Source organism: Antrihabitans spumae (assembly GCF_043944905.1).
Classification (GTDB): Bacteria; Actinomycetota; Actinomycetes; order Mycobacteriales; family Mycobacteriaceae; genus Antrihabitans; species Antrihabitans spumae.
In genome coordinates this window covers 1-55,135 of sequence record NZ_JBIMSN010000145.1, presented here as the reverse complement: position 1 = coordinate 55,135, position 55,135 = coordinate 1, and the positions used below count along the sequence as shown (strand labels likewise).

Annotated in this window: 52 protein-coding genes, 1 other RNA gene and 3 pseudogenes; 30 read left to right on the top strand and 26 right to left on the bottom strand. The window is 64.4% G+C overall.

All coding sequences use genetic code 11. From position 1 onward, the window contains the following. Window positions 1-92 precede the first annotated feature (92 nt). Genes ACHIRB_RS28195 through ACHIRB_RS28180 form a run of 4 tightly spaced genes read right to left on the bottom strand, consistent with a single transcriptional unit; the run spans window position 93 to window position 4,025 of the window. A complete protein-coding gene (locus ACHIRB_RS28195; protein WP_395125578.1) occupies window positions 93-923 on the bottom strand; it encodes an ABC transporter ATP-binding protein in 831 nt (276 codons plus the stop codon). Then, entirely contained in the window at window positions 920-1,957 is a 1,038-nt protein-coding gene (locus ACHIRB_RS28190) for a FecCD family ABC transporter permease (RefSeq protein WP_395125577.1), read from the bottom strand. Before ACHIRB_RS28190 ends, ACHIRB_RS28195 begins: the two co-directional genes overlap by 4 nt. After that, window positions 1,954-3,009 (bottom strand): FecCD family ABC transporter permease, encoded by a 1,056-nt coding sequence (locus ACHIRB_RS28185; RefSeq protein ID WP_395113840.1) that lies wholly within the window; start codon window positions 3,007-3,009, stop codon window positions 1,954-1,956. Before ACHIRB_RS28185 ends, ACHIRB_RS28190 begins: the two co-directional genes overlap by 4 nt. Further along, window positions 3,006-4,025: an ABC transporter substrate-binding protein gene (locus ACHIRB_RS28180; protein WP_395125576.1), complete on the bottom strand. Its 1,020-nt coding sequence runs from the start codon at window positions 4,023-4,025 to the stop codon at window positions 3,006-3,008. The genes ACHIRB_RS28185 and ACHIRB_RS28180 overlap by 4 nt, the downstream gene beginning before the upstream one ends. 172 nt (window positions 4,026-4,197) lie before the next feature. On the opposite strand from ACHIRB_RS28180, the gene ACHIRB_RS28175 reads away from it, so the two are divergent. From ACHIRB_RS28175 to ACHIRB_RS28145, 7 genes are all read left to right on the top strand, one after another. Beyond that, window positions 4,198-4,941, top strand: a complete 744-nt coding sequence (locus ACHIRB_RS28175; protein WP_395113836.1) for an enoyl-CoA hydratase/isomerase family protein — start codon at window positions 4,198-4,200, stop codon at window positions 4,939-4,941. Continuing rightward, window positions 4,938-5,087 carry a hypothetical protein gene (locus ACHIRB_RS28170; protein WP_395113835.1) on the top strand — a complete coding sequence of 50 codons (150 nt, stop codon included), beginning with the start codon at window positions 4,938-4,940 and terminating at the stop codon, window positions 5,085-5,087. The genes ACHIRB_RS28175 and ACHIRB_RS28170 overlap by 4 nt, the downstream gene beginning before the upstream one ends. A 126-nt stretch (window positions 5,088-5,213) precedes the next feature. Next, window positions 5,214-5,507, top strand: a complete 294-nt coding sequence (locus ACHIRB_RS28165; protein ID WP_395113833.1) for a hypothetical protein — start codon at window positions 5,214-5,216, stop codon at window positions 5,505-5,507. Between the two features lie 54 nt (window positions 5,508-5,561). Beyond that, entirely contained in the window at window positions 5,562-7,256 is a 1,695-nt protein-coding gene (locus ACHIRB_RS28160) for a CocE/NonD family hydrolase (protein ID WP_395125575.1), read from the top strand. Beyond that, window positions 7,256-9,358: a M20/M25/M40 family metallo-hydrolase gene (locus tag ACHIRB_RS28155; protein WP_395125574.1), complete on the top strand. Its 2,103-nt coding sequence runs from the start codon at window positions 7,256-7,258 to the stop codon at window positions 9,356-9,358. The genes ACHIRB_RS28160 and ACHIRB_RS28155 overlap by 1 nt, the downstream gene beginning before the upstream one ends. 85 nt (window positions 9,359-9,443) lie before the next feature. Further along, window positions 9,444-11,027 (top strand): CHAD domain-containing protein, encoded by a 1,584-nt coding sequence (locus tag ACHIRB_RS28150; RefSeq protein WP_395125573.1) that lies wholly within the window; start codon window positions 9,444-9,446, stop codon window positions 11,025-11,027. A 10-nt stretch (window positions 11,028-11,037) separates the two neighbouring features. Beyond that, window positions 11,038-11,790 (top strand): ParA family protein, encoded by a 753-nt coding sequence (locus ACHIRB_RS28145; RefSeq protein ID WP_395113826.1) that lies wholly within the window; start codon window positions 11,038-11,040, stop codon window positions 11,788-11,790. A gap of 4 nt (window positions 11,791-11,794) precedes the next feature. Here the strand turns inward: ACHIRB_RS28145 and ACHIRB_RS28140 are convergent, their stop codons facing one another. The 4 genes from ACHIRB_RS28140 to ACHIRB_RS28125 form a co-directional block, all read right to left on the bottom strand. Beyond that, entirely contained in the window at window positions 11,795-12,751 is a 957-nt protein-coding gene (locus tag ACHIRB_RS28140) for an endonuclease/exonuclease/phosphatase family protein (protein ID WP_395113824.1), read from the bottom strand. A gap of 25 nt (window positions 12,752-12,776) precedes the next feature. Further along, window positions 12,777-15,791, bottom strand: coding sequence for a bifunctional [glutamine synthetase] adenylyltransferase/[glutamine synthetase]-adenylyl-L-tyrosine phosphorylase (locus tag ACHIRB_RS28135; RefSeq protein ID WP_395113823.1), 3,015 nt, complete (start codon window positions 15,789-15,791; stop codon window positions 12,777-12,779). A gap of 58 nt (window positions 15,792-15,849) precedes the next feature. Then, complete coding sequence (locus tag ACHIRB_RS28130) at window positions 15,850-17,190, bottom strand: glutamine synthetase family protein (RefSeq protein WP_199706876.1); 1,341 nt, start codon at window positions 17,188-17,190, stop codon at window positions 15,850-15,852. A 101-nt stretch (window positions 17,191-17,291) separates the two neighbouring features. After that, window positions 17,292-18,872 (bottom strand): alpha/beta hydrolase, encoded by a 1,581-nt coding sequence (locus ACHIRB_RS28125; RefSeq protein ID WP_395127808.1) that lies wholly within the window; start codon window positions 18,870-18,872, stop codon window positions 17,292-17,294. Window positions 18,873-18,954: 82 nt separating this feature from the next. Here ACHIRB_RS28125 and ACHIRB_RS28120 point away from each other — a divergent pair, with 82 nt between their 5' ends. Beyond that, entirely contained in the window at window positions 18,955-19,788 is an 834-nt protein-coding gene (locus tag ACHIRB_RS28120; protein WP_395125571.1) for an O-methyltransferase, read from the top strand. 43 nt (window positions 19,789-19,831) lie between these two features. Here the strand turns inward: ACHIRB_RS28120 and ACHIRB_RS28115 are convergent, their stop codons facing one another. The 3 genes from ACHIRB_RS28115 to ACHIRB_RS28105 all read right to left on the bottom strand — a co-directional run bounded on the left by ACHIRB_RS28115 (window position 19,832) and on the right by ACHIRB_RS28105 (window position 21,881). Next, complete coding sequence (locus tag ACHIRB_RS28115) at window positions 19,832-20,707, bottom strand: DUF559 domain-containing protein (protein ID WP_395125570.1); 876 nt, start codon at window positions 20,705-20,707, stop codon at window positions 19,832-19,834. A 93-nt stretch (window positions 20,708-20,800) separates the two neighbouring features. Next, a complete protein-coding gene (locus tag ACHIRB_RS28110; RefSeq protein ID WP_395125569.1) occupies window positions 20,801-21,034 on the bottom strand; it encodes a hypothetical protein in 234 nt (77 codons plus the stop codon). A gap of 7 nt (window positions 21,035-21,041) precedes the next feature. Further along, a complete protein-coding gene (locus ACHIRB_RS28105; RefSeq protein ID WP_395125568.1) occupies window positions 21,042-21,881 on the bottom strand; it encodes a DNA alkylation repair protein in 840 nt (279 codons plus the stop codon). A 172-nt stretch (window positions 21,882-22,053) separates the two neighbouring features. Here ACHIRB_RS28105 and panB point away from each other — a divergent pair, with 172 nt between their 5' ends. The 4 genes from panB to pip all read left to right on the top strand — a co-directional run bounded on the left by panB (window position 22,054) and on the right by pip (window position 25,165). Continuing rightward, the gene (gene panB / locus ACHIRB_RS28100; RefSeq protein WP_372433218.1) at window positions 22,054-22,893 is read left to right on the top strand and encodes a 3-methyl-2-oxobutanoate hydroxymethyltransferase; all 840 of its coding nucleotides are present in this window, start codon (window positions 22,054-22,056) and stop codon (window positions 22,891-22,893) included. Between the two features lie 137 nt (window positions 22,894-23,030). Then, window positions 23,031-23,696, top strand: a complete 666-nt coding sequence (locus ACHIRB_RS28095; RefSeq protein ID WP_395113816.1) for a hypothetical protein — start codon at window positions 23,031-23,033, stop codon at window positions 23,694-23,696. 52 nt (window positions 23,697-23,748) lie between these two features. Then, a complete protein-coding gene (locus ACHIRB_RS28090; protein WP_395113814.1) occupies window positions 23,749-24,198 on the top strand; it encodes a hypothetical protein in 450 nt (149 codons plus the stop codon). 13 nt (window positions 24,199-24,211) lie between these two features. Continuing rightward, window positions 24,212-25,165, top strand: coding sequence for a prolyl aminopeptidase (pip, locus tag ACHIRB_RS28085; protein ID WP_395113813.1), 954 nt, complete (start codon window positions 24,212-24,214; stop codon window positions 25,163-25,165). Window position 25,166: 1 nt separating this feature from the next. Here the strand turns inward: pip and ACHIRB_RS28080 are convergent, their stop codons facing one another. Continuing rightward, complete coding sequence (locus ACHIRB_RS28080; protein ID WP_395113811.1) at window positions 25,167-26,573, bottom strand: RNB domain-containing ribonuclease; 1,407 nt, start codon at window positions 26,571-26,573, stop codon at window positions 25,167-25,169. A 29-nt stretch (window positions 26,574-26,602) separates the two neighbouring features. After that, on the bottom strand, window positions 26,603-26,938 hold the full coding sequence (locus tag ACHIRB_RS28075) for a hypothetical protein (protein ID WP_395113809.1): 336 nt from the start codon (window positions 26,936-26,938) through the stop codon (window positions 26,603-26,605). A 484-nt stretch (window positions 26,939-27,422) separates the two neighbouring features. Here ACHIRB_RS28075 and ACHIRB_RS28070 point away from each other — a divergent pair, with 484 nt between their 5' ends. After that, window positions 27,423-27,578, top strand: coding sequence for a hypothetical protein (locus tag ACHIRB_RS28070; protein ID WP_395113807.1), 156 nt, complete (start codon window positions 27,423-27,425; stop codon window positions 27,576-27,578). 63 nt (window positions 27,579-27,641) lie between these two features. Further along, window positions 27,642-28,283, top strand: coding sequence for a lipoprotein LpqH (locus ACHIRB_RS28065; RefSeq protein ID WP_395113805.1), 642 nt, complete (start codon window positions 27,642-27,644; stop codon window positions 28,281-28,283). Between the two features lie 60 nt (window positions 28,284-28,343). Here the strand turns inward: ACHIRB_RS28065 and rnpB are convergent. Beyond that, window positions 28,344-28,757: RNase P RNA component class A (rnpB, locus tag ACHIRB_RS28060), an RNA gene on the bottom strand. A gap of 37 nt (window positions 28,758-28,794) precedes the next feature. On the opposite strand from rnpB, the gene ACHIRB_RS28055 reads away from it, so the two are divergent. From ACHIRB_RS28055 to ACHIRB_RS28045, 3 genes are all read left to right on the top strand, one after another. Continuing rightward, window positions 28,795-29,688 carry an alpha/beta hydrolase gene (locus ACHIRB_RS28055; RefSeq protein WP_395125567.1) on the top strand — a complete coding sequence of 298 codons (894 nt, stop codon included), beginning with the start codon at window positions 28,795-28,797 and terminating at the stop codon, window positions 29,686-29,688. Between the two features lie 11 nt (window positions 29,689-29,699). Further along, window positions 29,700-30,227 (top strand): DUF1697 domain-containing protein, encoded by a 528-nt coding sequence (locus ACHIRB_RS28050; protein WP_395125566.1) that lies wholly within the window; start codon window positions 29,700-29,702, stop codon window positions 30,225-30,227. Between the two features lie 236 nt (window positions 30,228-30,463). After that, a complete protein-coding gene (locus ACHIRB_RS28045) occupies window positions 30,464-30,880 on the top strand; it encodes a TrmH family RNA methyltransferase (RefSeq protein ID WP_395113801.1) in 417 nt (138 codons plus the stop codon). Between the two features lie 79 nt (window positions 30,881-30,959). On the opposite strand, the gene ACHIRB_RS28040 is transcribed toward ACHIRB_RS28045, so the two are convergent. From ACHIRB_RS28040 to cobC, 4 genes are all read right to left on the bottom strand, one after another. After that, window positions 30,960-32,072, bottom strand: a complete 1,113-nt coding sequence (locus ACHIRB_RS28040) for a bifunctional RNase H/acid phosphatase (protein WP_395125565.1) — start codon at window positions 32,070-32,072, stop codon at window positions 30,960-30,962. Then, on the bottom strand, window positions 32,069-32,806 hold the full coding sequence (locus tag ACHIRB_RS28035) for a zinc ribbon domain-containing protein (RefSeq protein ID WP_395113799.1): 738 nt from the start codon (window positions 32,804-32,806) through the stop codon (window positions 32,069-32,071). Before ACHIRB_RS28035 ends, ACHIRB_RS28040 begins: the two co-directional genes overlap by 4 nt. Window positions 32,807-32,915: 109 nt before the next feature. After that, on the bottom strand, window positions 32,916-34,043 hold the full coding sequence (locus ACHIRB_RS28030; protein WP_395113797.1) for a Nif3-like dinuclear metal center hexameric protein: 1,128 nt from the start codon (window positions 34,041-34,043) through the stop codon (window positions 32,916-32,918). After that, a complete protein-coding gene (gene cobC, locus ACHIRB_RS28025; RefSeq protein ID WP_395125564.1) occupies window positions 34,040-35,089 on the bottom strand; it encodes an Rv2231c family pyridoxal phosphate-dependent protein CobC in 1,050 nt (349 codons plus the stop codon). Before cobC ends, ACHIRB_RS28030 begins: the two co-directional genes overlap by 4 nt. Window positions 35,090-35,118: 29 nt before the next feature. Here cobC and ACHIRB_RS28020 point away from each other — a divergent pair. The 5 genes and pseudogenes from ACHIRB_RS28020 to ACHIRB_RS28000 form a co-directional block, all read left to right on the top strand. Continuing rightward, window positions 35,119-35,802, top strand: a pseudogene (locus ACHIRB_RS28020) (HAD-IA family hydrolase); the annotation flags it as partial. Next, window positions 35,791-36,303 carry a low molecular weight protein-tyrosine-phosphatase gene (locus ACHIRB_RS28015; RefSeq protein ID WP_395125580.1) on the top strand — a complete coding sequence of 171 codons (513 nt, stop codon included), beginning with the start codon at window positions 35,791-35,793 and terminating at the stop codon, window positions 36,301-36,303. The pseudogene ACHIRB_RS28020 and the gene ACHIRB_RS28015, both read left to right, overlap by 12 nt. After that, the gene (locus tag ACHIRB_RS28010; RefSeq protein WP_395125563.1) at window positions 36,303-37,163 is read left to right on the top strand and encodes an SURF1 family cytochrome oxidase biogenesis protein; all 861 of its coding nucleotides are present in this window, start codon (window positions 36,303-36,305) and stop codon (window positions 37,161-37,163) included. Before ACHIRB_RS28015 ends, ACHIRB_RS28010 begins: the two co-directional genes overlap by 1 nt. Then, complete coding sequence (soxR, locus tag ACHIRB_RS28005; RefSeq protein WP_395113855.1) at window positions 37,147-37,617, top strand: redox-sensitive transcriptional activator SoxR; 471 nt, start codon at window positions 37,147-37,149, stop codon at window positions 37,615-37,617. Before ACHIRB_RS28010 ends, soxR begins: the two co-directional genes overlap by 17 nt. Window positions 37,618-37,666: 49 nt before the next feature. Further along, window positions 37,667-39,079 carry an MFS transporter gene (locus ACHIRB_RS28000; protein WP_395125562.1) on the top strand — a complete coding sequence of 471 codons (1,413 nt, stop codon included), beginning with the start codon at window positions 37,667-37,669 and terminating at the stop codon, window positions 39,077-39,079. Here the strand turns inward: ACHIRB_RS28000 and ACHIRB_RS27995 are convergent. Both ACHIRB_RS27995 and ald read right to left on the bottom strand, forming a co-directional pair. Beyond that, window positions 39,076-40,002: a cobalamin biosynthesis protein gene (locus ACHIRB_RS27995; protein WP_395125561.1), complete on the bottom strand. Its 927-nt coding sequence runs from the start codon at window positions 40,000-40,002 to the stop codon at window positions 39,076-39,078. The two genes, ACHIRB_RS28000 and ACHIRB_RS27995, sit on opposite strands and share 4 nt — an antisense overlap. Before the next feature lie 38 nt (window positions 40,003-40,040). Next, the gene (ald, locus tag ACHIRB_RS27990; RefSeq protein WP_395125579.1) at window positions 40,041-41,117 is read right to left on the bottom strand and encodes an alanine dehydrogenase; all 1,077 of its coding nucleotides are present in this window, start codon (window positions 41,115-41,117) and stop codon (window positions 40,041-40,043) included. A 122-nt stretch (window positions 41,118-41,239) separates the two neighbouring features. Between ald and ACHIRB_RS27985 the strand changes: the two genes are divergently transcribed. From ACHIRB_RS27985 to ACHIRB_RS27970, 4 genes are read left to right on the top strand one after another with little or no spacing between them, the layout of a single operon-like run. Beyond that, on the top strand, window positions 41,240-41,746 hold the full coding sequence (locus tag ACHIRB_RS27985; protein WP_395125560.1) for an Lrp/AsnC family transcriptional regulator: 507 nt from the start codon (window positions 41,240-41,242) through the stop codon (window positions 41,744-41,746). Window positions 41,747-41,779: 33 nt separating this feature from the next. Then, window positions 41,780-42,295: a gamma carbonic anhydrase family protein gene (locus tag ACHIRB_RS27980; protein ID WP_395125559.1), complete on the top strand. Its 516-nt coding sequence runs from the start codon at window positions 41,780-41,782 to the stop codon at window positions 42,293-42,295. Further along, window positions 42,295-43,422, top strand: a complete 1,128-nt coding sequence (locus tag ACHIRB_RS27975) for a sensor histidine kinase (protein ID WP_395125558.1) — start codon at window positions 42,295-42,297, stop codon at window positions 43,420-43,422. The genes ACHIRB_RS27980 and ACHIRB_RS27975 overlap by 1 nt, the downstream gene beginning before the upstream one ends. After that, a complete protein-coding gene (locus ACHIRB_RS27970) occupies window positions 43,419-44,051 on the top strand; it encodes a response regulator (protein WP_395113789.1) in 633 nt (210 codons plus the stop codon). Before ACHIRB_RS27975 ends, ACHIRB_RS27970 begins: the two co-directional genes overlap by 4 nt. Here the strand turns inward: ACHIRB_RS27970 and ACHIRB_RS27965 are convergent. Then, window positions 44,048-45,573: pseudogene (locus ACHIRB_RS27965) on the bottom strand (multicopper oxidase family protein). The gene ACHIRB_RS27970 and the pseudogene ACHIRB_RS27965 sit on opposite strands and share 4 nt — an antisense overlap. Before the next feature lie 138 nt (window positions 45,574-45,711). Between ACHIRB_RS27965 and ACHIRB_RS27960 the strand changes: the two are divergent. Continuing rightward, on the top strand, window positions 45,712-46,353 hold the full coding sequence (locus tag ACHIRB_RS27960; protein ID WP_395125557.1) for a nucleoside/nucleotide kinase family protein: 642 nt from the start codon (window positions 45,712-45,714) through the stop codon (window positions 46,351-46,353). On the opposite strand, the gene ACHIRB_RS27955 is transcribed toward ACHIRB_RS27960, so the two are convergent. Next, window positions 46,311-47,684 (bottom strand): MFS transporter, encoded by a 1,374-nt coding sequence (locus ACHIRB_RS27955; RefSeq protein WP_395125556.1) that lies wholly within the window; start codon window positions 47,682-47,684, stop codon window positions 46,311-46,313. The two genes, ACHIRB_RS27960 and ACHIRB_RS27955, sit on opposite strands and share 43 nt — an antisense overlap. Window positions 47,685-47,785: 101 nt before the next feature. On the opposite strand from ACHIRB_RS27955, the gene ACHIRB_RS27950 reads away from it, so the two are divergent. Next, complete coding sequence (locus tag ACHIRB_RS27950; protein WP_199706904.1) at window positions 47,786-48,298, top strand: winged helix-turn-helix transcriptional regulator; 513 nt, start codon at window positions 47,786-47,788, stop codon at window positions 48,296-48,298. Here the strand turns inward: ACHIRB_RS27950 and ACHIRB_RS27945 are convergent. Both ACHIRB_RS27945 and ACHIRB_RS27940 read right to left on the bottom strand, forming a co-directional pair. Next, window positions 48,257-49,833 (bottom strand): annotated as a pseudogene (locus ACHIRB_RS27945) (flavin-containing monooxygenase). The gene ACHIRB_RS27950 and the pseudogene ACHIRB_RS27945 sit on opposite strands and share 42 nt — an antisense overlap. Window positions 49,834-49,889: 56 nt before the next feature. Further along, window positions 49,890-51,584: a purine-cytosine permease family protein gene (locus ACHIRB_RS27940; protein WP_395125555.1), complete on the bottom strand. Its 1,695-nt coding sequence runs from the start codon at window positions 51,582-51,584 to the stop codon at window positions 49,890-49,892. Between the two features lie 231 nt (window positions 51,585-51,815). On the opposite strand from ACHIRB_RS27940, the gene ACHIRB_RS27935 reads away from it, so the two are divergent. Continuing rightward, window positions 51,816-52,064: a hypothetical protein gene (locus ACHIRB_RS27935; protein ID WP_395113783.1), complete on the top strand. Its 249-nt coding sequence runs from the start codon at window positions 51,816-51,818 to the stop codon at window positions 52,062-52,064. On the opposite strand, the gene ACHIRB_RS27930 is transcribed toward ACHIRB_RS27935, so the two are convergent. Next, window positions 52,061-53,017 (bottom strand): YihY/virulence factor BrkB family protein, encoded by a 957-nt coding sequence (locus tag ACHIRB_RS27930; RefSeq protein ID WP_395113781.1) that lies wholly within the window; start codon window positions 53,015-53,017, stop codon window positions 52,061-52,063. The genes ACHIRB_RS27935 and ACHIRB_RS27930 overlap by 4 nt on opposite strands. A 111-nt stretch (window positions 53,018-53,128) precedes the next feature. Then, window positions 53,129-54,664, bottom strand: coding sequence for a sulfatase family protein (locus tag ACHIRB_RS27925; RefSeq protein WP_395113780.1), 1,536 nt, complete (start codon window positions 54,662-54,664; stop codon window positions 53,129-53,131). A gap of 29 nt (window positions 54,665-54,693) precedes the next feature. Here ACHIRB_RS27925 and ACHIRB_RS27920 point away from each other — a divergent pair, with 29 nt between their 5' ends. Then, window positions 54,694-55,062, top strand: coding sequence for a DUF427 domain-containing protein (locus ACHIRB_RS27920; protein WP_395113779.1), 369 nt, complete (start codon window positions 54,694-54,696; stop codon window positions 55,060-55,062). Window positions 55,063-55,135: the final 73 nt, after the last annotated feature.

Here is a 55,135-nt window from a genome sequence, read left to right as displayed (position 1 = left end):
ACGCGGCTCCGCCGCGTGCTGACGCCGACGCCAACAGTTCCATTCACGTAGCAGACTCACGAACCGCCTGGGGCCTCAGGATGCTCCAGGCGTCACGCGTCGGCGGCACAGGCGCTGTGATGTCGCCCGCGCGGGACGATCATCGGCGTTCCCGCAACCGGGTCGGGGACCACTTCGCAGTCGAGACCGAACACATCCTTGATCACCACTGCCGTCGCGACCTCCGCCGGCGGACCCTCGGCAACGATCGCGCCTGCCTTCATCGCGACGACGTGGTCGGCGTAGCGGAAAGCAAGGTTCAAGTCGTGCAGAACGAGGACGACCGTCGTGCCGGATTCTCGGTTGAGATCGATCATCAGGTCGAGTAGTTCGATCTGATTGCTGATGTCGAGAAACGTGGTCGGCTCGTCGAGCAGCAGTAGGTCGGTCTCCTGGGCGAGGACCATCGCGATCCACACCCGTTGCCGCTGACCACCCGAGAGGTCTGAGATCCTGCGGTCGATCAGGTCACCGGTCCCGGTGGCTTCGAAGGCGCGAACCAGTGCGGCTTCGTCGGCCGAGTTCCATTTCCGGAACCATCCCTGGTGTGGATAGCGGCCGCGACCGACCAGGTCGCCGACCGTGATCCCGTCGGGTGCGACCGGGGATTGCGGCAGCAGGCCGAGCAGTTTGGCGACCTCGATACTGCGCATGTCCTGAACCGACCGCCCGTCGAGCAGGACGGTCCCGTCGCGCGGCGGGAGCAAGCGTGCCAAGCCGCGCAAGAGTGTGGACTTGCCACATGCGTTCGCGCCGACGATGACGGTGATGCGTCCGTCCGGTATCCGGACGTCGAGGTTACAGACGATGTCGGTCGCGCCGTAGCCGAGGGTGAGGTCCCCGGCGCGCAGGTCGTGGCCGTGTGCTCGCGTGCCCGTTTTCATCCGCCACGTCCTTCTCTGTTCGTCGTGGCGATCAACCACAACAGGTACGGCGCTCCGACCGCGCCGGTGATTGCGCCCGTCGGCAATTCGGTGGGTAGCAGGTGGCGGCACACGAGGTCGGTCGCGAGAACGATGATGGCGCCGACCAATGCTGCGCCGATGATCGAACCCCTGGCAGGTCCGAGCAACGCTCTGGCGATCGGTCCCGCGATCAACGCGACGAACGCGAGCGGTCCAGCGACCGCAGTGGCGAACGCGACGAGAACGATCGCGATCAAGAGCAGAGCGAGCCGAGACTTCTCGACGCTTAGGCCGAGAGCTCGTGCTGTGTCGTCGCCGAGTTCGAGTGTGCGCAGTTGCCGATCGAGGACGAGTGCCGCAGGCACCAGAACGAGCAGTGCGATCACCAACCACTGCAGCGATCGGTCGCTCCCCTGCCCGATCGAGCCTGCGAGCCAGTGCATCGACTCCTGCGCGTCCGAGATTCGTGCGCGAGCGACCGTGAAATAGACGATCGCAAGCATAAATTCCGAGACCCCGATACCGATGAGAATGAATCGATAGCCGGTGATGCCGTCGCGCCACGCCAGGATGTAGATCAACAGCGAGCTGACGAGCGCTCCGCCGAAGGCCAGCGCCGAGATTGCCAGTCCACCCAAGTGCAGCAACACAATTCCGACGACCGCGGCCAAGCTTGCGCCCGCAGACACGCCGACGAAATCGGGTGAGGCGAGAGTATTGCCGAGCAGCTGTTGGAACACCGTGCCCGAGACACCGAGCGCCAACCCGACACAGAGTGCGGCAAGTGAATGTGGCAGCCGAATGTCGCGGACGATGAAGTCGATACTGGGTTCGTCGACGAGATGCAGGACCGATCGGATCACGTCGGGCGCAGACAAAAGTGAGCTGCCGAGCATTATGGAGGCCACGAAGAGTACGACCGTCAGCGCCGCGAAGCTGCCGAGGACGACGGACTTGCGCCGGGTCCGCGCTCGTCGATCACCGCGGACCGCAGCGACCACGTCGGCCGTCACAGCTCCGCCAGGTTCTTGTAGCGAACGAGCAGAACGAACGCGGGCGCTCCGAGCACGCCGAGCACGATCCCGACCTCCAGCTCCGAGTCGGTCGGCATGACCAGACGGCCGACGATATCGGCGGCAAGGAAGACGAGTGGCGTGAGCACGATGCAGTAGGCAAGGATCCAGCGATAGTTCGGTCCGCAGATCATTCGTGCAAGGTGCGGCACGACGAGTCCGATGAACACGATGGGTCCGCAGGCCGCGGTTCCTGCCCCGCACAGCAGGATGACCGCTACGAAGACGACCGCTCGGGTTCGGCCGACGTTCTGGCCGAGCGCGCGAGCGGTGTCGTCGCCGAGCGCCAAACCGTTCAGTGCTTTGGCCGCCCCGAGGGCGAGCACGATACCGACCGCGATGAACGGCAGCACCTGCCAGAACACCGGCATGTACCGACCGGCCAGCGACCCGACCTGCCAGAAGCGCAGCTGATTCAGCGCACGCACGTCGGACATGATCACGGCGGTCGTCACAGAGGTGAGCGCGGCCGTGACCGCGGCGCCCGCGAGAGCTAGCTTGACGGGCGTTGCGCCTTCCCGCCCGAACGAGGCGACCGAGTAGACGACGACGGTCGCGATGCCGGCGCCGACGAAGGCCAGCCAGACGTAGCCGCCGACGGACTCGATCCCGAATGCCGTGATGCCGAGGACGACCGCGGCAGCGGCGCCCGCGTTGATCCCCATGATTCCGGGGTCGGCGAGCGGATTGCGCGTCACACCCTGCAGCAACGCACCGCTGAGGCCGAGCGCTGCACCGACGAGCAGACCGAGCAGGGTCCTCGGCACCCGCATGTGCCGGACCACCGTTTCCGGCGTCGACGACGGATCGAAGTTCGTGAACGCATCGATCACCGTCGACAGGTCGACCGCGCGTGAACCGAGCACCAGACTCGCAAGCGACATCACGGCAAGCGCAACGATCGCGAGGACCAGGCCCGACGCAAGAGCGCGATCGTCCCTCGACGCCGGCTTCCGAGTCGCGGTGAGGGTTGCGGTGGGTGTCGAACTCACCCGACCAGGTCGGCGTTCGCCGACTGCACTGCCTTGGTGAGCTGTTCCAGCTGCGTCGCGTAGTCGGAGTAGGTGTGCAACCAGTACGCGGGCCAAGGCACGACCGCGTCTGCCTTGGCTGCCGCGACGCTGGTCCACGACGGCTGCTTCTTCGCGTCGTCGAGGTTGGCAGGGTAGGAGCGGTCGTCGATCAGGAGCAGGTCGGGCTGGTATCGGTCGGCATTCTCCCAGCTCAGCGTCTCCCAGTACGGGAAGCCCTCGTCCGGCCGCTCGGGATCGACGACGTTGAGCCCCCAGCTCTGAAAGTCGAGCAATTCGGGTGCGTACTTCGGCACCGCGACGGCGAGTCCGTCGGTGGTCGGTGACACGGCAAGGGCGGTGAGGCCCGGCTTGGCCGCGGTTGCCTGCGTGAAGTTGCTGCGAGCGGTCTCGAACCGTTGTTTGTTCGCCGCAACGGTCGGATCGTCGAGTTTGCCGCCGAGACTTGCCGCGAGCTTCTCGTAGCCTTCGATCAGCTCGACGATCGAGTCACCCTGGCTCGGTCCCACGACGGGTGCCAGGTCAGCGAGCTTCTTGCTTTCCTCCTGCACGCCGGCCTCGAAGCCGGAGTGCGCGTTCTCGACGGGCCACCAGTCGCCGACGATCAGGTCGGGCCGCAACGACGCCGCCTTCTCGACGTCGATCTCGCCGAATGTTTCGCCGAGTATCTCGACGCCGGAGAGGTCGAGGTCTTTCGTTCCTGGGTCGGTTGTCACGTCGGAATCGGCCCACACCGCGATCGGCTTGATTCCGAACGACATCAGCGCTGCCGCGGCATAGGCGTGCGCGATGATTCGCTTCGGTGTGTGATCGACCTCGACAGTCTCTCCCGATCCGTCGACGAAGCTCCACGGTCCGGAGGTGTCGTCAGCGCTCGACGACGAATCGGATGAGCACGCGCCGCTGAACGACAGTGCAAGTAGTGCCGCAACCAGCACCGACAGGCGGCGCACGGCTGGATTCGAGTGTGGCTTCACGGCTGGGTCCGTTCGAAAAAAGGTGAATGAGACAAGCAGGCAGGCGAACAATAGATAGGCAAGCCTAACCATATCTACGCGGTGGTTGGCAACTTCGGCGACGGGCGTCCGCGATAGCCTCTGCCACGAGGTCGGCCCAGCTGGTCGGCGATCGACGACGGGAGCGCAACCCATGCTCGAAGTAGTGCGAGAAGGTCCGATTCTGCACGTGTGGCTGAACCGGCCTGCGAAGCTGAATGCCCTCGACGACGACGCACTCACCGAACTCGCGGACGTGTTCACGGGTCTGCAGCGCAGCTTCGATGTGAAAGTCGTCGTACTCGGCGGTCGGGGTCGGTCGTTCTGCGCGGGCGCGGATCTGGGCAACCTTCCCGGCGTTTCCGGCATCGGCGAGCGGGAACGCCGGTGGCACGGCCAGGTCGGCTACCGGGCGTGCCAAGCCATTGCCGACTGCGACGTCGTAACGGTGGCGCGGTTGCACGGCCATGTGCTCGGCGGCGGACTCGCTCTGGCATTGGCCTGCGACTTCCGAATAGCGACCGACGACGCGTCCTTCGGCCTGCCCGAGGTTCAGATCGGACTCCCATTGACCTGGGGTACCGTTCCGCGACTCGTGACCGAGATCGGCGCAGCGCGCGCACGTGATCTCGTGATGTTGGGTACCCGAATCGATACGGCGACCGCCGAGCACTACGGGATGGTTCATCGGTCGACACCTGCCGACGGCATCGACGACGCTGTGCGGGCTGTGGCCGACCGAATCGTCGCCACCCCCGAATACGCATTGCACACGACCAAATCGCAGTTTCAGGCCTACGCCCGACCCCTCGGCGACCCGACCTACAGCGACGGTGACGCGTTCATTGCGGGGGCAGCGTTTCGGGACGTCCCGCACAGGGCATCTCCCCACACATGACAACAAAACCGGACCAATCCGACACCGGCCCTGCCAACGCTGACGACGACGTCGTAAGCGACCCAGCAGACGGTTCGGCTACAGATTGGTCCGACGAGGGTGGAGCAACCAAGGAAGGTCCTGCGACGGACGCCGAATCCGACTGACACCACGCGTGGTGGTTCCCCTCACATCCGGGTTTCGTTTGCTCTCCACAGGGAATCCGCACTACAAGACATTCGACCGCGGCGGTATTCGATGCAACGGAGGATCACTCGATGGAGGAGAACTCGATGCAAGAAGACAACACGGGAGTACACGCCGACGAAGACCGGACCACCCGTAGCCACGCGGGCGAAGGAATCGAAGACGCTCGCAACTTTCCCGGCTACGCGCTGGTGCTGGCAGGACTTGCCTGCCTCGCCCTCGCGTTGACGGCAGCGGGATACGGGTTCAGCGGCTGGGCTCTGATTCTCGGCGTAGCCTGCTTCGTCGCACTGGCTGGAGGCTTCGCCTGGGTGACCCTCGAGCACAGGCGTGTCAAGAACAACGAGGGTAAGAACCTGACCGACCAGGCCGGGCACTGACCCCAGCTCTACCGTCTGGACAACCTGCGGTCCGCCCGCTTGGCTTGACCTCCTATGGTCACGCAACGAAGCCGGTATCGACGCCGCACCCACTCTCGGAGCTGTGCAGTCGCAGGCATTCTCGCCGTTCTGCTCTCCGTGTTCGTCCCGTTCCAGGCAGGCGCTGAGCCGACCTCGGCTGGCTACACCTGGACCGAGGACTACCTCACGACACCTGACGGCGAGCGCATCCACGTAGACGTGTTGCGCCCGGCCGGGCTTGCACCCGATGTGAAGACTCCGGTGATTCTGACCGCCAGTCCGTATCGATCACATCTGATGTATCTGTCGGTTCCGCTGGTGCACCGTGGACCGTCGTTGGAGAACATTCCCATCGAGCTGTTCATGGAGCGCGGCTACACCTACGTCATCGCCGACCTCCGTGGTTACGGCGGTTCGACCGGGTGTCCCGACTGGGGTGGTCCGGGTGAGCGGACGGACGTCAAGAGCGCGGTCGAGTGGGCGGCTGTGCAGCCGTGGTCGACCGGCAAGGTCGGCATGTACGGCATTTCCTACGAGGGCTGGACCGGCCTGATGGGCATTGCCGAACAGCCGAAAGGCCTTGCCGCCGTCGCGGCTTTCGAGCCCGTTCCCGATCCGTACGCCTACATCTATATGCAGGGCGTCTCGTGGAACTTCACAGCCAAGCCCGTGCTCGACGTTCCGATCCTGCCTGGTGAACTTGTGATCGGCACCGAGCATGTCGCCATATCGCAGACACCGGGCAGGCCCGACGACACCCCCGAGTACCGCGCCGCCGCATCGAGCACGCCACAGAGTTGCTACGGCACCTACGTGGACAACATGCGAAACAACGATCCGAATACGCCGTACTGGCAGGACCGAAACCTCGTCGATCGGCTCCGAGGCGCCACCACTCCCCTGTTCCTGCAACAGGGTTTCGTCGATCTGAACACCCGGGCCGACCGCATCTTCGAACTGTGGAACGGCCTCGGCAATGCCGATCACCGGGCCTGGTTCGGCCAGATCGGCCATCGCACCTGCCTTACCGACTGCCGACCGACCTTCGCCGAAGAAATGCTCACCTTCTTCGACAAACACGTTGCAGGCAAGGATGTTTCGGTCCCCGGACCGAAGATCACCGTCGGCCAGTTCGACGGCCGCTGGCGCTCGGAGACGCAGTGGCCACCTGCCGACGCCGCGCGGGTCCGCGCCGAACTTCGCACCGGAACCTACGTCGATCGCGGTTTCGTCAGAGCGCCGGACCGTGAAATCTGGTCTGTCACCGAGCCTCTCACGCAGCCCGCGCATCTTTCCGGCACCGCCTCCATGACAGCGCAGGCACGCGGGCCCGCAAACGCGAGTCTTGCGGCGGTGGTCTACGACGTCGCACCGAACGGTGCCGCGACGGTGATCACCTTCGGCATCTCACTTCTCGGTCCGGACGGCCGCATGAATCTGCGTCTGGTCGGGCAGGACTGGCCGATCCGCGCCGGCCATCGGATTGCCGTCAAACTCACCGACACCGTCGAAGACATGTGGACACGTGCACCGACCGGCGCGACGGTGACGGTCGAGCAGGCGACGATCGAGCTGCCGCTGCTCATCCGCGAGCGCCGACCCGACCTCGAAGGCGGACCGACCGCGGGTATCGAGAAGAGGTACCGCGAGATGACCACTACCCTGGAGCCGCAGACGATCGCGAACGCGGTCATACCGTTGCAGTTGCCGAACAGGACCGATAACTAGTGGCACCAGCGCTCGATCATCTCCTCCTCGCAGTACGAGACCTCGAGCGCACAGCACGGGAATTCCGGGCGGCAGGCATCGACGTCGTCGCAGGCAGCGCACCCGGCCTGCCACATTCCGGGGTACCGACGGCAGGGGCGAGGATCCCCTGCCGAAACGGGGTCGCCATCGACCTGCTGTCCTATGGCGTCAGCCCGTACGGCCAGGCGGTGCGCTTGCTCGCGAAGACGCCGGCGTGGGGCCCACTGCGCAGTCGCGGATCGGCAGTCGAGCGCTACATCGGCGACGGTCTCGCGACGACCGAAGGACTGATCGGGATGTCGATTCGTGTCGACGATCTCGCCGCAACAGTCCGAGCGTTGCGAGACGCGGGGTTCGACGTCGACGACCCCGTCGACTTCACCCGGACCGATGCGACAGGCGCCGAAAGCGGGTGGCGAGTTGCATCCCCGAACGATCCCACGTTGCCCATCCTTGTCGAGCCCATCCTTGTCGAGCAACTGATTCCGAGCGCAGCTGCACAGGAATCCGGGATCGACATCGACTGGATCGCGGTCCGTACCGACGACACCGATCGCACCGCGACCGGCTACCGCGTAGTCCTCGGCGAACCCGATGCCGACGGCTCGTGGCAGCTCGGACCCGTCGCGATCCGCCTGGACGGCGGTGGTCGCTCTCCCGGGTTGCCGAAGCTTCGAGCCTGCCTCGGAGCGACACCGCTGCCCCGATCCGGGTCGTCACTCGGCCTTGTCGATGCGTTCAACACCCTCGACAGCCACAGCGCGGCATCGATCGATCGACTGGCACAGGCGCTGCGATTGCAGACCGTGTCCTACGAGGACCCGACGCGGATCGACGACAGCCAGTTCGTCCAACTCGGCGAATTGCTCGAAACATCGTTTCCCAAAGCACATTCCGAACTCACCGTCGAAAAGTTCGGGCACAGTCGGCTGTATACGTGGCCAGGCACCGACCCGAAGCGGGTCGCCGGTTTGTTCCTCGCCCACATGGACGTCGTGCCCGTCGACGACCCCGATCGGTGGACGCATCCACCTTTCAGCGGCGTCGTCGACGACGAATTCGTCTGGGGTCGTGGCGCAATCGACGACAAGAGCCGGGTACTCGCGCTGCTGGAGGCGATCGAGGGTGCGTTGACCGACGGCGTTCGACCGACGGGGACGCTCTATTTCGCTTTCGGTCACGACGAAGAGATCGGTGGCGAGAACGGTGCCTGCGTGATCGCTCGCGAATTGCTCGAGCGCGGCGTGCGTGCCGAGATCCTGCTCGACGAAGGTGGCGTGGTCACGCGCGGTGTGGTCGACGGAATCGACCGTCCCGTGGCGTCGATCATGCTCGGCGAGAAAGGTTTCGCGACGGTCCGACTCTCGACGCGCGACCTCGGCGGTCATTCGTCCATGCCGCCCAAACATACTGCTGTCGGCCGAATTTCGCGTGCGGTCGTCGCGCTCGAAGACAACCCGATGCCGTTGCTGATGTCGCCGACCGTGCTCGACATGACAAAGCGGTTGGCGCCCTTCATGTCCGAGCCACGCCGTTCGCTACTTCGGTCCGCAGAGCGATTCAGTGGTGTCATCGCGCGGATCCTCACCGCTCGCCCGCAAACCGAGGCTCTCGTTCGCACTACAACCGCAGCGACCGTGATCAGAGGTGGTGTGAAGGCGAACGTCCTACCGCAGCACGCCGAGGCCCTCGTCAACTTCCGGATCCTGCCCGGCGAATCGGTGGCCGATGTCCTCGCCCACTGCCGCGCAACGATCGCCGACGACCGTGTCGACATCGAGTTGGCACCCGGCATGCTCGCCGAACCGTCACCGGTGTCACCGTCGGACGGCCCCGAATTCGCACTCGTCGCCGAGTCCGCCAGAAAAGTACTTCCCGACGTCGCGGTCACGACGGGATTGGTTCCCGGCGCAACGGACGCCCGACACTACAACGACGTCGCGGCTGTCCGATTCAACTTCGCCCCGATCATCCTCGAACAGGCCGACCTGGAGCGGATTCACGGTTCGGACGAACGTATCTCGCACGAGAACTATCAGCGGCTGATCGCATTCGACCGCATTCTCATCGAGCGGCTCTGACTCCGGCGAAGGGCGATCTGCGTCCCGACCGGAGCACGACTACGCTGGTCGATAGCCGGCCCCAACAGCGAGGAATCCCGTTGCCGTGGCGAATACTTCAGAGTCGACGATGTTCGACTGGCGTGACGACCCGACCGATTGCGACGCCGATGCGATCACCGCAGCACTCGCACCGATCACTGCCGACTACGACCTGGCATTCGGTGCACGGCGAGTACACACGGCGACCTATCTCGACACCGTCGACGGGCGGTTGGGCAGTCGTGGTCTGGTGCTCACCCACGAGCGCGGTACCGCCGACAACCTCGCGCTTCTCAGCCGCGAACAGGTTCTGACTGCCGTACTTCCTGAACAACCGCATTGGCCCGCGCGCATCGAACAACTCCACGAATCGCCGCTACGAGACGCACTTGCCGACGCGATGTGGATCCGCGCCGTCGGCCCGATCGCGCACGGACGGACGGTGTCCCGCGTTGTTGCCGTCCTCAATTCGGACGCGAAGACGGTTGTTCGGATCCACTGGACCGAAGTACATATCGACGGTCACGACGACACCGCTGTCGCACGGCTCGAGATCAAACCTCTGCTCGGCTATCAGCACGATGCGAACAACGTTGCCGACGCCCTACGCGCCGCGGAATCCTTCGACGTCGCCGACCGAGATTTCGTGGACACGCTGATCGCGGTCACTGCCCAACCGACCGCTCAACCACCGCCACCGATGACCGCCGACACCCCTGCAGCTGCGGCTGTAGCCACGGCACTGCACGGTTTCGCCGACGCCATCGCGGCCAACGTCGCCGGTGTCGTCGACGACGTCGACACCGAGTTCCTGCACGATCTTCGCGTCGCGGTCAGACGGACCCGGTCGATGCTCAAACTCGCGGGAGATGTTCTGCCCGACGGGCTGAAGGAACGCGTCGAACCCGATTTCCGGCTGCTCGGCGATCTGACGACGCCGACGCGCGACCTCGACGTCTACCTGCTCGACCTGCCGACCCTCGGCGATCATCTCCTCGTCGGCGAGCCGACGGACCTCGTACCGTTCGGCGAGCATCTACGCAGGCAACGTGAACTGGAACTCCGCAAACTGGTCCGAGTGTTGCGGTCGAAACGCTTCACCGATTTCCTCGCGACGTGGCGGGAGTCGCTCACCGCGGTAACCGCAGTCACAGTCACAGTCACCGCCGAAGCTACGGAATCGTCGACCCCGACCGCCGGAGCGCTTGCATCGCAACGAATCATGAAGACCTACAAGAAGGTTGTTCGGCTGGCGAAGGCGATCACACCCGACTCACATCACGACGAGGTGCACTCACTGCGCAAGCGCTGCAAAGAACTCCGCTACCTACTCGAGGTGTTCGGTCCGGTATGCGAACCCGAGGCACACAAGGCCACCGTCAAGGACCTGAAGAAGCTTCAGGACCTGCTCGGCGACTTCCAGGACGGTGAGATGCAAAGCGCCGGGCTGCGAGTCTTCGCCACCCAGATGCTGGAATCCCGCGAACCCACCGTCGCCGCGCCGCCTGCTGCCACTTTGCTTGCGATGGGCGAACTTTCCGCGCATTTCGCGCGCCAGCAGGCGAGTGCCCGCGCGGCTCTCACCGATCAGCTCGACCGATTTCTCGGTTCGAAAGCGCGCCACCGGATCGAGGCCATGCTGCCATGAGGGTGCTGCCATGAAGACCATCGCGTCGTACACGATCAAGGGCGGCGTCGGAAAGACGACAACAGCGGTCAACCTCGCCTACCTGAGTGTGCTGGACGGCAACCGAACTCTGCTGTGGGACTTGGATCCCCAAGGTGCCGCCACGTTCCTGTTCCGGGTGCAGCCTCATGTCAAGGGCGGCAGCGCGAAGCTGGTCCGCGGTAAGCAGTCGGTCGAATATGCCTTGAAGGCAACCGATTTCGAAGGGCTGGATCTCCTGCCCGCGGATTTCACCTACCGCAACATGGATATCGATCTGTCCCGCAGCGATCGCAAAGCAAAGCACTCGACGCGAGCGATCGCGGAGCTGCTGAAGGACCTGTCCGCGGACTACGACGTCGTCTTTCTCGACACGCCGCCGAGTCTGTCGCTGGTATCGGAGAACGTGCTGCACGCCGCCGATATCGTTGTGGTGCCCATCATTCCGACTGTGCTCGCTGCGAGGACCTTCGACCAGCTGACCGATTTCGTCGCAACGTTCGAAGGACGAAAGCCGATACTGCACGGCTTCTTTTCCATGGTCGACCGCCGAAAAGCCCTGCACCGCGAGATAGTTGCGACCTTGCCGAGCCAACGGTCCGGGGTGAGCGCAACCGCAATCCCCTCGCTGTCCGCGATCGAATTGATGTCGGTACATCGCGCGCCGCTACCGTCGTTCGCACCGAACAGCCCAGCGGCCAAGGCGTATCGCGCGCTTTGGGACGAGATCTCCGGACTGCTCTGAACTCTCAGCGCAGCCGGATGTCCGCGATGACAGCCATGTGGTCCGTCCCCTCGATGTGGACGGTGCGTAGCTCGTCCGCGTGCGCCCCGGCCAGCAGAATATGGTCGATACCGATGATCGGCGGGAAGCTCTTGTCCGACGGATACGTCCGCAGCATCCCCGCACCGACTTGGTCGGCCGAATCTTCGATGCCCGTGTCGAACAGCTTCCTGAACAGCGAATGATCCTGTGTCGCATTGAAATCAGCGCCGACGACGACGTGCTCCGTGCTGTCGGGCACGGCGTCGAGAATGTCCCTGATGCGCTCCATCTCCCCCGACCACGGTTGCGGACCACTCGGAAACGGCGGTACGGGGTGGAAAGCGAACACCGTGACCTCGTCACCGCTCGGCAGTGTCGCGCGAGCAGACACCTGATTCAAGATGAAGCCGTCGTGGTTCACCTGGTCGGACAGTGGGAAGCGACTGAAGATTCCGGTGCCCTCGGCGCCGATGTCGGCTTCGACGTAGCGATGGGGCAGAACTGCTGCGATCCCCGCCGCATCGAGCCGGGCAACACTGTCCGGCGTCAGCTCGTCGATCGTGAGAATGTCGACGTCGTTCGCCGTCACCTCGCGGACGACAGCAGCTGCGTCACCTTCGCCGAAGTAGATGTTGGACTGCATGATCGTCAATGCCTGCCCTGTGCCAGGGGTACCGCTCGCGACGTAGACCGGTAGTTGCGTCGCAACGGCTGCGCCGATCGCCAACACAGCCGCACCGACCCCGATCCAGTGCTTCGCAAGTGCAAGCAGCAGCAGGCCGAGCACCGCCGCGATCATGACGTACGGCGCAAACGATGCCAACAGCACAAAAAAGCGACGTGACGAATCCAGCCAGTGCAGCGCGACGCCGAACGCCCCGATTGCTACTGCGATCCAGCCGAGTCCGATCACGACGCGGCGCCCCCATCTGGTCCCCATGCCGTCCAGTATGCCGACGCGGCGGCTACTCCCCGCCGAACACCCGCTCCACCACGGCTTTTGCCCGTCGTGTCACGCGTAGGTAGTGGTCGAGGAACTCGCCGCCGTCCCGATACTCGGCCCCCGCGACGTGAGCGACCGCGGTCAGGAGTCGACCTGGCCCGGGAATCTGGTCGGTCGGCTTACCTCGCACAAGGACCAGAGCGTTGCGGGCCTTGGTCGCGGTCAGCCAGGCATCGCGAAGCAGGCTCACGTCGGCGGCACTGAGCAACTCGGCCGCCTCGATCGCCGTCAAGGTCTCCAGCGTCGACGTGTTGTGCAAGCTCGGCACCTCACGCGCGTGCTGCAGTTGGATCAACTGAACGGTCCACTCGATGTCGGCAAGACCACCGCGCCCGAGCTTGGTGTGCGTCGCTGGATCCGCGCCACGGGGTAGCCGTTCGGCGTCGACGCGTGCCTTCATCCGCCGGATCTCACGAACGGCGGTCGGCGATATCCCGCCTTCGGGGTATCTGATCTTGTCGATGACATGCAGGAACCGGATGCCGAGTTCTTCGTCGCCCGCCATCTGGTGCGCCCGCAGCAGGGCCTGCACTTCCCACGCCTGGGCCCATTGCTTGTAATACGCGTCGTAGGCCGCGAGCGTGCGCACGAGCGGACCGTTGCGGCCCTCCGGCCGCAGCCCTGCATCCACCTGCAGCGGCGGATCGGTACTTGGTGCGCCGAGCAGTTTCGTCACCTTCTCGGCGATCGAATTGGCCCACTTGACGGCCTGGGCTTCGTCTTCACCTTCTTTGGGGTCGCAGACGAACAGCACGTCCGCGTCCGAGCCGTACCCGAGTTCCCAGCCGCCGAGCCTGCCCATGCCGATCACGGCAAACGTTGCGGGCGCAGGCGCACCCCGTTCGGCTTCACTAGCCTTGATCACCGATTGCAGCGACGAATTGAGCACGGCTGCCCACACCGACGACAGCGCCCGGCAGACCTGTCGCACATCGAGCATGCCGAGGATGTCGGCCGACGCGATGCGGGCGAGCTCGTGTCTGCGCAGTGCTCGTGCGGCGGCGATCGCTCGTTTGGGGTCGTCGTAGCGTGCCGACGACGAGACGATCCCGCGCGCGACATCGGCCGGATTCGGACCGATCAGCAACGGACCGTTCGGACCGTCCGCGAACAGCCGGATCGCCTCCGGCGCCTTCATCAACAGATCGGGAACGTAGGCCGAGGACCCGAGCACGATCATCAGGCGCTGCGCGATCGCGCCTTCGTCTCGCAGCTCTCGCAGGAACCAGACCTGATCGTTCAGCGCTTCCGACACCCGCCGGTACGCCAGCAGTCCGGCGTCGGGATCCGGTGTGTCACCGAGATATTCGAGCAGGGTCGGCAACAGCAGCGCCTGGATGCGGCCCTTGCGCTCGGGTCCGGCAGCAAGCGCTTTGAGGTGACCGAGCGCGTTCTCCGGTGCCAGGTAGCCGAGCGCGGCCAGCTGTCGGATGGCCGCGTCGGGACTGAGTCGCAACGCTTCCTTGTCGAGCTTGGTTATCGAGTCGAGCAGCGGCCGGTAGAAGAGCTTGGCGTGCAGGCGGCGGATTCGATGAGCGTTGCGTTTGATCTCGGCGTTGAGGACGCCGAGGCTGTCGTTGCGTCCGTCCGGTCGCAGGTGTGCGGCCCTGGCGAGCCAGCGCAGCGCCTCTTCGTCCTCCGGTGGCGGCAGGGTGTGGGTCCGCTTGAGCTTCTGCAGCTGCAGCCGGTGTTCGAGCAGCCGCAGGAATTCGTAGGACGCCGTGAGGTTGGCGGAGTCGTCACGCCCGATGTAGCCGCGCGTCGCAAGCGCGGTCAACGCGTCGACCGTGCTGGTCACGTGCAGGGCCTCGTCGGTGCGGCCGTGCACCAATTGCAGTAGCTGGACGGCGAATTCGACGTCGCGCAGGCTGCCTCGTCCGAGCTTCAGTTCGCGTTCGCGGAGATCTTCCGGCACGTTGTCCTCGACGCGACGCCGCATCGCCTGGGTCTCGGGAACGAAGTCCTCACGTTCGGACGCGGTCCAGACCATCGGGAGCAGCGCGTCTTGATACTGCTTGCCGAGCGCCATGTCGCCCGCCATCGGACGGGCCTTCAGCAGTGCTTGGAACTCCCAGGTCTTCGCCCAGCGCTTGTAATACGCGATGTGCGAATCCAGCGAGCGCACCAGAGCGCCCTGCTTGCCCTCCGGCCGCAGCGCAGCATCCACCTCGAAGAACGCGGCGTTGCCGATCCGCATCATCTCCGACGCGATTCGGCTTGCGGGCGTGTCGGCAGGCTCGGCGACAAAGATGACGTCGACGTCGCTGACGTAGTTGAGCTCGCGCGCACCACATTTGCCCATCGCGATCACTGCGAGCCGAGACGGGCACGGCTCGTCGGGGCACACTGTCGCGACCGCGACGGAGAGCGCTGCCGTCAGCGCGGCATCGGCAAGATCGGCAAGGTGCCTACCGACGGTGGCGTACGGGACGACCGGCTCGTTCTCGACGACAGCCGCAACGTCGGCGGCAGCGAGCAGCATCAGCTGATCGCGGTACCGCTTGCGCAACACAGGTACAACGGTCGGTCCGGTCACCGCCGCCCGGTACAGACCAGGCGATGCGTTCGGCCCCGTTTCCGGTGTCGCACCGACGGCGTCCAACATGGCGTCGCGCATCGCCTCCGGAGTCGGTAACGACGTGTTGTGCAGCAGTTTCCAGCAACCGGGGTCGAGCAGGATGTGGTCGCCGAACGCAATCGAGGCACCGATCAACCCGAACAGGCGGCCGCGAAGCGGCTTGTCCGTGCGCAGCAGTGATTCGAGTTCGGACCAGTCGGCGCCGAGATTTTCCTGCAGTTTGACGAGCGTCTTCAACGCAAGGTCGGCGTCGGGTGCACGCGAGAGCGACCAGAGCAGTTCGATGCTGTCGGTGTCTACCCAACCGAGGGTCTGCAGATCGGCGGGTGCCGACGATTCGACGAGTCCGAGGCGGCCTGCGCTCGGCACGACGGAACGAGCGGCGGGAGGTCGAACCATACGGTCAAACCTACAGCGCGCCCGAAACCTACGGTGCTACCGCCTCGGTGCAGGGGCCTTACAGGCCGAGGTACTCCTTGAGCTCGAACGGCGTTACGTGGCTACGGTATTCCGCCCATTCCCTGCGCTTGTTGCGAAGGAAGAAGTCGAAGACGTGCTCGCCGAGTGCTTCGGCGACCAACTCGGATTTCTCCATCGACTGCAGAGCTTCGTGCAAACTGCCCGGCAGCTCCCGGTAACCCATCGCGCGCCGCTCGGCCGACGTCAACGACCAGACGTCGTCTTCGGCCTCGGGCGGCAACGTGTAGCCCTTCTCGATGCCGCGAAGTCCGGCGGCGAGCAGGACCGCGAACGAGAGGTAGGGGTTGCAGGCCGAGTCTGGGCTGCGGATCTCGACGCGCCGCGACGACGCCTTGTTCGGCGTGTACATCGGAACGCGGACGAGAGCCGACCGGTTGGAGCGTCCCCACGAGACGGCCGTCGGCGCTTCGCCACCGTGAATCAGCCGCTTGTAGGAGTTGACCCACTGGTTGGTGACGGCACTGATCTCGCTTGCGTGCTCGAGGATGCCTGCGATGAAGGCTCGCGCTGTATCGGAGAGCTGACCCGGGTCGTCCGGGTTGTGGAATGCGTTGGTGTCGCCTTCGAAAAGGCTCATGTGGGTGTGCATCGCCGAGCCGGGCTGATCGCTGAACGGCTTCGGCATGAAGGTCGCGCGCACGCCCTCGTCGATCGCGACTTCCTTGACGACGTAGCGGAACGTCATGACGTTGTCCGCCATCGACAGTGCGTCGGCGTAACGCAGGTCGATCTCCTGCTGGCCTGGCGCGCCCTCGTGATGGCTGAATTCGACGGAGATGCCCATCGACTCGAGCGCGTCGATCGCATGCCTGCGGAAGTTCGGGGCCTGGTCGTGCACGGCCTGGTCGAAGAAGCCGCCGTTGTCCGCCGGAATGGGCGGGGTGCCGTCGAGCGGACCGTTCTGCAGCAGGAAGAATTCGATCTCCGGATGCACGTAGCAGCTGAAGCCGAGATCGCCTGCCTTGTTGAGCTGGCGGCGCAGGACGTGGCGCGGGTCGGCCCACGACGGCGAACCGTCGGGCATCGAGATGTCGCAGAACATCCGTGCGGAATGCTGGTGGCCCTTGCTCGTCGACCACGGCAAGATCTGGAAGGTCGACGGATCGGGACGTGCGACCATGTCTGCTTCCGACACTCGCGCGAAGCCTTCGATCGCCGATCCGTCGAAACCGATGCCCTCTTCGAACGCACCCTCCAGTTCGGCGGGAGCGATCGCAACGGACTTCAGATATCCGAGCACGTCGGTGAACCACAGTCGGACAAACCGAATGTCGCGCTCTTCGAGGGTGCGGAGCACGAATTCCTTTTGGCGATCCATGCCCGCGAGACTAGGCACCTAGCGTTAAATCCGTGTTACATCGTGAAATCTGTCGCATCATCGTGACGCCCACCTGCACTATCGATCGATAGAAACCGAGTTCAGCAGGTCAGGTCGGGCGCCGGCGGCGTCAAATCTGTCAAATAATCGATCACGGCGTCGTCGACGCACCGCTCCCCAGACGACAACGCGACGGTGTGCTGAGTACCGCGGAACGTGATCAGTGACGCGCCGAGTTGCCGAGCCAAATTCACGCCGGCCTGATACGGAGTCGCAGGATCGTCCGTCGTCGAGACAACGACAACCTTCGGCAGACCGGGTACCGACAGGGTGTGCGGCTCACCCGTATTCGGCACGGGCCAGAACACACACGAATCCAGCGGCGCCTGCCCAGTCCCCTTCCCGTCGTCGAGGAACGGTGCAACCTCGCGAATCCGCAGATTCGTTTCCCCGACCTTCGCGCGGTCGGTTATTCGTGGATCGTCGACGCAGCGGATCGCTTCGAAAGCGTCGTTCAGATTGGAATAGGTCCCGTCGTCGAGGCGACCCGAGTACAGATCTGCCAAGCCGAGCAAGGTGTCGCCGCGACCCTCCTGCAACTCCTTCAACCCTGTCGTCAGCGGACGCCACAGCTGCGGCGAATACAGCGCCTGCAGCACACCCGTCTGCGCGTCGTTGTAGCCGAGCCCGCGCGGGTCGGTCGTGCGTGCCGGTCTGTCGATGAGCGGATCGATCAAGGCTCGGAAGTTGCGGTTGGCGTTCGCAGGATCGGTACCGAGCGGGCACTGCGAACTCTCGGCGCAGTCGGCCGCATAGTCGTCGAATGCCTTCTGAAAACCGGCGAACTGCTTGACGAGTTCGTCGAGCGGATCTGCCTCGGGGTCGACGGCACCGTCGAGCACGAGCGCCCTGACCTTCTCGGGAAACGCCTCCGCATAGGCGGCGCCGATCCGCGTGCCGTAGGAGTAGCCGACGAAGTTCAGCTTGTCGTCGCCGAGCACGGCTCGGATGATGTCCATGTCGCGAACGACCTCGCGTGTCCCGACGTGGGCGAGCAGATTCGTGCCGGACCGCTCGGCGCATTTGTCGGCGACCTCTTTCTCCTCCTTCTCGGTCTCGGCGATGCCTGCGGGTGATTCGTCGATGTCGAGGTCTTGGCGTTCCGCGTCGTTCTCCGCAGGGGTCAGACAGCGAATGGTCGGCGTGGACGCACCGATGCCCCTCGGGTCGAATCCGATTCGGTCGAAGCGTTCTTCGACGGCTGTCCCCGAACCGACGGTCGCCGCCATCGACAGACCGCCCAATCCCGGACCGCCCGGGTTGAACAACAGCGAACCGATGCGGTCGCCCGACGCTGGCGACCTCGAGATCGCGATCTGTGCCTCGTCACCGTCGGGGTTGTCGTAGTCGATCGGAACGGATATGCGTGCGCACTCGAGACTCGAACTCAGCGGCTCGTCGGTTTCGTAGTCGTCGCACGAACCCCACGACGGTTTCTGCGAATAGAACTTTTCGAGACCAGGAGCGACATCGGTCGAGGGGTTTGTTTCGCTGCTCTGCGCCGGTGCCGACGGCGTTGTACTGGTCGTATTCGATTCGGAACCGGCAGTGCAGCCCGCGAGCAACGCTCCGACGCAGGTACCGATGGCGATTGCTGTGACGGTTCGTTCGACGATCGGCATACCGTGATGGTGCCACGGACGCCTAGGCTTCCAGTTGTGGCTGCTGCTTGCGGCACACGGGTAGTGCGAGAGGATCGAATACATGGACCCACGACGACTCTTCCGCCGCGCGCTTGCTGTGGTGGGGGTGCTCGCGGGAGCGATCGCCATCAACGAGCTTGCGGGTAAACCACTTCCGCTGCGGTGGTCGATCTTCCGATCCGCCGTCGGAGCGAACATGGCCAAGACCGGCCAGGTCGGGGACGGGCGCGAAAAAGCTGCGGTCGCATACGTTCTCGCCAACGCTCGACACGGCGACCTGGACGACGTGATTCGCGTGCTCGACGATTTCGCCCGCAATCGGCGCTTTCTGATGAACATCGGTGACGAGAAGGGCCCGATCCTCGAACGGGCGATCACACGGTCAGCGCCGAAAGTGCTCCTCGAGGTCGGCACCTACTGCGGGTACAGCGCGCTGCGGACCATCCGCGCGATGCCCGCCGACGCGCGCCTGTTCTCGGTCGAGATCAGTCCGGCGAATGCTGCTATCGCCCGGCAGATCTGGGAGCACGCAGGCGTTGCCCGGCGGGTGACCGCAATCGTCGGCATGCTCGGCGACAGCGGCAAAACCATCGACACGCTGCGCAGGGACTACGGATTTGCCGACGGCACTGTCGATTTCGTGTTCCTCGACCACACCAAGAGTGCCTACCTGCCCGACCTGCAACGCATCATCGAGACAGGCTGGTTGCATCCAGGCACCGTCGTCGTCGCCGACAACGTGAAGTGGCCGGGAGCGCCCGACTACCTCGCCTACATGCGCGCCAACGAGGCCTCGCTGTGGCAGACGATCGAGCACGAAGCCCATGTCGAGTACCAGAAGTTGGTCAAGGACCTCGTCTTGGAGTCGGACTACCTGGGAGCGCGCACATCCTGAAGACTTGCACCCCCTGCAGGGGCGCCAACTCTTCACTATCCGGTCAGGCCGCTCGGCGCAAAGCAGTCGCAACCTCGGCGAGCACCCGATCGGACTCGTACTCCAAGTCGTGCCAGGTGTAGCGGAGGACATGCCATCCGGCGTTCACCAAGATGTTCTGCCGCGCGCCGTCCCGCGCGAACCGCTCGGCATCGCGATGCCACGACCAGCCGTCGACTTCGATAGCGACTCGTTCGCGAACGAAGGCTACGTCGATCTCGAAGCCGAGGCTGCGGACGTGCACCTGCCAACCGGTAACACCTGCCCGCCGGAACAATCGCAGGAGCATCCGCTCGGCCTCCGAGGCCCCACCCTCTCCGGCCGCACTCAGCAGTCGTGCCGCTGCGCTCGCGCCGGCGCGTCCAGCATTTCGCTCGTGAACGACGCTGAGCTGCGCGAGCGTCGTATACCGTTGCAGCGCACGATCCATCAGAACCGCTCCGCGGGGAATCGCGACGGACGCTTCGAGGACTGCCAGTGGCAATCCGACAACGGCGAGGTGCCGACGACTGACGATATCGGCCGGATGCAGCGTGCGGTGCCGCACACGAACTCCCTTTATCGGCCGAATTCGTCGACTCGATGGGATCGTCACGCAGTGCGGGACCACTGGGCGATCCATCAGTCCGTGCCACCACGCGGCTGTAGGTCCATCTGCAACCGCGCCCTCACCTGCAGCGAAAACCGCGGCTCTGACCTGCGCGGCAGCTGCGAACTCGCGATCGGCCCGAAGGTATACACCGCGCGAAACCCTGCGCCACTCCCCGGTGGTCACGCGATGTGAAATCGACTTCTGGGTCATTCCGAGTCGCGTGGCCTGCTCGCGAGAGATCACACCGTCTTGGCGCGCCATCGTCGCGTGCACGGCTCGTGGAGTCATACCGGGTTGGACGCGCGTGCCGCAGATCGGTTCCATCGACCCACAAATCGTGAAGACTTACGCCCCCGCGAGGGGGTCCAACTCTTCAGGATGTCAGGCAACCAGGTCGAACACCGCCCGACCGTATGCGACGCCATTGACCTGCAGTTCCAGTGCGTGTTCGCCGAGGTGCAAGACCCGGGTGGTCCGCGGCTGCATGGCAAACGACTTCGCGATGTCGATGCTCTCCCCCGGTTGCAGCGAACTCACCCCGATCTTGAACACCTTCGGCCGGGTCTCGCCGTTCGATTTCTGAAAGTGCAGAACGAAATCGATCGCCGCTCGCACCGGTTCGCTACCCACCATTGGTGACGCGCGCAGTGAATCGAACCGAGTCACCGAGCGCGACGACGGACTCGGCGACGGTCGGACCATCGACGACGAACTCCGCTCCCGTGAACCCCATGACCTCGAGCGCCCTCGGGTGTCCCTTCTTGACCAGGGTGCGCAGCGCGTGCCGCGAGACGCGCTGCGTGTTGTCGTCGGGTGCGGACAACCACCCGGCCGCGATCTCGGCTGCGACGTCGGGGTGGTCACGACTCAGATCGTTGACGTGGTTCGCTGCGGACCGCCGGACGTACTCGGACTCGTCGCGATACAGCCGATCGACGATCGCACGGGTGTACGGCCGCCCTACCAGCGCGGGAACGCCCTTCGCCCACGGCAGGTGCGATCGAGTGCCCTCGCTGGCGAGCCGACGCACGTGCTCGTCGGGGTGGCTCGTCCACGTCTCGGCGATGCCGATCGCTCGCTCCAGGCGCGCGGCGAGCATGGCTCGGATCGCGAACTCACCCGTGAATCGTGTCGTGAGGAGAGCAAGCACCGCCATCGCGTCGTCGAAGTCGTGGACCCGATCGGTTGCAAGAGCTCGATCGACGACGGCCTCGGACACAGGCCACAGCATCCAGCCGCGCAATTCCTCGTCGGCGAAGGCGGCGCGGACCAGCCGAGCCGTACTGGCATAAGAATCCGGGAGATCGAGCAACAACGCATCACGTACGACGTCGACCCGCTGACGAAGCTTCCTACCAGCGACAGCCCCAGCCGCGAGGGTCAGAGCATCCGGACGAAACCCCGCATTGCCGAGCAATCGGGACAATTCGCCGACCACCGCGTCGTCGATGAGCTCGTCCATCGCTCCCACTGCTGACCCTCGGATCTCTCACATGGCCGAATGTGACCAACGGCACGAGCAACTGTGCTTCGAATGCTCACCTGCTGGTGGCAGACTCGACTATGTCATCACCCACCCGGGGACCCGTACAGGGCCTCGAGGCTAGAAAGGGACAAAGATGTCCGATTCACAGATGTCAGAAACCAACGCATACGGATCTGCCCCGGCGGCTACCGCCAAGCGCAAGACGCGGGTCCACCATCTGCAGGCAATGAAACAGTCGGGCGACCGTTGGGCCATGCTCACCGCCTACGACTACTCGAGCGCCAAGATCTTCGAAGAAGCCGGCATCCCCGTCCTTCTGGTCGGCGACTCGGCAGCCAACGTCGTCTACGGCTACGACACCACCGTTCCGATCACCATCGACGAGCTGATTCCGCTGGTTCGCGGGGTGGTTCGAGGTGCGCCCAACGCGCTCGTCGTTGCCGACCTCCCCTTCGGCAGCTACGAATCCTCGCCGGAGCAGGCGCTCGCCACAGCGACGCGCTTTATGAAGGAAGGTCTCGCGCACGCCGTCAAGCTCGAAGGCGGCGAGCGAGTCGCAGCCCAGATCGCGACGATCACGGCTGCTGGCATTCCCGTCATGGCCCACATCGGCTTCACCCCGCAGAGCGTCAACACCCTCGGTGGATTCCGCGTGCAGGGTCGCGGCGACGGCGCCGAGCAACTTGTCGCGGACGCTATCGCTGTTCAGGAAGCGGGCGCATTCTCGGTCGTCATGGAGATGGTGCCCGCGGAGTTGGCCGGCCAGGTCACCCGCAAGCTGACCATTCCGACCGTCGGCATCGGCGCAGGCCGTGAGTGCGACGCACAGGTGCTCGTCTGGCAGGACATGGCGGGCTACACCTCCGGCAAGACGGCGAAGTTCGTCAAGAAGTTCGGCCGAGTCGGCGACGAGCTTCGCAACGCTGCTCTTGCCTACGCCGACGAGGTTTCGCGTGGCACGTTCCCCGCGGAGGAGCACAGCTTCTGACTCCGCCATCGGCCCAACCGCTTCTGGATTGGGCCACAAGGGAATTGAGTCGGCGATCGATAGCGGTCGTCGACTCGGCCCAACCGCGAACCCGACCGTGGTCGACGATCGTACGAATCACGACCGACGCCGGGGCGATGTACGCGAAGGCAAACGCACCTGGCTTCGCTCACGAAGGTCCGCTCGTCGAGTGGCTCGCGCAGCACGCACCCGACGATGTCGTCGCACCGTTGGCTATCGACGCCGCTCGGGGCTGGGTGCTCAGCCCCGACGGCGGACCGACCTTCGACGTCGGGTCCGGCGACTGGACCGACGTCGTCGCCTCCTACGTTCGCCTGCAAAAGCACGTCGAACCCGCCGTAGACGAACTGCGAGCGATCGGCGTTCCGTATCTGCCGCCATCGGCGTTGAGCGCGTTCTATCGCCGAACAGCGGACGCCACGGCCGAACTCGTGCCTGCCATAGATCACTACGCGGCGATACTCACCGACTCGGGGCGAATCACGCTCGAACACAACGATCTCCACGCCGGCAACGTCTTCGGCGGCGGGCAATTCTTCGACTGGGGCGACTCGGTGCTCACCCACCCGTTTCTGTCGTTACGCATGCTCGAAGGTGATTGGCGGCAACGGTACTTCGACGCGTGGGGCGAACCCGTCGACCAACGAGAACTCGATGCCGCAGAGCGGCTCGCGCCGTTAGTTGGGTTACACCCCTGGACTCACATCGACCCGCTGACCGGGCCATGGGCAGAGTTCGTCGCCGACCTGCACGCCCGGCTGCGGCGATCGCTCACCCTTTGATGGCACTATCGGTGGCAAGCAAGCTCCACACCAACAGAGCATGAGGTGCCTTATGTCGGTCCGTCCGAACGCAATTGCGTGCCTGGTCGGCGCGCTGGCCACAGTCGGCGTCGCGGCCGGTTGCTCGAGCCCAGCCACCGACGATGCCTCGACCAACTCGTCGCTGACGGTCCCCAGTTCAGGCGTGCAGCAGACGTCGACGGTCCCCGCGCCCCCAGGTGCGGTGAACCTGTCCGACCAAGCCAAGCAGCAGCTCTGCACAGACCTCGAGATCCCGCTGTCTGACTGGCGTGTCCAGGGGCCGACGCTCGGCAGGCCAGGTCTGCTGATCCTCGTCAACCAGTGGGCGCTCGGCGCCGGTGGACCAGGTCTCAATCTGCAGATCGCCAACGATCGCTCGATCGTCGACACCATCACAACCGAAACCTGCCCGGACATCCGCAGGCAGGCGATCGAGGCGTTGAACCTGCCCGATCTCGCATCCGGCCTCATCGGCCGCTGAGCGACCCGCCGTCATGCGTCACCTCTATCCCGAGATCGATCCGTACGAGACCGGCTTCCTCGACGTCGGTGACGGACAACGGATCTACTGGGAGTGCAGCGGAAATCCGACGGGCAAGCCTGCGGTGTTTCTACACGGCGGACCTGGCGGTGGCACGGCACCGTTCAACAGGCAGTTCTTCGATCCGAAGGCATATCGGATCGTGCTGTTCGACCAGCGCGGCTGCGGGAATTCGACGCCGCACATCGCCGACGGCGCTGACCTGTCGGTCAATACGACGCAACACCTCGTCGCCGACATCGAGGCACTGCGGATGCACCTGAGCATCGACCGGTGGTTGGTGTTCGGCGGTTCGTGGGGTTCGACGCTTGCGCTCACCTACGCCCAGGCGCATCCGGATCGGGTGACCGAACTTGTGTTGCGCGGCATTTTTCTGTTGCGGCGCTCAGAGATCGATTGGTACTACAACGGCGCGGCGGGCAACGTGTTCCCGGAACTGTGGGAGCAGTTCGTTGCGCAGATACCGCTTGCAGAGCGCGACGGCGACTTCGTCGAGGCCTACCATCGGCTGCTGAACTCCCCCGACCGTGCGGTCGCGACCGCCGCAGCCGTTGCGTGGTCGACCTGGGAGGGTGCGACAAGTGCGTTGCTGCCCAAGCCCGATCGTGTTGCTCAGACTGCAGAACCACGGTTCGCGCTGGCCTTCGCGGTGATCGAGAACCACTACTTCCACAACCGTGGCTTCCTGGAAGACGGGCAACTGCTGGCGCAGATCGACGTGATGTCGCACGTTCCCGGCGTCATCGTGCAGGGGCGCTACGACATGGTGTGCCCGGCCACGAGCGCGTGGGAACTGCACAAATCCTGGCCGGCATCACAGCTGCACATCGTCGACGACGCTGGTCATGCAGCCAACGAGCCAGGCATCACCCACCACCTCGTCGAGGCGACGGACCAGTTCCGGTAGGTCAGGACCGGTAGGCGAACGAGACCACTCGCGTACGAACGTCCGCAGTGGCGAGTTCGACCTGCACGGATGTGCCCTCGGGCGGTTCACCTGTGCATTTGGCCAACACCGGCGGATCCTCGACGAAGATTTCCGCGTCGCGTTTGCCGTCGGCTTCGCGTACGACGACGGCGGCAAACCGCTGTCCGACTCGATGCGCGAGCAGTACCGCCTCGGTGAGGTCGATGCAGGCTCGGTCGACCTTGTTCGCCTGCGAATCGGACGCGCGCATCACGTCTGCGAGGTCGGCGAGTGCGGTCCGCGCCCACGCCGGAATCTCTGTGCCCGCGCTGGCTGCGAGACATACCTCGGTCGAGAATCGGTCCGACAACCTCCGCAGCGGTGCTGTGACATGCGCGTACGGCGCACCGATACCGCTGTGCACGGTGAGCTCGGGTAGCTCACCGTCGAACGCGGCATAACCGGCGCCACGTAGCAGCGTGGTCGCCTCGGTCATCAGCACCAGGGTGGTCGGCGCGTTCGGATCGAGTTCGGCGAGCAACGCGCCGATCGGCCTGTCTGCCTGCCACTCGATACCAAGGGCCGCCGCGGTACGGCGGATCGACGCCAGTGCGTCGGATTCGGCGGGTGGCAGCGTCCTGAGCAGCCCGACCTTGGTTTCGATCATCAGCGACGCCGCGCACATACCGGTCAGCAGTGAGATCTCCGCATTCCAGTCGTCGGCCTTGGTGTGCGGATGTAGTACGAGTCGCCACGATCCGTCGGTGTCGTCCTCGACGACCTCCTGATCCGGCAATTTCAGCTCGATCGCCCCACGCGCAGCGGCAATGGCCGACCGCAGGCGCCCCACGTCGGGTAACGCCTCGATCGATGGGTGCAGGGTCCCCGCGTCGGCAGCGGCCTGGACGCCTTCGTAATCGAACCGCGCGACGGAACGAACCGTGGCTCGCCGCACATCGAAACGGACTGTCTCCCCGTTCTTGTCTAGTTCGATCGTCCACAACGCTGCCGCCCGAACCAGGTCCGGCAGCAGACTTGCCGACCCTTCAGACAGTTCCCGCGGATGCAGTGGCAACGACCCGTCGGGCAGGTAGAACGTCTGGCCTCGGCGGCGCGACTCCTGATCGAGCGCGCTACCGGGTACCACCATCGCTCCGACGTCGGCGATTGCGTAACTCACCACGAAGCCAGTGTCGGTACGCGCAATATGGACGGCTTGATCGAGATCCATCGATGTCGGCGGATCGATGGTCACCAAGGCCAGATCGGTGCGATCTTCGCGCTCTTCCGAGCAGCTGTCCGAGGCACTGCGTGCTTCTTGGACCGCGGCCTCCGGATAGTCCTCACCGAGGCCGAACTCGGTTCTGATTACGCCGAAATCGATTGTGCGCGCGGCAATTCGACTCATGGACACGATGGGTCTACGCTCGGCCGCGCCTATTCCGCGTACGCGACGATGACGCCGTTGAGGTCGTTGACCGGACCGAGAACGGTGAAGCCGACGCGACCCTGCGGGTAGCCGAGGGCGAGAGCGGCAGCGGAATCGAAGGTGAGCCCGAAGGATGTTGCCGACGGATGCGGCAGACCTGCGATCGCGCCACCGACATTGTTGTTGTACGCCCAGACAGTCTCGGCATGACTGAGATCGACGGCAATGCCACCTGGGACGGGCGCGACACCGATCGCGGACGCCGATCCCGATCCGAGCACCGCAAGCCCTGCACTGGCGCCGACAACAATTGCACCGGTGGCAACGTAACGAGCAACACGCATTTCTGCTTACCCCTAATTGATCAGTTCGCACGATTTCGAGATGGCGGGAACAGTATGACCCGCGTCACGATGTTCCGCTTCCTCGACCCACCCGATAACAGGACTCGTCAACGAATCGTCGACGACCTCTCCTCGAGTGCAGCAACCAATTGCCCTCGACTCGCCGTCTAGCTGGGAAAACGCTGGCCCGGTCGAGACTTGGTCCGGCACTGTTAGTCTCCATGGGCGTCAAGGAGCAACGGGTCCGGTCGGGATACGCTTGCCCTCATACCCGAATCTCAGAAATGGAGCACAACCATGTCGACGATCCTGTTCGATCAACTTCTGCCAGTACTCGGCGCAGAGCAGGCCACCTACTGGGCCCAGGTACTGATGGTCAACCCCATTTGAGACTGCACTGACGAGGGCCCCCACCGAACGCGGCGGGGGCCTTTCGATGCTTCTGGGGTACGTTTGAGATACCGAATATTCTAGGACGGACGAAATGGACTCTTCCAAAACGACGTCGTCAGATCTCTTCAGCCACATTCCTGCCGAGCAGGCACGTGTCGATTCCGACGAAACGCCGAACGATCAGCCAGTTTTCAGCAGCGCACCGGACAAGCGCCGCACCTTGAACGACGAGAACGACCAGCACTAACAGTTTGTATCGCTCGTGGATCGAGCGAATCTTCTTCTGCCACGGGAACAATTCTCGTTATCCGTGCGCGACGCAATCGGTTTGACATACTCACTTGCCGTGGTCCCACTCGGGTCCACAATGGTCGGTGACCTGCACCTTTTCGGTGGTGGTCCCGCGTCAGATCAGGAGAAGGATTTGATCAACAGCAAGATCACATCTGCAGCAGCCGCAGCTCTCTGTTCCATTGCGCTTGTCGGTGGACTCGCGGCATGCGGGTCGGACGACAAGTCGTCGGACACAACGACGAGTGCCACAACCTCTGCCGAAGCCGCTGGCGGTTCGGGCGGCGCTTCCGCGGTTTCCGTGGGCGGCACGGAGTGGACGGGCGAGTTCGCGACGACCTGCGCCAAGCAGGGCGACACGTTGGCACTTGCGTTGGCGGACAACGCAAACGAAACCTACGGCACCCTCGGTATTTCGGCGACGGTATCCGGGGAAGACAAGGTGACGGCTGTCCTGATCGGTGGCACCAAAGGCGGTTCGGGTGGCCTGCCCTACGCACTCGGCTTCGGTCAGGGCTTGGCAGGGGGATCTGCGACGGTGAGCAAAGACGGTGACACCTACACGGTCACCGGCGAAGGCGTCGGCGCGGATCTGACGGATCCTTCGAAGACGACGCCGTTCGATATCACCTTCGCCTGCGAGAGCATCGCCGGCGGCTAGCCACAGCCGACACCAGCGCCAAGCGTCCGCCCTACCACCGGTTTTGCACCGGAGGTAGGGCGGACGAGTTGGCGTGTAAGCCGGATCCTGTCCCCCGCGCCGAAGCGCAGAGTGGCGACCATCCATCTGGGCACACCGTCGCCGGGTACCTCGAGCAGTCAACCCGCAAGCTCGGGCGAGCAGCCCTCGAACGCCTGCGCAGCTGCATTCACGAGTAATGCAGCCTTCGACCTTGCTCCGGGCGGGGTTTACCTAGCCGCCCCGGTCACCCGGGGCGCTGGTGCGCTCTTACCGCACCGTTTCACCCTCACCGACACTCGCGTGCCGGCGGTCTATTTTCTGTGGCACTGTCCCGCGAGTTACCTCGGGTTGCCGTTAACAACCGCCCTGCTCTGTGGAGTCCGGACTTTCCTCGACAACAGGCCAGCAGATAGCTATCCCGGTTCCTGTCGCCGCGGCCGCCCGGCCAACTCGTCCGCATTCCAGAGGGTACTCGTTATGCTCGGGTGTCATGAACCGCGTCGAGGTCACGTTCGAGTCCGGTAGCGACACCTGTGCGGCCTGGCTCTACCGCCCGACCACCGACGGACCCCCGACACCCCGACCGCTCGTCGTGATGGGCCACGGACTCGGCGCCAACCGCGAGATGGGTATCGACGCGTATGCGCAGCGGTTCGTCGCGGCCGGTTTTCTTGTGCTCGCCTTCGACTACCGAGGGTTCGGTGCCAGTACGGGTGAGCCCCGCCAGATCCTCGATATCAAGGCACAGCGCGCCGACTGGCACGCCGCAATCGCCTACGCGCGCACGGTTGGTGGGGTAGATCCGAGTCGGATCGCGTTGTGGGGCAGCTCGTTCGGCGGTGGGCATGTCCTTGCGGTCGCAGCCGACGATCCCACGATCGCGGCCGTAGTGAGCCAGTGCCCGTTTACAGACGGCATAGCGTCCGCACTCGCTGTCGGACCTGTGACGCTGGCACGACTGAGTTTTCGCGCGGTGCTCGACCTCGTCGGCTCGGTTCTCGGACGGCCGCCGGTCATGGTTGCGCTCGCAGGCGAACACGGTGACGCGGCATTGATGTCCGCGCACGATGTCGTCGCCGGCTACGGCGCCCTGTCCGCCCAAAGTCCGCTCTACCGACCCGAGGTCGCCGCGAGGATCGCGTTGCACGTACCCCTCGACGCGCCTGGACGCAAAGCCAAGAAACTCGCGATGCCGGTGTTCTACGCGATCTGCGACAAGGACACGGTCGCGCCGGCGGGACGAACGGCGAAAGTCGCGGCAAGCACTCCGCGTGGTGTCGTAAAGCATTACCCCGTCGGGCATTTCGACATCTATGTCGGCGAGCCCTTCGAGCAGACGGTGAAAGACCAGACGGAATTCCTCGTCGCAAACCTGAAGCCGTGAGAGGCCCATCGATGACGCGCTACGTGGCGCTGCTGCGGGGCGTGAACGTGGGCGGCATCAACATGAAGATGGCTGATGTCCGAAAGCTGTTCGAGGACAACGGTTTCACTGCCGTCAAAACGATTCTCGCGTCCGGCAACGTCGTATTCGACACCGACCGCTCCGATCGCAAGGCGTTGAAAGCAGACATCGAGGGCGCCCTCGCCGAGCGTTTCGGCTACGAGGCGTGGATCGTCCTGCACGACACCGACACTGTGCGTGCGATCGTCGAGGCGTACCCGTTCGATCCCGAGCGCGACGGTTGGCACCCCTACGTCGTGTTCACGTCCGACGCCGACATCGGCACCGAACTGCGCGACCTTGCCGACTCGCTCGATCCTGAGGTCGAGCGAGTGGCTGCAGGTGACGGCGTGGTTTATTGGGAGGTCGAGCGCGGGCAGACGCTGCTGAGCGTGTTCGGCAAAGCCAGTGGCAAGAAGCGCTACAAGTCGACGACGACGACCAGAAACCTGCGCACGTTGCAGAAAATCATCGCCTAGACTCGACTCGTAGACTTGCCTGGCTATCCCGATCCTCGTCGATGGTTCCGGCGTACCGCGAAACGCCGCTCACTTATGACACATCTTCTTGTGAAATCACATCTCGACTCTGGGACGGACGCGCCCGCCGACCTGTGAACGCCCCGCGGATACGAACCCGCGGTGAGATCCGGCAGCACCGACGCCCCCGTCGTCACGGTTGCTGGAATCATCTGATTCTTGCCCCGCTGTGGCCCATGCACGGCGTCAATCTGGGCACGTTGCTACGAACCTGCGACGCGGTCGGCGCCTGCCTCGCCGTTCCGCGGTTGCCGTGGGTGCCCGAGGCACTCGAAAGAGGCAATACGCTGCATCGCCCGGCGTGTGTGCATTGGTTTCAGGGAAGCGCCGTGAAATGGCTTGCAGGACAGCACAACAGCGGGGCGCAGATCATCGCTGTCGAGCTCACCGACGAGTCGATCCGGCTTGCCGACCTACCCGCCACGCGGCGTCGGACGGTCATCGTGCTCGGTAACGAACGTGATGGCATCCCTGCGGCCGCGCTCGAACATGTCGACATCGCCGTGGAAATTCCGATGATCGGCTCGGGCAACAGCCTCAATGTCGCGGTTGCCGGTTCCCTCGTCGCCTACAAGGCGGCGGGTTTGCTGTAAACCTCGACGAGTGTGCACTTCAGTGCGCCCTGGGCGCCCCGAAGCGACAACAACTGCACACTCGGCGCAGCAGTCGTGACTAGTCCAGATGCGACGTGTCGTTGACCAGACGAACGGACGCGCCGCCGTCCGGGTAGAACTCGACGATGCTGAGCGAGGCCAGGTCGAGGTGCAGTCGATACAACAGCGACGAACCGACACCGAGCGCAATCTGCAGCAGTGTCTTGATCGGCGTCACATGGCTGACAACGACGACGGTCCGGCCGGGGTACTCGGTGACGAGGTGGTCGCGAACGGTTTCGATGCGACCTCGGACCTCCTCGAAACTTTCGCCCATCGGCGGGTGGACCGACGTGTCGGTGAGCCACCGGCGATGCAGTTCCGGGTCACGCTCGGCTGCCTCGGAGAACGTCAGCCCTTCCCAGTCGCCGAAATCGGTCTCGGTGAGTCCGTCGACGACCGTGGGGTCGATGCCGAGCCCGACACCGACGGCGGACGCGGTTGCCAGCGCGCGATCCAACGGCGACGAGAGGACGGCCGCGACATCGAGTCCTTTGCCCGCAACACGCTTTGCCGCGCGATCTGCTTGGCTGCGACCGAGTTCGGTCAGCGCCGGATTGCCACGGCCGGAATAACGCCGGTCGACGGACAACTCGGTCTGACCATGGCGGACCAGCAGCAGCCGGGTCGGTTCACCGAGCGCGCCGGTCCAGCCTGGTGCCGTGTTCGCGGGGGCAGCGGGTGCGCTGTCCGCGCTGTCCTTGTCCTCGAGCGGCCCGTCTTCGGCAGCATCCATCGCCCGGTTGGCAAGCCGGTCGGCATGGGCGTTCTGTGCGCGCGGAATCCAGGTATAGGTCACTCGCGCAAAACGATTCGCCAGCCGACGAGCTTGCTCGGCAAGGTCGATCATGTCCGGATGCTTGACCTGCCAGCGTCCCGACATCTGCTCGACCACCAATTTGGAGTCCATTCGGACGTCGACCTCGTCGGCGCCGATCTCGGCCGCCGCCGCCAAACCCGCTAGCAGCCCACGGTATTCGGCCACATTGTTGGTAGCGATTCCGATGGCCTCGAACCGCTCGGCCAGTACGGTCGTCTTGTCGGGGGCGAGCACGACTGCACCGAACCCGGCGGGCCCTGGATTGCCGCGTGACCCACCGTCGGCCTCGACGATGACGCGACCGGGGGTCACAGTCCGGATTCCTTGGTACGGATGAGGATTGCCCCGCATTCGCTGCACCGAACGATTTCCTCGGGTTCCGTCTTCGCTATGCGCGCGATCTCGCCACGATCGATTTCGATCCGGCAGGCGCCACAGCGACGCGCTTGCAAAAGGGCGGCACCGGCGCCATGTCGGGCACGCTGACGTTCGTAGATCTCGATCAACTCGGCCGGGAAGTGCTCGATGATCGCCGCTCTGTCCGCTGTGCAACGCTTTTCGCTGGTATCGAGGTCGGCGACGGCGTCGTCTCTCCGGCGTCGCTGGTCGATGAGCTCGTCTTCGATTCTGCTCAGCTGCGCACCGGCATGCTGGTAATCGGCCTCGGACGCCTCGCGTCGTTCCATAACCTCGAGCAGGTCGTCTTCGAGTATCGATTGCCGGCGCTCCAGGCTGCCGAGTTCGTGTTGGAGTTCGGAGAGCTGCTTGGCTGCGATGGTGCCGCTCGCCAGCATCTGCCTGTCTTTCTCCTCGCGCCTGCGGACAGCGTCGACCTCACCCTCCAACTTCTTGATGTCACGGTCGAGGTCGTCCATCGCGATCTGCACGGCAACCGCGGCGTCCTTACGCGCGAGCCGTTCGGTCTCGAGCCGGTCGACCTCCAACTGTTCAGGGAGGGTCTTGCGCCGATGCGCGATCCTTGTCAGCTCTGCGTCGATCTTGGCGAGGTCGAGCAGTTCGTTCTGGATTCGAGGTTCGACATTCACGCTGTGAGGACTCCTGGGTCGATCAATGGGTCGATCATCTCCGGCATCGAGCAGGCGCGGGTGACGCTGCCGACCCACAACCGTACTCCGAGCCCGAGCAACCGAGGTGTCATGTGCCGCCGATCGTCCACGGGTCGGTCCGCAGTTGCGACACGGTTGTCGTCAAGCCCTCCGCACCGAAGGCGGTGTCGAGAACACCCTGCGCCTGTGCGCACCACGGAAATTCACTAGCCCAGTGTGCGACGTCGACGACGGCTGGTCCGCCTGCCCGCAGGTGCTCGTCGATGGGGTGATGCCGCAGATCGGACGTGACGTACACGTCGACGCCGAGCCTTGCAACAGCCTCGAGGAACGAATCACCGGCTCCCCCGCAGACCGCAACGGTCTCGACCATCGCGTCTGGGTCGCCCGCACCTCGAACGCCCCACACGGTGTCCGGCAAGGCCGCTCGCACAGATGCGGTGAATTCGCGCAACGACTCCGGTTCGGCCAACCGACCGATCCGCCCGAGGCCTTGCCGCGACGGCAGTGCGGCGTGTTCGAGTACGTCGAAGGCAACTTCCTCGTAGGGGTGGCTCGCCAGCAGCGCATCGAGCACAGCACCGCGCAGGTGCCGTTCGGCTACCAGTTCGAGCCGGGTTTCCTCGACCTTCTCCACGGTGCCGACGCTGCCGAGCACGGGATTCGCCTCTGCTCCCGGCCGGAACTGTCCGATCCCGACGGTCTGCCAGCTGCACTCGCTGTAATCGCCGATCCGTCCCCCACCTGCTGCGAACAGTGCGTCCTGCACGCGCTCGGCGTCGGCGCGTGGCACCATCACGACCCATTTGTCGAGCGCGCGAGCCGAGATCGGCTCGATGACGCCGGTCACGGTCAATCCGAGTGCGGCGGCAAGCGCGTCGGACACCCCGGGATCGGCCGAATCCGCGTTGGTATGCGCGGTGAACAGCGCGCAATCGCCCCGGATGAGCCTGTGAATCACCGCACCCTTCGGCGTGTGGGCGCCGACGGTGTCGACACCACGTAGCAGGAGCGGATGGTGCACGACGAGCAGTTGCGCGCCCGACGCGAGCGCCTCGTCCACGACCGCGTCGGTTGCATCGACGGCGAGCAACACCCGCTCGACCGAGTCGGCGGGGTCACCACAGACGAGCCCGACCGAGTCCCAGCTCTCGGCGAGGTGCGGCGGATACGCATCGTCTAGTGCGGCAATGATTTTCGAGAGTTCGACAGTCATGACCACTCCTTCGAAGTCGCAACGCTCAGCGCCTCGCACAGCCTGCGGGAATCGTCGACGCCGCGCACCGCGACCCTGATGTGGTCGGGGCCGAGGCCGGGAAACGTGTCGCACCGACGGACCGCAATACCGTTGTCTCGTAACCTTTTTCGCACTCTGTCTCCATCCGGAACCCGGATCAGCAGGAACGGCCCCGCTGCAGGCAGCGACACCTCGAAGCCCGCACGGTCGAGCAGACCGACGAGTACCGCTCGATCGGCGCTGATCCGCTCTGCCAGCACCGCTGCTTCGCCAACGGCAGCCTTCTCGTTGCATGCCGCGATCGCTGCCAGTTGCAACGTTCCGAGCGGCCAATGCGGTCGACCGATTCGCAAGCGTGCCAACAATTCCGGCGACCCGAGCAGATAGCCGCACCGCAAACCCGCGAGCGCCCAGGTCTTGGTCAGGCTGCGCAGCACAAGAACGTCCGGATACGACGCACCTGCGAGAGACTCCGGTTCACGGGGAACTGCATCGGCGAATGCCTCGTCGACGACGACGATTCGCCCCGGTCGCCGCAGCGCAAGGATCGACTCGCGATCGTGCAGGACCGACGTCGGATTGGTTGGATTGCCGAGCACGACCAGATCGGCTGCCTCGGGTACGGCCGCCGGGTCGAGCCTGTACGGCGCGGACAGAATCACCTGTGCGACAGGTACTCCGGCCTCGCGTAGCGCGAGCTCGGGTTCGGTGAACGATGGATGGAGAACCGCTGCGAGCGTCGACCCGAGGCGCGGCAGCAACGAAAACCCCTCTGCCCCACCGGCAAGCAACAACACCTCGTCCGGGGTGCGTCCGTGCCGATCGGCTACCGCCGTGCGAGCGAATAGATCCTCGGCGGCACTGGGGTACCGGCCCAAGGTCGCAAGTTGCCGGACCAGACGCTCCTGCAGCCACGTCGGTGGTGCCGCTCCCTGGACGTTGACAGCGAAGTCGAGCAGACCGACCTCGGCGTCCACGTCCCCGTGATGACGCAGCCGGGCGCGCAACTCCGCGTCGTCGGTCACCGGATGGTCCACAACCGACGAGCTTACGGATCGTCGCCGTCGGCAAGAATGGGAGTGTGACCCCCAAGCTGCCGACGCGCGTTGTCCTGTTCGACCTCGACGGAACGCTCACCGATTCCGCTGCCGGGATCGTGGCCGGTTTCCGTCATGCACTCGAGACGGTCGGCGCCGGCGAACCGCCGCCGGAACTGGTCGCCGATGTGGTCGGTCCGCCGATGGCAGACACGTTTCGCCGGCTCGGTTTCGACGACGAGACCACGGCCCGCGCGATTGCCGCGTACTTCGAGAGTTACGACACCGGCGGCGGCTGGGCCGACAACGCCGTGTTCGACGGCATCGAACCCATCCTCAGGATGCTCGTTGCCGATGGCGTCCGCCTCGGCGTCGCGACGTCCAAGGCGCAGCGGCTTGCGATCAGAATTCTCGAACACTTCGGGCTGGCCGAGCACTTCGAATTCATCGGCGGCGCAAGCGACGACGGCACTCGGCGTGGCAAAGCGGATGTCATCGAGCACACCCTGCGACACCTCGGGATCGAACCCGACGCCGACGGCACCCACGACGTCGTCATGGTCGGCGATCGCGATCACGACGTCCACGGCGCGCAGCGCTGGGGCATTCCGACGATCTACGCCGGCTGGGGTTACGGGCAGCCAGGCGAATCGGACGACGCAGCGTGGATCGCATCCACTGTCGCGGACCTGACGCGACTCTTCCGGCCCTCCGACCTCTCTGACCGGCAACTGCACGTCACCTTCGTCTGCACCGGGAACATCTGCCGCTCCCCCATGGCCGAGAAGATCTTCGAGGGCCATCTCGCGAAGGCCGGGCTCGCCGACCGCGTTCGCCTGAGCAGCGCAGGTACGGGAAGTTGGCATGTCGGCGATCCCGCGCAGGCGCGGACCGTTGCGATACTCCGGCGCCACGGTTACAGCACCGAGCACGCAGCGGCGACCGTCGGCGACGATCATCTCGGCGCTGATCTGGTGATCGCACTCGACACCGGCCACGATCGCGCGTTGGCGCAGCTCGGAGTGCCGTCCGAACGGCGGCGGCTGCTGCGAAGCTTCGACCCCGACGCCGACGGACCCGACGTTCCCGACCCGTACTACGGCGACGTCTCCGACTACGAATTGGTCCACCGCCAGATCGAAGCGGCTGTGCCTGGCCCACTGGAATGGGTTCGGCGCGAGTTGGCCGCTACCGTGGACTAGTGCGTCGTCTGAAATTTCTGCTCCGCCCGGGCTGGATCATCCTGGCGCTACTGGTCGCTGCATTCGCCTACCTGTGCTTCAACGTGCTCGCACCGTGGCAGCTTGGCAAGAACACCAGCACCGAGGAGCGCAACAGCCTGATCGAGGATTCGCTCGACTCCGATCCAGTCGGTGTCGAGGAATTCCTCGGCGCAGGGTTGCCCCGCAAAGAGGACGAATGGCGGCGCGTCGTCGTCACCGGTGAGTACGTCCCCGGCAGCGACGTGCTGGTCCGGCTGCGATCCAACGGTGGCTCACCGTCCTACGAAGTACTCACCGCGGTCCGGTTGAGCGATGGCACAGCGGTCATCGTCGATCGTGGTTACATCGACGCGGTCGAAGGAACGAAAGCACCGCCGGTCGCGGCAGCACCGACGGGGCCCGTGACCTTGGACGGCCGGATTCGACTGTCCGAAGGTACGGATCCGAGCAAGAGCCCGCTCACGACGGACGGCTATCGCCAGGTCTATTCGATCAACCCGCCGCAGGTGTCCGCATTCGTCGGGTTCCCGCTTGCCGAGGGCTACGTCCAACTCGACGACGATCAACCCGGCGGCTTCGAGCCGGTACCGCTCCCCCAACTCGACGCCGGACCGTACCTTTCCTACGGCTTGCAGTGGCTGGCGTTCGGCATCATGGCGCCGCTCGGTCTGGCCTACTTCGCGCGGGCGGAACTGCGGGAACGCCGCAAGGATCGCGAAGCCGGTGCCGCGCCACCCGAGCAGACGAAGGTTGCGACGAGCGAGCCGACGACGAACCCCGCTCCAACACCCACCGCCAAAGAGACGAAGCTTGCCGATCGGTATGGCAACCGTCGCTGAGCGGGAAGACCGCGAACCGGAGCCCGACGACCTACTTGCGGTCGGCGAAGTCGCTCGGCGAACCGGCGTCGTCGTGTCGGCACTGCACTACTACGAAACCCTCGGTCTGATCTCGTCCATTCGAACGCCGACCAATCAACGCCGGTATCGACGACACATGATTCGCCGGATCAGCCTCGTCGTGATCGCCAAACGGCTCGGCATTCCGCTTGCAACAGTCGCGACCCTGCTGGCTCCCCTGCCGATGGATCGTATGCCGACTCGTGCTGAGTGGCAACGTATTTCGAAGGCGTGGAAGCGAACGCTACAGGAGCGCAGGCGCATTCTCGAAGCGTTGGAGCACGAGCTGACCGGCTGCATCGGTTGTGGTTGTCTTTCGATGAAAGCCTGCAGGCTGCTCAACCCCGACGACGAACTCTCTCGCGAGGGTCCCGGCGCCCGAAGAGTCGAATGATCGACAAGCCCTTGACCTCGAGTCCACTCGAGGCTTTACGTTCGATTTCATGACAAGAACAACGTCCGATGCCTCTGTGGCACCACCATCCGGAACCTGGCGTGAACTCGTCACGGGCCGCTACGCGCCCGTGGCGGCAGTGCTCGCGGGCGGTGTCCTGTTGGAAGCAAGCAACGTCTACATCACCACCAGTCTGCTGCCGACGATCGTCGCCGACATCGGCGGCGAGGCGTACTACGCGTGGACGATGACGGCCTTTCTCGTTGCCTCGATCATGTCCGCGATGCTCGTCAGTCGTGTTCTGACCCAGCGTGGTTCGGTGACCGCGTACGTCCTCGCATTCGGCTTGTTCGCAGCAGGTTCGTTGATCTGCGCGGTGAGCCCGAACATCTTCGTGCTGCTCGTCGGGCGAGCCGTTCAAGGTCTCGGTGGCGGATTGCTTGCAGGGCTCGGCTACGCGCTGCTGCAACGTGCACTGCCGGAACGTCTGTGGGCGCGTGGCGCGGCGTTGGTATCGGCCATGTGGGGCGTCGGCAACGTGGTCGGGCCTCTCGCCGGCGGGTTGTTCGCACAGTTCGACGCCTGGCGCGGCGCCTTCGTCGCCCTTGTGATCGCCTCTGCCGTACTGATTTTCATGACGGTACGAGTCATCCCGCGCACAACGACAGCACGATCGACAGCGCCGGTCCCGTTCGGATCGCTCGTGCTGTTGACCGCGGCCGTCGGTGCGGTGAGCGTTGCGGGCATCGTGCCGCGCGGCGTTGCGACGGTCGCTGCCGTCCTCGTCGGGATCGGGTTGGGCGTGTGGTTCCTACGCCACGATCGACACGCGCGGGGTTCGGTACTGCCTGCTGTTGCGTTCGACCGCGGATCACCGTTGCCGTGGGTCTACCTCACGGTCGGGGTCCTCGCGTTCGGCATCGGAACAGAGGCCTTCATCCCGTACTTCGGCCAGGAGATCGGCCACCTCGCGCCGTTGACGGCCGGATTCCTCGGCGCCGCAATATCGTTCGGCTGGTCCCTGACGCAGGTCGCCAGCGCGACGGCGACCAAGGCTCGCACCGTACGACTGTTGACCGTTGCGGGGCCACTGGTGCTTGCCGTTGGCTTGGCGACCTACGGCGCCTCGACGGTTGCCGACCCCGGCACCTGGCTGATCGTCGGTTGGTTCGTGGCGTTGTTCGTGGCAGGAAGCGGAATCGGCACCGCATTCCCGCATCTCACGGTCAGCGCACTCGGCAGTGGTGGCACCGAGGAGGAGGGCGCGAAGGCCGCGTCGGGTATCAACACGGTCTTCATCATCGCCAGCGCGTTCAGCGCCGCACTTGCCGGAGTCCTGGTGAACCTCGGAGACACCGCAGTCCGTTCGGCGCATCTGCTGCTGTTCGCCTTCGCGATACTGACCATCGCGGGAATCGTCCCCGCGAGCAAGGCCGTCGCGTCGCGAACGAAATCGATCTAACGACGCCGAGCACGAACGGCGCACATTGCGAATGCGACAGCGATGGAACCGAATTGGACGATTGCAGACAAGCGCACCGCGCGCCGCAGGTCGGCCGCGGTCGGCGCCGGTCCGGAGCCGAGCATGGGACGCAATTCGAGTCCGTGGCGGTAGCGCGTCGGACCGCCGAGGGTGACGCCGAGCGCGCCGGCCGTAGCCGCTTCTACGACACCGGCATTCGGACTCGGATGTGCGCCTGCATCGGCGCGCCAAGCCTTCGCGGCAGCCGACGGCGACCCGGCGACGACAGGCGCCGACAGTATCGTCAGGACGCCGGTGAGCCGAGCGGGGATCCAGTTCGCGACATCGTCGAGTCTCGCACTTGCCCAACCGAACTGCCGATAGCGCTCGTTGCGGTAACCGACCATCGCGTCGAGGGTGTTCACCGCCCGGTAGCCGAGCAAGCCTGGCGCTCCTGCCACAGCGCCCCAGAAGAGCGGCGCAAAGGTTGCGTCCGAGGTGTTTTCGGCGATCGACTCGAGCGCGGCCCGCGCGAGACCCGCCGAGTCGAGCACCTCGGGATCGCGACCGCACAGCGACGGCAGCAACTCTCGCGCTCGGCCGAGATCGTCGGCCTCCAAGGCATCTGCCATCGCATTGCCAACTCGCACCAGCGATGTACCGCCGAGGACGGCCCAGGTCGAGATTGCAACCGCCGCAATGCCACCGCGCCGTAAAACGATTCCCACGGCGACCGCCGAACCGACGAGCGCCCCGGTGTACACGATTCCGGCAGCCCTGGCGTCACGGTAGACGCGGCGTTCCAATGCTGTTGCCGCAGTGCCGAAACCCGCGACGGGATGAAACCGCCGCGGGTCACCGAACCTGCGATCGGCGCCGTAGCCGAGTGCAAGCCCGATGGCCGCGGCGGTTCCCTTGTTCATGCAGCCGAGGTTACGGTCCCCTTCGATAATCCCGTGCGTCAGGCCGCGACGACCGCATCCCCGAGCAGGCGACCGTCGTGTGCCGACAGGCCGTGTGCCAGCGCCGGATCGTTGGCACACGCCTTGCGCCAGCCGCGGTCGGTGAGTGCGACGACGTACGGCAACGTTGCATTGGTGAGCGCGTAGGTCGACGTGTTGGGCACGGCGCCGGGCATGTTCGCCACGCAGTAGAAGACCGAGTCGGCGACGCGGTAGGTCGGGTCGCTGTGTGTGGTCGGCCGCGATGCTTCGAAGCAACCGCCCTGATCGATGGCGACGTCGACGAGTACCGAGCCGGGCTTCATCTGTGCGACGAGTTCGTCGGAGACGAGCTTGGGTGCCTTCGCGCCGGGTACCAGCACTGCGCCGATCACGAGGTCGGCCTCGCGCACCGCGCGCTCCAATTCGAACTTGTTGGAGACGACAGTTGTGACGCGACCGTCGAACAGTGCGTCGACCGCCCGCAACCGAGCGATGTTCAGGTCGAGCATCGTGACCTGCGCGCCCATGCCGACGGCGATCGTCGCGGCGTTCGTGCCTGCGACACCTGCGCCGATGACAACGACACTTGCGGGACGAACACCGGGGACGCCACCGATGAGGACGCCGGCGCCGCCGCCCGCCTTCATGAGGTGGTACGCACCGGCCTGCACGGAGAGTCGGCCGGCGACCTCACTCATGGGTGCAAGCAACGGCAGCGAACCATCGGCGGCCTGCACCATCTCGTAGGCGATGGCCGTTGTGCCGGACTGCAGGATCGCGTCGGTGCATGCCTGCGAAGCAGCGAGGTGCAGGTAGGTGAACAGCACCTGGTCGCGGCGCAGACGCGAATACTCCTCCGCGATCGGCTCTTTGACCTTGAGCAGCAGTTCGGCCTCGGCCCAGACGCGCTCGACGTCGGACTCGATGTGGGCGCCGACAGCCTCGTAGGCTGCGTCGTCGAATCCCGATCCGACACCTGCGCCTGCTTCTATCACGACGTCGTGGCCGTGTTCGACGAGTTCGTGTGCCCCAGCCGGTGTCAGGGCTACGCGGTACTCGTGATCCTTGACTTCGCGGGGTACTCCGACCTTCATTTTTAACTTCTTGGGTTCGTGACCTTGTGGGGTGAGCGAGAACTCGTCGCCGTCGAATACAAGTGTGAAGAACATTCGGAGCAATTGGAATAGTGCTGTATATGATTCTATATACTGTCGACATGTCGCCTGAATATTCACCTACGGCCCCCCGCAGCGCGCCCTCACCGAACGATCTTCGACCTGCGGCCCTCGACGACGTGGACCAGATCCTCGTCGACGCGCTGCGGCGCGATGCGCGGATGCCCAACAACGCACTTGCGGCACTGGCGGGCATCGCGCCGTCTACTGCTCTCGGGCGGGTGCGCTCGCTGATCGAACGCGGAGTGATCCGCGGGTTTCACGCCGACATCGACCCGCGTGCACTCGGCCGCGGACTGGAGGCGTTGATCTCGGTCCGCCTGCAGGCGCACGCACGCAAGCACGAGGCCTTCACCCGCCGCATCGCGAAGCTGCAGGAGGTCGTCGACATCTACTTCATCGCGGGGGCGAACGACTACCTGCTGCACATTGCTGTGCTCGACGCACATTCGCTGCGCGACTTCGTCATCGAACACCTCGGCGCCGATCCCGAGGTCGCGGGCACCGAGACCACCCTCATCTTCGAACACCTGCGACCCCGGCCATGAGGCGTCTGCGAGAAGGTGTGCAAACCTGATGCCATGAAAATACAACTCGGCGACGACGCGCCGGATGTCGACGACACCGCCTGGATCGCACCTAACGCGACCGTGATCGGCAAGGTCCGCCTCGATGCCGAGGTCAGCATCTGGTACGGCGCCGTGGTCCGTGCCGACCTGGAAACGATCACCATCGGCGCGAAGACCAACATTCAGGACGGCTGCGCGCTGCACTCCGATCCAGGCTTTCCGCTTGTCGTCGGATCCGGTGTATCGGTCGGGCACAACGCGATCCTGCACGGCTGCACGATCGGCGACGACGTCCTCGTCGGCATGGGGGCCACCATCCTCAACGGTGCGAAAATCGGTGCCGGCACCTTGATCGGCGCGAACGCGCTTGTGCCTGAAGGCGCCGACATCCCGCCCGGCTCACTCGTTGCAGGCCTGCCCGCCAAGGTGCGTCGCGAACTGAGCGAAGCCGAGGGTAATCACATCAAGCTCAACGCGGCTGTGTACCTGCACAACAAGTCGATCCACGAAGGTGGCCGCGAAATCTGATGAACCGACGTCGCGTGGCACCGTATGTGCGCTTCGCGCCGTTGCTCTTGGTGCCTCCGACGCTGTTGGCGAGCACCTTCCCCGGCGAATACCGGGTGCCGATGAGTTATTGGCTGCTTGCCATGGCGGCGGCAGCCGTATTCGCCGTCGGGGACCGCTGGCCCTTCGTCGTCTCGATCGTGCTGTCTGCCTTGGCCATTCCGATGTTTGCTGCCCACGTGTGGAGCATCGCCGAGCTCATCCCCTACCTCGGCGCGGCGGCACTGGCAGAGGTAGCGATGCGCCGATCCAGCAACATCACGATCTCCGCTGCGGCGGCAGTGTGGACGGCAGCGGTGCTGGTCGGCGTCTGGCTCGACAATCACGACAGCTTCTGGCGCGCAGCAACCGCGATCACCACTATTGCTGTAGTTGCCATCCCGCTGCTGCTCGGTCTGTATCTCCGATCGCAACGCGACCTTGCCGCGACCTATCGCGCGCTGGCTGCCGATGCCGAATCCCGTACGCGCAGTGCGGAACGGGCTGCGCTCGCCCGCGAACTGCACGATCTGGTGGCACACCACATGGCGTCGATCGTGCTACGAATCGGCGTCGCAGAACATGTTCTCGGTGACGCGGATCCACGGGTCGTCGCTGTTCTCGGCGATGTCCACCGCACAGCGTCCGGGGCGTTGACCGATATCCGGCGGCTACTTGTCGCGCTGCGTGACCCCGACCTGAGCACCGTCACCCTCGTCGATCCGGATTCGGTCGCTGTCGAGATTCGCGCGGCGATCGAACGTACGCGTGCAGCGGGCTTCGTCGTCACCGACGAGATCGGTTCCGACATAGGCACACTCGACGCCATCGGCAGACTCACGCTCGTCCGCGTCGTACAGGAGGCGCTGACCAACGTGATGAAACATGCGCCTGCGGGATCGCCTGCACACGTGGCAGTTCGGCACGACGGCTCTCGGATCACCCTGCGGATCGCCTCCAGCACGGCACCAGCGCCTGCCTCGCGGCCGGGGCACGGGATCGTCGGGATGGCAGAACGCGTCGAACTCGCAGGTGGCGAACTTTCGGTCGGATCGAGCGCCGACGGTTGGGACGTTGTCGGCTGGCTGCCCGAGGAGGCGACGCCGTGATCAGGCTTGTGATCGTCGACGACCAGCGTTTGGTTCGGGCAGGGCTCCGGATGTTGTGCGAGTCGACCGACGACATCGAGGTCGTCGGCGAAGGTGCCAACGGGATCGATGCCATCCGGCTTGTGGCCGAACTCGCACCCGACGTCGTACTGATGGACCTGCGGATGCCCGGCTTGGACGGTGTGGCGGCCACGAGGCAGATAGCGGCCTCGCACTCGGATTCGAAAGTACTGGTACTCACAACGTTCGACGACGACGATCACCTCTACCCCGCTCTTGGTGCCGGCGCTGCGGGTTTTCTGTTGAAGGACACCGCGCCCGCCGATCTGCTCGACGCGATCAGACGGATCGTCGACGGCGATATGCACTTCTCCCCCGCACTACTGCACCGACTCGTGGGCAGGGCGCTGGCAGCGACGAGCGCCGACGACCGGCGCGAGGACGACATCACCTTCACCGCTCGCGAATCCGAGGTTCTTGCCCTCGTCGGCGAAGGACTGAGCAACCAGGAGATCGCCGACCGTTTGCACCTCGGCGTCACCACCGTGAAGACGCACGTCTCGAACCTGATGGAGAAGTCGGGCTGCGACAACCGCGTTCGACTGGCGGTCTTCTCGTTACGTCGTTAGTGGTGCATGCCCGACATCCCGGGCATGTCCATATCCATCGGCATGTCCATCGTCATGGGCTCTGCCTTCTGCCCCGGTGCGAGAACGAGGAACTGCCCCATCATGCCTTTGTCCTCGTGTAGCAGCAGGTGGCAGTGATACATGTACGGGAAGGTGGGGTCAGTGTATTCGCTGAAGCGCAGCGCAAGCCGAATCCGTTGTCCTGGTGGCGTATAGACCGTGTCCTTCCACCCGGCCAGCGCGGGCGGTGGTGGCGAACCGTCGATATCGAGGATCTGGAATTGAGTGTCGTGGACGTGAAAGTTGTGCGGCCAGTTGTCCTTGTTGTGGACGGTCCACACTTCGGTGGTATCGACGGTCGGGGTGAAGTCGATGCGGTTCATGTCCATCCGGACGCCGTTGATCATGAACCACTGCAGAACGAATTCGCGATTCACAACCGCAGCAGCACTGTTCGGCGCATCGATCGTCGCGAGCGTCTCAGGTAAAGGCAAAGATCCGACGAGCCGTGCCGCCGTACGCAACTCCAGAATGTCGAAACTGTCTGTCAGCCCGTATGCCGCTGCGTCGGATTGTTCGACGCCGCCGAAGCGGTCGATCGGATACGACCGCAGCATCGTCGTCCCCCCGACCTCACCGCGACGACGATCTCGATCCGCTCCCCTGGACTGAGCTGAATCCGCTTGGCGGCGAACGGCGCCGCGAGCAGACCGCCGTCGCTGGCAATGACGTCGAAGTCACGATCGTCGGCGAATCCGAAGTTGTACAACCGCCCCGACGAACCGTTGAGCAGCCGCAGCCTCACGATGTCGGTAGTCGCCGAAAGATAGGCGCCGGCAATACCGTTGGTGACGATCGTGTCGCCGAGCAGACCGACGTCGGTCGGGTCGGAGTCGTCGAGCTCGCCGTCGGAGGTGAACCGTCGGTCGGCGACGATCACAGGAAAGTCGTCGACGCCATACGATTTGGGTAGGCCGAGCGCGTCGGACTCGTCGTCGTCGACGATGAACATTCCGGCAAGACCTCGATAGACGTGTTTCTCGGTCGAGCCGTGCGGATGCGGGTGGTACCAGAGGGTCGCCGCGGGTTGCTTCACGGTCCAGGTCGGTTTCCAGGTCGCGCCGGTTTCGATCGTCTGATGTGGACCGCCGTCGAATTCGGCAGGCACGTGCATGCCGTGCCAGTGCACCGAGGTCGGCTCTGGCAACGCGTTCTGAATGGTGAATGCCACCTGCTCGCCGCGTCGGGCCCGGATCGTCGGACCGAGTTGGCTGCCGTTGTATCCCCATGTGGCGGTCGACTTTCCGGCAAGCATGGGCGAGTTGCCGGGTGCCGCAACAAGGGAGAACTGCCGCACGCCCGATGCGTCGACCACCGAATCGGCAAGGGGCGGCAACGGCAGTGGCCGCATTCCCGTTTCCGTGGGCGTCGAACTGCCTTGCCCGAGAGCACATCCCGCGGCGGCGACGATAGGCGCGGCAGCCAGCCCGCGTAGGAACGTACGTCGAGACAGGGTGTTCATCATTCTCCTCGTTGGGTGTCGGATTTCAGTCTTCGCGAGAGCGAATCCGGGCAACTCCACCCCGCGGCCGGACTTCGGCCACCGAATCTCCTCCCCACGGACCTTGCGGAGACGGCAAGGCCGTGTTAGGCCCATCCCATGAGCCCCGAGGTCGTCCACGCGAGCGTCGCCGAGTTGATCACTCGAGCGAAGACGCTCGTCATGCCGAGCCAACGCACGATCCTCGGCATCACCGGCGCACCGGGAGCGGGTAAGTCGACGCTGTGCGAGGCGCTGAGAGCTGCGCTCGGCTCCGATACCGCCGTGGTCGGGATGGACGGCTTCCACCTCGCGAACAGCGAGCTGCGCAGACTCGGGCGCGCGTCGCGGAAGGGCGCGCCGGATACGTTCGATGCGGCGGGGTATGCGGCACTCCTCGAGCGACTACGAACAGACGACGGCGTCGTCTACGCCCCACTGTTCGATCGCAGTCTCGAGCAATCGATCAATGCTGCGATTCCGATTCCTGCCGGTGCCAGGTTGATCCTGACCGAGGGCAACTACCTGCTCACGGACTCCGGCAGCTGGCCTCGGGCACGGGCAGCGATGGATCAGGTGTGGTTCCTCGAGCTGCCCGGCGGAACTCGTCGCCAGCGGCTTGTCGCGCGGCACGAGGCACACGGTCGGACTGCATCGGAGGCGGCCGAATGGGTCCGCGATGTCGACGAGCAGAATGCCGAACTGATCGAAAAGACCCGCTACCGCGCGGATGTTGTTGTCACGCTTGCAGACTCGTCCTGATCGACTCTGGCCCGCTGCAGCAGGAAGACAACTGCCGCGCCGAGCACCGAGACCGTCGCCGTCACGAGCGCCGCGTGGTTCCAGCCGTCGAAACCTGACCGGGACGCGATGACCGCGACGACGGTGACACCGACTGCCGACCCGACGTAGCGGGCGGTGTTGTTCGCGCCACTGCCCATCCCGCCCCGTCCGGCGGGAACACTGGCAACGGCTTCGCGCCCGAGCGCAGCGTTGAGCACGCCGCTCGCGACGCCGGCGACCAACAGACCGGGGACGAATCGCGTCCACGTGGACGAATCATCGATCCCGAACAACATCAACTGGCCGACACCGACGCCGAGCAGTCCGATCGCGAGCTGTACCTGGCCGGTGACGGTCGGCGGGATGCGGCGCGCAAGCAGCGCGGTCGCGACGCTGGTGCCCGACCACAGCAGCAGCAGGAATGCCGCGTGCAATGCCGAGATATCGAGGGCTACAACGACGAACCCCGGCAGGTAGGACATCAACGCGATGATTCCCGCACCGGTGGCCAGCGCTGCTGTCGTAGCACCGACGAACGGCTTTCGCTGGAACAGTGCCGGGTCCAACATCGCAGAGTCACTTCGATACTCGACGACGACGAAAGCGGTCAGCAACACGACGGCGCCGACTGCGAGGCCGATCACATCGGCCGACACCCAACCTTGGCGGCCTTCGACAAGGGCCGCGAGCAATGCGCTCATGCCCGCTGCCAGCAGCACGGTCCCATAGAGGTCGAGTTTTCGAGTCGTCTCCGTCCTGGATTCTTCGACGAGGTAGTGCGACGCAACAGCGACGATCAGCGCGGCCGCAAACAGGAACCAATACACATCACGCCAGCTCAGCGCCCTGTCGAGCCCGGCAGACAGGAGTGGTCCGATCGCGATGCCTGCCCCGACGCTGGCACCCCACACACCGCTGGCGGCAGCGCGCGACGGCCCCGCCGGGTAGGCGTGCGCAATGATGCCGAGGCTCGATGCGATAACCGCGGCGCCACCGACACCCTGAAGAACACGGGCAAGTACGAACACGAGCGTGTTCGGGGCGAGCGCGCAGACGACCGACGCGACTGCGAGTGTGATCAGGCCGATCTGGAAGGTCCGCCGCCGACCGTAGTCGTCGGAGATCGTTCCGGTCGAGAGCAGTACCGCACCGAGGCCGATGCTCATCGAGCTGAGGATCCAGGTTTTGCCTGCGGTGTCGGCGCCGAGTCCGGCCGCTGTGCTGTTGACGGTTGCCAGTGGCGCTGTGAAGGAGATCAGGGTGAGCAGGGTCCCCAGACCGGCAGCCGTGAGCGCATGTGGTGCTTTCATGAAAGGAGAACCTCGCCTGAATCGCAGTCTGTTGAACGAACCATTCGTAGTGAAAGTAGCAGATTGGTTCGGTGAACAGACCATGGCTGTATCATGACGTTATGGCACTCGGTACCGACTACGCGCGGCAGGACTGCTCGCTCGCGCGAGCGCTCGAGCTGATCGGCGAGCGGTGGACGATGCTCATCCTTCGCGACTGCTTCTTCGGGGTGCGCAGGTTCACCGACTTTCAGGACCACCTGGACATCTCCAAAGCGGTGCTGACGCAACGGTTGTCCGACCTCGTCGACAACGGATTGCTGGCCCGCTCGCCCGAGCGACATGGGGAGTACACCCTCACCGACGACGCGCTCGCGCTGTGGCCTGCCATGTTCGCTCTGATGAAGTGGGGCGAGCAACTGCGGTCGCCGAACGGTCCGCGGCGGGTCTTTGCACACACCGAATGCGGGAGCGCTCTAGACGCAACGGGCCATTGCCCGGTGTGCGGTACGGCTCCGCGTCCCGCCGAACTGGAAATGCGACCAGGCCCGGGAGCGAACACATCGATCCGCACCGACCGGGTCTCGGTGGCGCTACGGCGTGCCCGCCCCCTCCTCGAGCCGCTCCGGCTGTAGCGGGCGCGACCGAACGAGGTGTTCGTAGACGTAGTCGTCGAGGGGAAACGTCTTGCTGGCTTTGGTCGCCTGATACGCCGTGGTGGGGCGAAGGAACGAGAAGTCGCCGTGATGATCGATGTAGTAGGAGTTTGCGTTCGCGCAGGCTCGCCCGTGCATCATCGTCTCCGACGAGCGTGGCCTGATGAAGTCGTAGAACCGGTCGTTGGCTTCCGGCGTGACCGACACAGCAGTCGCGCCGCGTCGACGCGCCTCGGTGATCACGCGGACTGCATGGCGAGATACGTTCTCCACCATCACATGCCAGGAGCTGCCACTCCACGCGTACGGGCCGAAGATCATAAACGTGTTCGGTAGCTCGGGCATGGAAACACCCTCGTAGGCCTTCGCGCGCTCGTTCTCGTAGAAGTCCGCGAGATCGAAACCGTTGCGTCCCTTGACCGGTCGCATTCGGAACACTCGCGGACTCTGCGCCATTTCGAAACCCGTTGCGAGAACGAGCACGTCGGCGTCACGGTGGACGCCGTTGACGTCCCTGATCCCGGTCGGTGTGATCTCGGCGATGCCGTCGGTCACCAGTTCGACGTCGTCACGGGTGAAAGTCTTGTAGTAGATGTTCGACACGCTCGGCCGCTGCAGCCGAACCCGTACTCGGGGGTGAGCTTTCGCCGAAGCGTGCGATCGCGTACCTGCGTGAACAGGAACGCCTGCGTCGCCCAGGCCGGGATCTTGGAGATCGGCGCAACCTGCTTGCCGTACACCGTGATTGCGACGAGCCCGACTTCGACGAATCCGGCAACCACACCACGCACACCCGTCTGCAACCCAGGCACGTACTTCAGCGCCGCCTGCGCGACGCGTGGAATCTTGAAGTCCGGCTTGGCGAATACCCAGACTGCTCGGCGTTGGTACACATCGAGATGACCTGCGGCACGGGCAACCTGCGGAATCATCTGCACCGACGTCGCGCCGGTCCCGATCGCCGCCACCCGCTTGCCGGTCAGATCGAAGTTGTGATCCCAGTGTTGGGTCTGAATTACTTTGCCCTGGAACGACTCCAGGCCCTTGATGTCCGGAACCCTCGGCTCGACGAAGGCTCCGAGCGCCGAGATGATGTAGCGGGCTGTGACGACGTCACCGGTGTCCGTCTCCAGCCGCCAGAGATGGTTCTCCTCGTCCCAGGTGCGCGACATAACCTCGGTCGACAGCCGCAGATGCGGGCGGATCTTGTATTTGTCGGCGCAGTGATCGAGATACGCCTTGACCTCGGCGCCCTTGGGGAACGTGCGAGACCAGTTCGGGTTCTTCTCGAACGAGAACTGGTAGGCGATACCCGGGACGTCGACTGCGACATCCGGATAGTGGTTGTTGTACCAGGTGCCGCCGATGTCGTCGGAACGCTCGATGATCACGAAGTCGTCGAGTCCCGCCTTCTTCAGCGCGATTCCCGCACCCAAGCCCCCGACGCCACCGCCGATGACGACAACCTCGTGCTGCGGGGTCGTGGACGTAGCGGTGGGTCGAGTGATGGACATGTTTGCAAGACTGACACACCAGTCCGTAAATGTCGAGGGCTCCTACTCCGGGGTGCTCATTCAGGGGGTTGAGCAGGAAGCACGTGTGCGCCCGTCTTGTCCGTGCTGAGGCTGAGCGAGGAGATGTACTGCTTCTCACCGTTGGGCCCGGGCGTATTGGACGCGATCATGTCCGGTCGTTCGAACTCCATCCCGGATACGTGACACATCAGCGTTTCGCCCGACGGGTTGCCGTATTCGTCGAACATCGGCAGGTCGATGCCGTCGTCGGTCCGACGCAGGTAGTACTTGCCCTTCGTCGCGATGGCCAGGATCGGCGGTGCGATCAGGGCGATCGCCACTGCGACGATCGGTGAGTACGGCTTGATCGCCGATCCGAATGCCCCGAAGAAGACCAGGATCGAGATGCTGGCCGAGAGCAACATCGACACGAAGCCGACCGGGTTGATGTCGTAGAGCATGCCGCGGCGGAATTCGGGCACCTTGGGCGACAGCTTCAGCAGGTACTTGTTGAACACGATGTCGGAGGCAACCGTCACGATCCATGCCATACCGCAGTTGGCGTAGAAGCCGAGAATCGTATTGAGGAAGTCGAACATGTTGGCTTCCATCAGGATCAGCGCGATCGCGACGTTGAAGATCACGAAGACGAGTCGCCCGGGGTAGTGCTTGGTGACGCGCGTGAAGGAGTTCGTCCACGCGAGCGAACCGGAGTAGGCGTTGGTCACATTGATCTTGATCTGGCTGATCACAACGAGGATCACCGCCAAAGTCATTGCGAGCCAATGCGGCATCATGTCCTGGTAGATCTCCAGGAACTGGTGCACCGGCTGGTTGGCGATGCCGGCACCGTCGGCCACGTTGGCGATGAGATAGACCGCGAGGAAAAGTCCGACGATCTGCTTGATCGCGCCGAAGATCACCCAGCCCGGGCCCGCGAGCAGGACGGCACTCCACCAGCGTCGCGAGTTTTCGGGCGTCTTGGGCGGCATAAATCGCAGGTAGTCGATCTGCTCGGCGATCTGGGCGATGAGCGACAGACACACACCTGCCGCCAGCATGACCGAACCGAGGTTGACGCCTTTGCCGTCCTCTGCGTCGGCGCCGCCGTACGCGAAGAAGGTGCTTATCGAATCAGGATGCCGCACAACGAGATAGCCGAAGGGCAGCACCATCATGATCAGCCACAGCGGCGTCGTCCAGACTTGCAGTGTCGCAAGCGCTTTCATACCGAAGATCACCAATGGAATCACCATCAGCGACGAGATCAAGTAGCCGAGCGGCAATGGTATGTGCAGCCCGAGTTCGAGCCCCTGCGCCATGATCGAACCTTCGAGCGCAAAAAAGATGAACGTGAAGGTCGCGAAGATGACGTTCGTCACCACAGATCCGTAGTAGCCGAAACCGCTTCCGCGCGTGATCAGGTCGAGGTCGATGTTGTAGCGGGCGGCGTAATACGCCAGCGGGAAGCCGGTCGCCATGATCACGATGGCGAACACAAGAATGCCCCACAGTGCGTTGCCGGTGCCGTAGGAGATGCCGATGTTCGCGCCGATCGCGAAGTCCGCCAGATAGGCGATACCGCCGAGGGCCGAGGTCGCGACAACGCCTGTCCCCCACTTGCGATAGCTGCGTGGCGCGAACCGTAGCGTGTAGTCCTCGAGGGTTTCTTTCAGGGCCGCCGAGTGATCGGCATTCGCGGCGACCGCAGCTTCTTCGGCTTCGCCGGTCTTCTCAGCTTCCAATGTCATGACGACAACTCCTCGAGACGAACACGCGCGAGCACGAAATATCCGTGAATCAGAGTCGCGCAGACTCGTATCGATGTTGTGGCGCCGCAGTAAAGACGGGGTTACCGCACCCCCGAGGGGCCTGCGACATCCCGAGAGTGGTGGATCCACACCCTCGGGTCGGTTTCCGATTTGCCCGGAGTCGCCGAAGGTTATTGCTACACAACGTCAGCCGCTTCGAGGGAGATTCACATGATCGGCAACAAGTATTCGATGACCACACGCATCGCAATCGCACTCGGCACAGGCGTCGCAGCGCTCGGCATCTCGTTGGCGGGAACCGCCGGAGTCGCGTCGGCAAAGCCGTGTCCGAGCAACTGTCACGACACCAACCCCAAGCCGAAGCCGCCGATCGATCTCGGCCCGGTGACGCCCCCGCCACTCCCCTTCTGCCACGTCGGTGTGCCGCAGCCGTGCCAGGCCTTCCCGCCGGGGTTCTAGTCTTCGCGTTCCGGCCGTTCCTTCTTGCGCTTGCCGAAGCTCACCGTGATTTTCTGAAAGTCCTTGTTGCGCTGAGCGAGCGCCTGGTCGGTATAGGCCCGGCGGTCGCCGGCGGTAAGGACGACGTTTTCGGTGAACGGCGTCAGTAGCGAGCGTGGATAGAGCTTGTCGATTCGCACGACGTTGACCTCGACGCACATCACGACCGCGAATGCGGCCAGGTAGATGAATGCCAGCAAGCCGAGGACAACCGCGAAGACGCCGTTGGTCGCCGACGAGTGCTGCACCACGCTCGTCACGTAGACGAGGCCGAAGGTCTGCAGCATCTGCCATACCACCGCTGCGGCAATGGCACCGGGCGCAACCTGCCGCAACGTCAAGGCCCGTGTGGTCGAGATTTTGAAGGCGACGGCAAAGACGATCGCGTTCAGGATCACCGTGCCGACCAGCGACACCTCGTTGAGGCCACTCCCGAAGTCGAGTGTTGCACTGATCTGGGTGACAACGGTCAAACCGATCACCGCGACGCCGACCGTTGCGAGAATGAGCAGCCCACGCACACGAGCAAAGATGGGGTCGCGGCGCATGTTTCGCGGTACCGACCACGCGATGTTCATCGCGTTCTGAAATGCGACGGCAACACCCAAACCGCCGTACAGCGCAACCACGACTCCGATCACCAGTCCCCCGGTACCGCCGCTGAGGGTGTCGGGATTTTCGAGCTGATCACCGATCACCGGAAACTGGCTCAGCGCCGAGTCCAGAATTCGTTCCTGCAACTCAGGATTCGAGACCAGCACGATGCTGAGAATCGTCGAGAGAATCAGCAAGAGCGGAAAGAGCGACACGAAGCCGTAGTAGGTGATCAGCGCGGCGAGATAGCCGCCCTGGTCGTCGACGAATTTGTAGACCACCGCGAGCGGAAACCCGAGCCACGGGTGCTTCTGCTGCATACGATCCAGCCAAGCGGTGACTTTCACCGACGCTGCCGTCCACCGCACCTGATGTACATAGTTCTGAGTTCTACCCGATCCACCCGCGAAACTGTGAACAATCGAGCTCGCCTAGCGGCATTCGACTCCTACGCAACGGTGGAGTTCGTCGAGTCGCCGGTCGAGATCGGCAACTATCGCGGCGTGTGCTCGTCTACCGTCGTCGGTCTTGATCAAGTTGGTGAGCTCGTACGGGTCGCTTTCCAGATCGTAAAGTTCGTACTCCCTGTCGACGAGAGAACGCTCGCGTTCATACCAGCGAACGTACAAATATCGCTCGTTGCGGACAGCACTCCACGACGGCATATCCAGCGCGTACATCGCCGACGGCTGGTTCGGCACCTGTTCCTGCGCAATGCCGTTCAGTCCACCGCCGCCCGGTCCGCCGTATTCGGCAGTGAAGTCGGTCCGCCATTGTGCATCGTCGTAACGCAAGGGACCTTCCAGCGACCGTCCGTCCATAGCGGCGGGTATCGGGATGCCGGCCCAGCCGAGCAGTGTGGGTGCGAGGTCGATGGACAATGCCATGGCGTCGGACCTGCCCTTGCCGATACCGGGCCCAGCAATGGCGAGCGGCACACGCATCGACTCTTCGTACGGCGCCATCTTCTGCGTCAGACGATGGGAGCCGAGGCTGTAGCCGTTGTCGGACGTGAACACCAGGTACGTGTTGTCGAGTTCCCCGACGCGGTCGAGGGTGTCCACGATGCCCGCAACCATCTCGTCGAGCGCCCGCAGGGAGCCGAGGCGGTTGGTGTAGTCGACGTCGTTGATCGCGGTGATCGTCGCCGCACGGACAAGCGCGGTGTCGATGAGCCACGACGGTTTGTCCGAGACGTCCGCCTCCTGATAGTTCGGAGTCCGCGGCGCGGCTGTCGGGACGACCTGAGACACATGGCGTGGTGCGGCTGGCAGCGGGAAGTGCGGCGCCGTCGAGGCCGCGTACCAGAAGAACGGGGTGCCGGAAACTGCTGCGTCGGTGATGAATTCGGTCGACTTCCTAGCGATGACGTCCGTCTGGTAGTCGGCGGGCGAGAACCCGTATTTGACGCGGACGCCGTTCTCGTTGAGCTGATAGTTGTACCCGGTATACAAAAAGTTGTCGACGCCGGCGTTCCAGTCGTCCCACCCCGGCGGAATGTGGTCCGGATCGTGTTCCAACCCGTTCAGATACTTACCCGCCATGCCGGTTCGATATCCAGCGTCGTGCAAATACGTTGCGATCGTTGAACTTTCGTTCCCGTTGTCACGGAAGGCGTCGAATCCACCCACCTCGCCCGCGTTGGTGAGCACGCCTGTGTTGTGGCCGTACTTTCCGGTCAGGATCGACGCCCTTGCCGCACAGCAGATCGGCATGGGCGCGAACCCGTTGTCGAATTCGATCCCGCGGTCCCGTATCAACGCCGCGGTGCGCGGCATCTCGGTCCACACCGGTGTCGCGGTCGCATCGAGGTCGTCGGCGAGTATGACGACGATGTTGGGTCGGTCGTCGGGTTGCTCGGCAGCGACTGCCGGCACAGGACTCGACGAAACGAACAGCGCAGATGCCGCGACAGCAACAACGAACGCCGCCGGGAATGGTCTGCGCCAGCGGCCTGTTGTCGACATAAGGAGCACTCTCACCGAGGAGTAAACGTATGTCAAAAGTAGGTCGCACACCCACAGCCGATCATCCGATCACCGTCCGACCCACCGGCGCTCGCGTCACCGTCCACGTCGGCGACCAGGTCGTAGCAGATTCGACAGCGGCGCTGACACTGCAGGAGGCGACTTATCCTGCAGTGCAGTATGTTCCGCTTGCCGACGTCGATGCCGCCCTGCTGGTGCGGACCGACACATCGACGTACTGCCCGTACAAGGGCGATGCGTCGTACTACACGATCACGACCTCGGCCGGGGATGTCGTCGACGCCATCTGGACCTACGACCAGCCCTACGACGCCGTCGCCGACATAGCCGGTCACGTGGCCTTCTATCCGAGCAAGGTCACCATCAGCGTCGGGTAGGGCGCTCCGCGCCTCGTGAGTCTTTTCGGAGGTCGGGCGCTCCGGAAGGACTCACGAGCCGCGGAGCGGCCTT

Coding starts and splice junctions, on each gene's coding strand:
- ACHIRB_RS28195 (WP_395125578.1), bottom strand. CDS start 923: ATGAAAACGGGCACGCGAGCACACGGCCACGACCTGCGCGCCGGGGAC.
- ACHIRB_RS28175 (WP_395113836.1), top strand. CDS start 4,198: ATGCTCGAAGTAGTGCGAGAAGGTCCGATTCTGCACGTGTGGCTGAAC.
- ACHIRB_RS28170 (WP_395113835.1), top strand. CDS start 4,938: ATGACAACAAAACCGGACCAATCCGACACCGGCCCTGCCAACGCTGAC.
- ACHIRB_RS28165 (WP_395113833.1), top strand. CDS start 5,214: ATGCAAGAAGACAACACGGGAGTACACGCCGACGAAGACCGGACCACC.
- ACHIRB_RS28160 (WP_395125575.1), top strand. CDS start 5,562: ATGGTCACGCAACGAAGCCGGTATCGACGCCGCACCCACTCTCGGAGC.
- ACHIRB_RS28145 (WP_395113826.1), top strand. CDS start 11,038: ATGAAGACCATCGCGTCGTACACGATCAAGGGCGGCGTCGGAAAGACG.
- ACHIRB_RS28140 (WP_395113824.1), bottom strand. CDS start 12,751: ATGGGGACCAGATGGGGGCGCCGCGTCGTGATCGGACTCGGCTGGATC.
- ACHIRB_RS28135 (WP_395113823.1), bottom strand. CDS start 15,791: ATGGTTCGACCTCCCGCCGCTCGTTCCGTCGTGCCGAGCGCAGGCCGC.
- ACHIRB_RS28130 (WP_199706876.1), bottom strand. CDS start 17,190: ATGGATCGCCAAAAGGAATTCGTGCTCCGCACCCTCGAAGAGCGCGAC.
- ACHIRB_RS28125 (WP_395127808.1), bottom strand. CDS start 18,872: ATGCCGATCGTCGAACGAACCGTCACAGCAATCGCCATCGGTACCTGC.
- ACHIRB_RS28120 (WP_395125571.1), top strand. CDS start 18,955: ATGGACCCACGACGACTCTTCCGCCGCGCGCTTGCTGTGGTGGGGGTG.
- ACHIRB_RS28115 (WP_395125570.1), bottom strand. CDS start 20,707: ATGACTCCACGAGCCGTGCACGCGACGATGGCGCGCCAAGACGGTGTG.
- ACHIRB_RS28105 (WP_395125568.1), bottom strand. CDS start 21,881: ATGGACGAGCTCATCGACGACGCGGTGGTCGGCGAATTGTCCCGATTG.
- panB (WP_372433218.1), top strand. CDS start 22,054: ATGTCAGAAACCAACGCATACGGATCTGCCCCGGCGGCTACCGCCAAG.
- ACHIRB_RS28095 (WP_395113816.1), top strand. CDS start 23,031: ATGTACGCGAAGGCAAACGCACCTGGCTTCGCTCACGAAGGTCCGCTC.
- ACHIRB_RS28090 (WP_395113814.1), top strand. CDS start 23,749: ATGTCGGTCCGTCCGAACGCAATTGCGTGCCTGGTCGGCGCGCTGGCC.
- pip (WP_395113813.1), top strand. CDS start 24,212: ATGCGTCACCTCTATCCCGAGATCGATCCGTACGAGACCGGCTTCCTC.
- ACHIRB_RS28080 (WP_395113811.1), bottom strand. CDS start 26,573: ATGAGTCGAATTGCCGCGCGCACAATCGATTTCGGCGTAATCAGAACC.
- ACHIRB_RS28075 (WP_395113809.1), bottom strand. CDS start 26,938: ATGCGTGTTGCTCGTTACGTTGCCACCGGTGCAATTGTTGTCGGCGCC.
- ACHIRB_RS28070 (WP_395113807.1), top strand. CDS start 27,423: ATGGACTCTTCCAAAACGACGTCGTCAGATCTCTTCAGCCACATTCCT.
- ACHIRB_RS28055 (WP_395125567.1), top strand. CDS start 28,795: ATGAACCGCGTCGAGGTCACGTTCGAGTCCGGTAGCGACACCTGTGCG.
- ACHIRB_RS28050 (WP_395125566.1), top strand. CDS start 29,700: ATGACGCGCTACGTGGCGCTGCTGCGGGGCGTGAACGTGGGCGGCATC.
- ACHIRB_RS28045 (WP_395113801.1), top strand. CDS start 30,464: ATGCACGGCGTCAATCTGGGCACGTTGCTACGAACCTGCGACGCGGTC.
- ACHIRB_RS28030 (WP_395113797.1), bottom strand. CDS start 34,043: ATGACTGTCGAACTCTCGAAAATCATTGCCGCACTAGACGATGCGTAT.
- soxR (WP_395113855.1), top strand. CDS start 37,147: ATGGCAACCGTCGCTGAGCGGGAAGACCGCGAACCGGAGCCCGACGAC.
- ACHIRB_RS28000 (WP_395125562.1), top strand. CDS start 37,667: ATGACAAGAACAACGTCCGATGCCTCTGTGGCACCACCATCCGGAACC.
- ACHIRB_RS27995 (WP_395125561.1), bottom strand. CDS start 40,002: ATGAACAAGGGAACCGCCGCGGCCATCGGGCTTGCACTCGGCTACGGC.
- ald (WP_395125579.1), bottom strand. CDS start 41,117: ATGAAGGTCGGAGTACCCCGCGAAGTCAAGGATCACGAGTACCGCGTA.
- ACHIRB_RS27985 (WP_395125560.1), top strand. CDS start 41,240: ATGTCGCCTGAATATTCACCTACGGCCCCCCGCAGCGCGCCCTCACCG.
- ACHIRB_RS27980 (WP_395125559.1), top strand. CDS start 41,780: ATGAAAATACAACTCGGCGACGACGCGCCGGATGTCGACGACACCGCC.
- ACHIRB_RS27975 (WP_395125558.1), top strand. CDS start 42,295: ATGAACCGACGTCGCGTGGCACCGTATGTGCGCTTCGCGCCGTTGCTC.
- ACHIRB_RS27960 (WP_395125557.1), top strand. CDS start 45,712: ATGAGCCCCGAGGTCGTCCACGCGAGCGTCGCCGAGTTGATCACTCGA.
- ACHIRB_RS27955 (WP_395125556.1), bottom strand. CDS start 47,684: ATGAAAGCACCACATGCGCTCACGGCTGCCGGTCTGGGGACCCTGCTC.
- ACHIRB_RS27950 (WP_199706904.1), top strand. CDS start 47,786: ATGGCACTCGGTACCGACTACGCGCGGCAGGACTGCTCGCTCGCGCGA.
- ACHIRB_RS27940 (WP_395125555.1), bottom strand. CDS start 51,584: ATGACATTGGAAGCTGAGAAGACCGGCGAAGCCGAAGAAGCTGCGGTC.
- ACHIRB_RS27935 (WP_395113783.1), top strand. CDS start 51,816: ATGATCGGCAACAAGTATTCGATGACCACACGCATCGCAATCGCACTC.
- ACHIRB_RS27930 (WP_395113781.1), bottom strand. CDS start 53,017: ATGCAGCAGAAGCACCCGTGGCTCGGGTTTCCGCTCGCGGTGGTCTAC.
- ACHIRB_RS27925 (WP_395113780.1), bottom strand. CDS start 54,664: ATGTCGACAACAGGCCGCTGGCGCAGACCATTCCCGGCGGCGTTCGTT.
- ACHIRB_RS27920 (WP_395113779.1), top strand. CDS start 54,694: ATGTCAAAAGTAGGTCGCACACCCACAGCCGATCATCCGATCACCGTC.